This window comes from Acinetobacter sp. YH16040_T (assembly GCF_024605785.1).
In the GTDB taxonomy this organism is placed as follows: domain Bacteria; phylum Pseudomonadota; class Gammaproteobacteria; order Pseudomonadales; family Moraxellaceae; genus Acinetobacter; species Acinetobacter amyesii.
The window spans coordinates 1,787,237-1,844,907 of the sequence record NZ_CP094541.1 but is presented as its reverse complement, the minus strand read 5'-3'; the positions used below and the strand labels follow the sequence as shown (position 1 = coordinate 1,844,907).

57 protein-coding genes and 1 pseudogene (2 of these 58 running past the window's edge) are annotated in these 57,671 nt (G+C 39.9%); 32 read left to right on the top strand and 26 right to left on the bottom strand.

All coding sequences use genetic code 11. From position 1 onward, the window contains the following. The 5 genes in view from MST16_RS08950 to MST16_RS08930 are tightly spaced (at most 43 nt apart) and all read left to right on the top strand, a layout consistent with a single transcriptional unit that may run on beyond the window. Positions 1-2,252 carry the 3' portion of a phage tail protein gene (locus MST16_RS08950; protein ID WP_180091925.1) on the top strand. 538 nt of this gene lie to the left of the window's left edge, so the window shows 2,252 of its 2,790 coding nt (coding positions 539-2,790); its start codon lies beyond the left edge, outside the window; the stop codon is at positions 2,250-2,252. Then, positions 2,249-3,583, top strand: a complete 1,335-nt coding sequence (locus tag MST16_RS08945) for a hypothetical protein (RefSeq protein ID WP_180091927.1) — start codon at positions 2,249-2,251, stop codon at positions 3,581-3,583. Before MST16_RS08950 ends, MST16_RS08945 begins: the two co-directional genes overlap by 4 nt. Positions 3,584-3,626: 43 nt before the next feature. Beyond that, positions 3,627-4,184 carry a hypothetical protein gene (locus MST16_RS08940; RefSeq protein WP_180091929.1) on the top strand — a complete coding sequence of 186 codons (558 nt, stop codon included), beginning with the start codon at positions 3,627-3,629 and terminating at the stop codon, positions 4,182-4,184. Further along, positions 4,181-4,927, top strand: a complete 747-nt coding sequence (locus MST16_RS08935; protein WP_180091932.1) for an N-acetylmuramoyl-L-alanine amidase — start codon at positions 4,181-4,183, stop codon at positions 4,925-4,927. Before MST16_RS08940 ends, MST16_RS08935 begins: the two co-directional genes overlap by 4 nt. Further along, the gene (locus tag MST16_RS08930) at positions 4,924-5,220 is read left to right on the top strand and encodes a DUF6527 family protein (RefSeq protein ID WP_180091934.1); all 297 of its coding nucleotides are present in this window, start codon (positions 4,924-4,926) and stop codon (positions 5,218-5,220) included. The genes MST16_RS08935 and MST16_RS08930 overlap by 4 nt, the downstream gene beginning before the upstream one ends. A 25-nt stretch (positions 5,221-5,245) precedes the next feature. On the opposite strand, the gene MST16_RS08925 is transcribed toward MST16_RS08930, so the two are convergent. The 3 genes from MST16_RS08925 to rpsT form a co-directional block, all read right to left on the bottom strand. Continuing rightward, positions 5,246-5,893, bottom strand: coding sequence for a hypothetical protein (locus MST16_RS08925; RefSeq protein WP_180091936.1), 648 nt, complete (start codon positions 5,891-5,893; stop codon positions 5,246-5,248). Continuing rightward, positions 5,886-6,110, bottom strand: coding sequence for a hypothetical protein (locus tag MST16_RS08920; RefSeq protein WP_180091938.1), 225 nt, complete (start codon positions 6,108-6,110; stop codon positions 5,886-5,888). The genes MST16_RS08925 and MST16_RS08920 overlap by 8 nt, the downstream gene beginning before the upstream one ends. Positions 6,111-6,430: 320 nt before the next feature. Next, a complete protein-coding gene (gene rpsT, locus MST16_RS08915; RefSeq protein ID WP_078188707.1) occupies positions 6,431-6,697 on the bottom strand; it encodes a 30S ribosomal protein S20 in 267 nt (88 codons plus the stop codon). 215 nt (positions 6,698-6,912) lie between these two features. Between rpsT and MST16_RS08910 the strand changes: the two are divergent. From MST16_RS08910 to MST16_RS08885, 6 genes and pseudogenes are all read left to right on the top strand, one after another. After that, positions 6,913-7,577 (top strand): annotated as a pseudogene (locus MST16_RS08910) (NAD(P)H-binding protein). A gap of 10 nt (positions 7,578-7,587) precedes the next feature. After that, the gene (rraA, locus tag MST16_RS08905) at positions 7,588-8,100 is read left to right on the top strand and encodes a ribonuclease E activity regulator RraA (RefSeq protein WP_168377554.1); all 513 of its coding nucleotides are present in this window, start codon (positions 7,588-7,590) and stop codon (positions 8,098-8,100) included. A 143-nt stretch (positions 8,101-8,243) separates the two neighbouring features. Further along, complete coding sequence (locus MST16_RS08900) at positions 8,244-9,023, top strand: glutathione S-transferase N-terminal domain-containing protein (RefSeq protein WP_180004632.1); 780 nt, start codon at positions 8,244-8,246, stop codon at positions 9,021-9,023. A gap of 226 nt (positions 9,024-9,249) precedes the next feature. Further along, positions 9,250-9,933 carry a response regulator transcription factor gene (locus MST16_RS08895; RefSeq protein WP_078188703.1) on the top strand — a complete coding sequence of 228 codons (684 nt, stop codon included), beginning with the start codon at positions 9,250-9,252 and terminating at the stop codon, positions 9,931-9,933. 53 nt (positions 9,934-9,986) lie between these two features. Further along, a complete protein-coding gene (locus tag MST16_RS08890) occupies positions 9,987-11,825 on the top strand; it encodes an ATP-binding protein (RefSeq protein WP_306669529.1) in 1,839 nt (612 codons plus the stop codon). 143 nt (positions 11,826-11,968) lie between these two features. Then, a complete protein-coding gene (locus tag MST16_RS08885) occupies positions 11,969-12,400 on the top strand; it encodes a hypothetical protein (RefSeq protein ID WP_180004634.1) in 432 nt (143 codons plus the stop codon). Between the two features lie 195 nt (positions 12,401-12,595). On the opposite strand, the gene MST16_RS08880 is transcribed toward MST16_RS08885, so the two are convergent. The 4 genes from MST16_RS08880 to MST16_RS08865 form a co-directional block, all read right to left on the bottom strand. Next, positions 12,596-13,762 (bottom strand): cupin domain-containing protein, encoded by a 1,167-nt coding sequence (locus MST16_RS08880; protein WP_180004635.1) that lies wholly within the window; start codon positions 13,760-13,762, stop codon positions 12,596-12,598. Positions 13,763-13,858: 96 nt separating this feature from the next. Beyond that, positions 13,859-14,404 carry a hypothetical protein gene (locus tag MST16_RS08875; protein WP_180010132.1) on the bottom strand — a complete coding sequence of 182 codons (546 nt, stop codon included), beginning with the start codon at positions 14,402-14,404 and terminating at the stop codon, positions 13,859-13,861. A gap of 106 nt (positions 14,405-14,510) precedes the next feature. Beyond that, positions 14,511-15,104, bottom strand: a complete 594-nt coding sequence (locus tag MST16_RS08870) for a nucleoside triphosphate pyrophosphatase (RefSeq protein ID WP_180010131.1) — start codon at positions 15,102-15,104, stop codon at positions 14,511-14,513. After that, positions 15,104-15,487, bottom strand: a complete 384-nt coding sequence (locus MST16_RS08865; protein WP_078193708.1) for a DUF2237 family protein — start codon at positions 15,485-15,487, stop codon at positions 15,104-15,106. The genes MST16_RS08870 and MST16_RS08865 overlap by 1 nt, the downstream gene beginning before the upstream one ends. 140 nt (positions 15,488-15,627) lie before the next feature. Between MST16_RS08865 and MST16_RS08860 the strand changes: the two genes are divergently transcribed. The 4 genes from MST16_RS08860 (at position 15,628) to MST16_RS08845 (ending at position 19,368) form a co-directional block, all read left to right on the top strand. Continuing rightward, positions 15,628-16,815 (top strand): phosphoglycerate kinase, encoded by a 1,188-nt coding sequence (locus MST16_RS08860; protein ID WP_180010130.1) that lies wholly within the window; start codon positions 15,628-15,630, stop codon positions 16,813-16,815. A 151-nt stretch (positions 16,816-16,966) separates the two neighbouring features. After that, positions 16,967-17,242, top strand: coding sequence for a hypothetical protein (locus tag MST16_RS08855; protein ID WP_078188696.1), 276 nt, complete (start codon positions 16,967-16,969; stop codon positions 17,240-17,242). Positions 17,243-17,364: 122 nt separating this feature from the next. Next, positions 17,365-18,402 carry a class II fructose-bisphosphate aldolase gene (gene fba / locus MST16_RS08850; RefSeq protein WP_078193509.1) on the top strand — a complete coding sequence of 346 codons (1,038 nt, stop codon included), beginning with the start codon at positions 17,365-17,367 and terminating at the stop codon, positions 18,400-18,402. Positions 18,403-18,513: 111 nt separating this feature from the next. After that, a complete protein-coding gene (locus MST16_RS08845) occupies positions 18,514-19,368 on the top strand; it encodes an EamA family transporter (protein ID WP_078193508.1) in 855 nt (284 codons plus the stop codon). A 340-nt stretch (positions 19,369-19,708) separates the two neighbouring features. On the opposite strand, the gene MST16_RS08835 is transcribed toward MST16_RS08845, so the two are convergent. Continuing rightward, entirely contained in the window at positions 19,709-19,942 is a 234-nt protein-coding gene (locus MST16_RS08835; protein WP_078188692.1) for a hypothetical protein, read from the bottom strand. A gap of 115 nt (positions 19,943-20,057) precedes the next feature. Further along, positions 20,058-20,711 carry an oxygen-insensitive NAD(P)H nitroreductase gene (gene nfsB, locus MST16_RS08830; protein ID WP_111883737.1) on the bottom strand — a complete coding sequence of 218 codons (654 nt, stop codon included), beginning with the start codon at positions 20,709-20,711 and terminating at the stop codon, positions 20,058-20,060. 252 nt (positions 20,712-20,963) lie between these two features. On the opposite strand from nfsB, the gene hpaI reads away from it, so the two are divergent. Together hpaI and MST16_RS08820 are read left to right on the top strand one after the other, a co-directional pair. Beyond that, complete coding sequence (hpaI, locus tag MST16_RS08825; RefSeq protein WP_168379673.1) at positions 20,964-21,758, top strand: 4-hydroxy-2-oxoheptanedioate aldolase; 795 nt, start codon at positions 20,964-20,966, stop codon at positions 21,756-21,758. Between the two features lie 329 nt (positions 21,759-22,087). Next, positions 22,088-22,306, top strand: a complete 219-nt coding sequence (locus MST16_RS08820; protein WP_111883736.1) for a transposase — start codon at positions 22,088-22,090, stop codon at positions 22,304-22,306. 133 nt (positions 22,307-22,439) lie between these two features. Here the strand turns inward: MST16_RS08820 and MST16_RS08815 are convergent, their stop codons facing one another. Together MST16_RS08815 and MST16_RS08810 are read right to left on the bottom strand one after the other, a co-directional pair. After that, positions 22,440-23,159, bottom strand: a complete 720-nt coding sequence (locus MST16_RS08815; RefSeq protein WP_180004640.1) for a UDP-2,3-diacylglucosamine diphosphatase — start codon at positions 23,157-23,159, stop codon at positions 22,440-22,442. Positions 23,160-23,246: 87 nt separating this feature from the next. Next, positions 23,247-23,756, bottom strand: a complete 510-nt coding sequence (locus tag MST16_RS08810; protein ID WP_078193500.1) for a peptidylprolyl isomerase — start codon at positions 23,754-23,756, stop codon at positions 23,247-23,249. A 168-nt stretch (positions 23,757-23,924) separates the two neighbouring features. On the opposite strand from MST16_RS08810, the gene MST16_RS08805 reads away from it, so the two are divergent. After that, positions 23,925-25,652 carry a glutamine--tRNA ligase/YqeY domain fusion protein gene (locus MST16_RS08805; RefSeq protein ID WP_180004641.1) on the top strand — a complete coding sequence of 576 codons (1,728 nt, stop codon included), beginning with the start codon at positions 23,925-23,927 and terminating at the stop codon, positions 25,650-25,652. Positions 25,653-25,787: 135 nt separating this feature from the next. After that, positions 25,788-26,699 (top strand): bestrophin family protein, encoded by a 912-nt coding sequence (locus MST16_RS08800; RefSeq protein ID WP_180010129.1) that lies wholly within the window; start codon positions 25,788-25,790, stop codon positions 26,697-26,699. A gap of 9 nt (positions 26,700-26,708) precedes the next feature. On the opposite strand, the gene MST16_RS08795 is transcribed toward MST16_RS08800, so the two are convergent. Further along, the gene (locus MST16_RS08795) at positions 26,709-27,632 is read right to left on the bottom strand and encodes a LysR family transcriptional regulator (protein WP_180010128.1); all 924 of its coding nucleotides are present in this window, start codon (positions 27,630-27,632) and stop codon (positions 26,709-26,711) included. 96 nt (positions 27,633-27,728) lie between these two features. Between MST16_RS08795 and MST16_RS08790 the strand changes: the two genes are divergently transcribed. Continuing rightward, positions 27,729-28,793: an aldo/keto reductase gene (locus tag MST16_RS08790; RefSeq protein WP_180010127.1), complete on the top strand. Its 1,065-nt coding sequence runs from the start codon at positions 27,729-27,731 to the stop codon at positions 28,791-28,793. A gap of 80 nt (positions 28,794-28,873) precedes the next feature. Then, positions 28,874-29,353: an SRPBCC domain-containing protein gene (locus MST16_RS08785; RefSeq protein WP_373683920.1), complete on the top strand. Its 480-nt coding sequence runs from the start codon at positions 28,874-28,876 to the stop codon at positions 29,351-29,353. A gap of 100 nt (positions 29,354-29,453) precedes the next feature. On the opposite strand, the gene MST16_RS08780 is transcribed toward MST16_RS08785, so the two are convergent. Next, the gene (locus tag MST16_RS08780; protein ID WP_078193494.1) at positions 29,454-29,990 is read right to left on the bottom strand and encodes a lecithin retinol acyltransferase family protein; all 537 of its coding nucleotides are present in this window, start codon (positions 29,988-29,990) and stop codon (positions 29,454-29,456) included. Positions 29,991-30,125: 135 nt separating this feature from the next. Here MST16_RS08780 and MST16_RS08775 point away from each other — a divergent pair, with 135 nt between their 5' ends. Continuing rightward, positions 30,126-30,902, top strand: coding sequence for a phosphodiester glycosidase family protein (locus MST16_RS08775; RefSeq protein ID WP_257223090.1), 777 nt, complete (start codon positions 30,126-30,128; stop codon positions 30,900-30,902). Positions 30,903-30,958: 56 nt separating this feature from the next. On the opposite strand, the gene MST16_RS08770 is transcribed toward MST16_RS08775, so the two are convergent. From MST16_RS08770 to putA, 4 genes are all read right to left on the bottom strand, one after another. Beyond that, positions 30,959-31,207, bottom strand: a complete 249-nt coding sequence (locus tag MST16_RS08770) for a hypothetical protein (RefSeq protein WP_180010125.1) — start codon at positions 31,205-31,207, stop codon at positions 30,959-30,961. A gap of 262 nt (positions 31,208-31,469) precedes the next feature. Further along, a complete protein-coding gene (locus MST16_RS08765) occupies positions 31,470-31,694 on the bottom strand; it encodes a hypothetical protein (RefSeq protein WP_078188679.1) in 225 nt (74 codons plus the stop codon). Between the two features lie 252 nt (positions 31,695-31,946). Then, entirely contained in the window at positions 31,947-33,029 is a 1,083-nt protein-coding gene (trmA, locus tag MST16_RS08760) for a tRNA (uridine(54)-C5)-methyltransferase TrmA (RefSeq protein ID WP_180010124.1), read from the bottom strand. 229 nt (positions 33,030-33,258) lie between these two features. After that, positions 33,259-36,990, bottom strand: a complete 3,732-nt coding sequence (gene putA / locus MST16_RS08755; protein ID WP_180010123.1) for a trifunctional transcriptional regulator/proline dehydrogenase/L-glutamate gamma-semialdehyde dehydrogenase — start codon at positions 36,988-36,990, stop codon at positions 33,259-33,261. A gap of 133 nt (positions 36,991-37,123) precedes the next feature. On the opposite strand from putA, the gene MST16_RS08750 reads away from it, so the two are divergent. Continuing rightward, positions 37,124-37,618, top strand: a complete 495-nt coding sequence (locus MST16_RS08750) for an Lrp/AsnC ligand binding domain-containing protein (protein WP_078188676.1) — start codon at positions 37,124-37,126, stop codon at positions 37,616-37,618. 61 nt (positions 37,619-37,679) lie between these two features. Here the strand turns inward: MST16_RS08750 and putP are convergent, their stop codons facing one another. Continuing rightward, a complete protein-coding gene (gene putP / locus MST16_RS08745; protein WP_180091940.1) occupies positions 37,680-39,182 on the bottom strand; it encodes a sodium/proline symporter PutP in 1,503 nt (500 codons plus the stop codon). 424 nt (positions 39,183-39,606) lie between these two features. Here putP and aspA point away from each other — a divergent pair, with 424 nt between their 5' ends. The 5 genes from aspA (at position 39,607) to MST16_RS08720 (ending at position 47,580) form a co-directional block, all read left to right on the top strand. Next, complete coding sequence (aspA, locus tag MST16_RS08740) at positions 39,607-41,055, top strand: aspartate ammonia-lyase (protein WP_180010121.1); 1,449 nt, start codon at positions 39,607-39,609, stop codon at positions 41,053-41,055. A gap of 334 nt (positions 41,056-41,389) precedes the next feature. Continuing rightward, positions 41,390-41,746, top strand: coding sequence for a hypothetical protein (locus MST16_RS08735; protein ID WP_180010120.1), 357 nt, complete (start codon positions 41,390-41,392; stop codon positions 41,744-41,746). Positions 41,747-41,925: 179 nt separating this feature from the next. Continuing rightward, the gene (gene mfd, locus MST16_RS08730) at positions 41,926-45,393 is read left to right on the top strand and encodes a transcription-repair coupling factor (protein WP_180010157.1); all 3,468 of its coding nucleotides are present in this window, start codon (positions 41,926-41,928) and stop codon (positions 45,391-45,393) included. A 223-nt stretch (positions 45,394-45,616) separates the two neighbouring features. Continuing rightward, positions 45,617-46,051 carry an HIT domain-containing protein gene (locus MST16_RS08725; protein WP_067762788.1) on the top strand — a complete coding sequence of 145 codons (435 nt, stop codon included), beginning with the start codon at positions 45,617-45,619 and terminating at the stop codon, positions 46,049-46,051. A gap of 62 nt (positions 46,052-46,113) precedes the next feature. Beyond that, on the top strand, positions 46,114-47,580 hold the full coding sequence (locus MST16_RS08720; protein ID WP_180004649.1) for an adenylate/guanylate cyclase domain-containing protein: 1,467 nt from the start codon (positions 46,114-46,116) through the stop codon (positions 47,578-47,580). Between the two features lie 172 nt (positions 47,581-47,752). Here the strand turns inward: MST16_RS08720 and fdx are convergent, their stop codons facing one another. The 8 genes from fdx to MST16_RS08680 all read right to left on the bottom strand — a co-directional run bounded on the left by fdx (position 47,753) and on the right by MST16_RS08680 (position 53,928). Then, entirely contained in the window at positions 47,753-48,091 is a 339-nt protein-coding gene (fdx, locus tag MST16_RS08715; RefSeq protein WP_078193483.1) for an ISC system 2Fe-2S type ferredoxin, read from the bottom strand. A gap of 16 nt (positions 48,092-48,107) precedes the next feature. After that, the gene (gene hscA, locus MST16_RS08710; RefSeq protein WP_180004650.1) at positions 48,108-49,967 is read right to left on the bottom strand and encodes a Fe-S protein assembly chaperone HscA; all 1,860 of its coding nucleotides are present in this window, start codon (positions 49,965-49,967) and stop codon (positions 48,108-48,110) included. Between the two features lie 39 nt (positions 49,968-50,006). Continuing rightward, positions 50,007-50,522, bottom strand: a complete 516-nt coding sequence (gene hscB / locus MST16_RS08705; RefSeq protein WP_078188669.1) for a Fe-S protein assembly co-chaperone HscB — start codon at positions 50,520-50,522, stop codon at positions 50,007-50,009. 104 nt (positions 50,523-50,626) lie between these two features. Next, a complete protein-coding gene (gene iscA / locus MST16_RS08700; RefSeq protein ID WP_078188668.1) occupies positions 50,627-50,947 on the bottom strand; it encodes an iron-sulfur cluster assembly protein IscA in 321 nt (106 codons plus the stop codon). Between the two features lie 37 nt (positions 50,948-50,984). After that, on the bottom strand, positions 50,985-51,371 hold the full coding sequence (iscU, locus tag MST16_RS08695; protein WP_078188667.1) for a Fe-S cluster assembly scaffold IscU: 387 nt from the start codon (positions 51,369-51,371) through the stop codon (positions 50,985-50,987). 104 nt (positions 51,372-51,475) lie between these two features. Next, positions 51,476-52,693 carry an IscS subfamily cysteine desulfurase gene (locus MST16_RS08690; protein ID WP_078188666.1) on the bottom strand — a complete coding sequence of 406 codons (1,218 nt, stop codon included), beginning with the start codon at positions 52,691-52,693 and terminating at the stop codon, positions 51,476-51,478. A gap of 1 nt (position 52,694) precedes the next feature. Then, on the bottom strand, positions 52,695-53,168 hold the full coding sequence (locus MST16_RS08685) for an Rrf2 family transcriptional regulator (RefSeq protein ID WP_078188665.1): 474 nt from the start codon (positions 53,166-53,168) through the stop codon (positions 52,695-52,697). Positions 53,169-53,280: 112 nt separating this feature from the next. Beyond that, entirely contained in the window at positions 53,281-53,928 is a 648-nt protein-coding gene (locus MST16_RS08680) for a hypothetical protein (protein ID WP_180004651.1), read from the bottom strand. Positions 53,929-54,135: 207 nt separating this feature from the next. Here MST16_RS08680 and MST16_RS08675 point away from each other — a divergent pair, with 207 nt between their 5' ends. From MST16_RS08675 to MST16_RS08660, 4 genes are all read left to right on the top strand, one after another. Next, positions 54,136-54,606 (top strand): phasin family protein, encoded by a 471-nt coding sequence (locus MST16_RS08675; RefSeq protein WP_180010119.1) that lies wholly within the window; start codon positions 54,136-54,138, stop codon positions 54,604-54,606. A 166-nt stretch (positions 54,607-54,772) separates the two neighbouring features. Next, entirely contained in the window at positions 54,773-55,045 is a 273-nt protein-coding gene (locus MST16_RS08670) for an HU family DNA-binding protein (RefSeq protein ID WP_078188662.1), read from the top strand. A gap of 132 nt (positions 55,046-55,177) precedes the next feature. Then, positions 55,178-57,043 (top strand): SurA N-terminal domain-containing protein, encoded by a 1,866-nt coding sequence (locus MST16_RS08665; RefSeq protein ID WP_180004653.1) that lies wholly within the window; start codon positions 55,178-55,180, stop codon positions 57,041-57,043. A gap of 185 nt (positions 57,044-57,228) precedes the next feature. Continuing rightward, a protein-coding gene (locus MST16_RS08660) for an Ig-like domain-containing protein (RefSeq protein ID WP_180004654.1) crosses the window boundary here: on the top strand, positions 57,229-57,671 show its 5' portion. It continues 907 nt past the right edge of the window; 443 of the gene's 1,350 nt are visible here — the first part of the coding sequence; the start codon lies at positions 57,229-57,231; its stop codon lies beyond the right edge, outside the window.

The following is a 57,671-nucleotide window of genomic DNA, read 5'->3' as shown; positions in this document are numbered from 1 at the left end:
TAAATGTTCGCATTATCGCATTTGACGCAACTGTGACCTATAAAGATTTTATTGATTTTCAGGTCAGCGATGCGGGTGAATTTGGGGATTTTATTGCATATAAAGACCAGGTGAGTGGCAATTCATTTACAGAAATGATGAGCACAGGGTATTCATTTTTTTCTAACAACGCAGAAGCGACGCGCAATACATTTGTCATTATTGCAGATGGGGAGGATGTTACAGTATCGCATACAGCAACAGCGCAGAGCCACTTTAACGCAGTTAAGCATTTTTGTTTATACACTCAGTTTATTGCGAGTGCCAACAATGCTGATTTACCGCACCATATTGCTTTGTCAAGTTTAGACAATACACCGGAAGACAATTGGGTGCGTGAAGATGTCAAGCTAGGTGGCGGATTGTTGTGTCCGTGGATTTGGACAGACGACGGGTCTACATTAATTAATGAAGAAGCGTGGTTTGGTATTCGCACTGGTGAACCAGATATGAATCCAGCTGACATGTTATGGCTCTGCATCACAAATGCCCAGTGGGGATTAGGTCAACCTGAATCAATGCTTGATAAAGATTCATTCCTTGAAGCTTGGCGTGTCTTAAAAATTGAAGACATGTATATGAGCATTGTTTTTGATGATGAGGGGCAGATTCAAAACATTATTAATCTGATTTGCGAGCACATTGATGCGTCTTGTTTTGTTGATAAAAAAACAAATAAATGGACGCTAAAACTGATTCGCGATGACTATGAAGCAGAATCTTTGGTTGTGCTAGATGAGTCCAATGTGCGTTCAATTTCAGATTATGAAATTCGTACTGCAGCAGAGCAGGTCAATCAAGTCACTGTGACATACTGGAATAAAGAAACCGGTAAAAATGCGACATCAACCGCACAAGATCCCGCGCGTATTGCGCAAAACGGTTTAGTGAATAAGCCTGTTGAATACGATGGCTTTACCAATGCAGCCACCGCATATCGTGCGGCAGAGCGTGATTTGCATGCGCTTTCAAGTCCGCTGAAAGTGGTCACATTGAATGAAGTGCATCCCGATTTTGGCCGCAAGCTGTCAGTTGGTGATGCATTTACATGGAATTGGGGTGTTCATGGTGTTGTGGGCTCAATCATGCGTGTTAAGACAATCGATTACGGAGACGCACACGATCTTAGTGTGAAAATTGAAGCGATTGAGGATGTATTTAGCACACCAATGAATTCATTGGCACCATATGTGCCACCAACTGAAAACCCAATGAATCAGCCGCCGCTAGATAATCCGACTGTGCGTGTAATTGAGTTACCGTATTTTGATGCCGTACAACTCTCAAGCGAATCAGAAGTGAATGCAGATCTTGATGCAGACCCAACACTTTCAAAAGTTGCGGTGATTGCAGCGCGGCATCAGCGCAATTCAACAAATGCAGATATGCAAGCAGGACAAGGCGGCTACAGCACAAAAGCAACATTGGACTATTGTCCATCTGCACTATTAAATGCAGGCATTGATCGCATGCAGACAGTACTTTCAATTAAAGACGGCACAGATCTTGATTTGATTGAACTAAACGAATGGTTATTGCTTGATGGCGAAAAGCTTGCTGTTACGGCGATTGATCTTGTTGCAAACACAGTCACAGTGAAACGCGGTGTGCTTGGTACTCGGCCTGCAGCGCATGCTGCCGAAGCCCGGCTGTATTTCTGTGATCAATGGCTTGCGGTAGACAATACTGACTACTACGCAGGTGAAATCGTGAATGCGAAAGTACTGACAAATACCAGCTCTGCGCAGCTTTCACCAGCATTGGCCACTGCTCATTTAATTATGCTAAACGGTGAAGCATATCGACCATATCCACCTGCAAATGTCAAAATTAATGATGCTTTTATGCCAATTTATTTTGAAGATGACTTTGTTTTGACATGGTCAAATCGAAACCGGTTGCAGCAAACTGGTGGTGAAATTCTTGGCTACTTTGAAGGCTCAGTTACGCTTGAGCTAAACACACAAACATTACTCACAGTGATTGAGCTTGATGAAAATGGCTTGGAGCTTGCAACACATAGTGCCAATGTAACCGCATTAAACAGCTACACGTTGCTTGAGTCTGTAATGCAAGCTGAAACAAGATCATTGCACATTAATCTAAAAACAGTACGTGATGGATATGACTGTATTAATGCATTCAATCATACAGTACGTATATCTAATCTGATTGCACTGCAAAACGTGACTTTCGAGGTAATTGAGCTATGACAGCAAGTGTAAAAATTCGGATAAGTTGGACGGATGATAACGTCATTACTGAAGGGGTGCGGATTTACAAAAGTGATGAAGAGTTTGATGTGAGCACCAAGCCACCGCCATTGGTTGAGTTAACTGATGGTGAATTATTCTATGAAGATTTTGACGTAGAAGAAGGTCAAACAATATGCTACATGCTTTCTTGTTTTCTGGGTGATCAAGAGGTTTTTACTGAGTGTTTTAAAGTTGAAGTAAAAACCGGAATGTGGCTCAAAACGTCTGCGTTTCTACAAAAGCTTCAACAGCAAGCAAAAGATTTTCACTCATTAACCGGCTCAGCTGCACGAAGTTTTAATACAGGTGGGGCATCGTTAAAATTTTCAGGAGCAGTCTTAGCGCCAAATGGTAAGATTTATTGTGTACCATTTGGCGCAGCAGACATTTTGATTATTGATCCGATTGCAAATACTGTATCAAACATGGGGGCTAGTCTAAGTGGTAGTGAGAAGTGGCAAGGTGGTGTATTAGCGCCAAATGGTAAGATTTATTGTGTACCATTTAGCGCAGCAGACATATTAATTATTGACCCTGTAGCAAACACAGCCACACGTTCAAACATGGGGGTTAGTCTAAGTGGTAGTGTCAAGTGGCAGGGTGGTGTATTAGCACCAGATGGTAAGATTTATTGTGTACCAGCAAACGCATCCAACATATTAATTATTGACCCTGTAGCAAACACAGCCACACGTTCAAACATGGGGGTTAGTCTAAGTGGTAGTGAGAAATGGCAAGGCGGGGTGTTGGGGGTAGATGGCAAAATTTATTGTGTGCCGGTAAACGCAACAGATATTTTAATTATAGACCCTGAAACCAATACAGCAACTCGCTCAAATATGGGGGCTAGTTTAAGTGGGAATTACAAGTGGCAAGGCGGGGTGTTGGGGGTAGATGGCAAAATTTATTGTGTGCCGGTAAACGCAACAGATATTTTAATTATAGACCCTGAAACCAATACAGCAACTCGCTCAAATATGGGTGCTAGTTTAAGTGGCAGTAGTAAATGGCAAGGCGGGGTGTTGGGGGTAGATGGCAAAATTTATTGTGTGCCATTTAGCTCTGATAATATTTTAATTATTGATCCGATTGAAGGTACCGCGACGCGATCAAGTATGGGGGCTGGTTTAAGCGATGGTCTCAAGTGGGCAGGTGGAGTCCTTGCTGAAAACGGCAAAATCTATTGCTCAGCATATAATAGCGTTGATGTTTTAATTATATCGGCTGATGCATCTGTGCCGAATTTCAATCTCGGCTTTTGCTTGTCGCCACACATCAACAAATTCTAAGCACCAAAAGGTGCTTTTTTATTACCAAAATTTAGGGGGCGCAATGTCAAATGACTACTCATCTGACCCACCAGTAGCGACAGCAGGGCAGCTTCTTGCCATCTCAGACAAGATTAACGATCTTGGAAAAAGTATGGATAAGTTGGCTGAAATGCCCCAAAAGCTTGACCGCATGAATATGCAGTTAGAGCAGCTCAATAAGGAACATCAGCAGACACGAAATGACTTAACTCAGACTCGGGACAATCTGCAAGATGACTTAGATCGAGCCAAGTCAAACTTTAAAAGCGAGATCAAGCAAGTCCGAAATGAGATCGATCCGAAGTTTAAAGAAATGGATATGCAGATCAGGGTGCTACATGAAAGCAAAACCAAGATTGATAACACCACAAGCCTTGTGCGCTTTGGTGGCATTTTCTTAGCAGGTCTATTCGTCGTCGCTTGGAATACTCAGACGAGCAAGACAGACACGGTAAACACTCAAACCATAGCCAACAGCCAATCCATCCAAGTTCTTGAAAAACAATCTGACCAACTCTTAAGAACAGTTGAAGAAATCCGCAACAAAATTTATGAACGAAATATGAGAGAGGAAAAATGAAATTAATCCAAGAAAGTGCACTTCAGTACTTATCCGTAAAGCTCCCACTACTGGGGGCTTTTTTAATGCTTGCAGTTTTAGTTATTCAATGGGCGTTGGACTTTAATTTTATCCCTGAACAATATGCGCCTTTTATTATTGGTACTGTATTGCCAGCTTTGAGCTGGATAGGTCGTAAGATTGCACAGCCACAATTGCATAATCAGACTTTAGGCTTCGCCACCATTACAGCAGGGCATAGCAATGCAGATCCGGGTGCAGTAAATGGCAAAACCAAAGAAGCAGATCTGGTCGTCAACTTCCGCAACGCAGTGACTCATTATTTGCGTGAAGCTGGATTGCAGGTCAAGACCGATGGTACTGGCACTAAAAACGATCCATTGTCTGCTGCGGTAAAATTAATTCAAGGCTCAAGTGTGGCAGTCGAATTTCACATGAATGCAGCGACTTCAAAACAAGCGAATGGGGTAGAAACGATTGCATTGCCAAAAGATAAGGTCTTGGCTCAAAAGTTATCCAAAGCCGTAGCGGATGCTCTTGGTAGTCGATTACGTGGTGACAATGGCTGGATTGATCAGTCTAAATCTGCGCGTGGTCGCTTGGCATACGTGAATGCTGGCGGTTTAATTGTAGAGCTTGGCTTTATTTCAAACGCAACAGAACTTGCAGCATTTCATTCAAAATATTGGTCGGCTGCGAAAGCGGTGGCCGAAGTTCTAATTGAATATGAGGCCAGCAAATGAGTGAGTTTAAGAAAGTAAGCGAAGTATTACTTGAATCACAAGGCATTTACTTCATTGAGTGTCCGGGGTGTAAAACCTTACACCCCATCCATGTTGGTGAGCAGCATCGTATCCGGTGGGGTTTTAATGGGAATGTGGATGTACCAACATTCACACCATCATTAATGGTGAACCAAGGCCACCCAAGTCAATGTCACTCTTTCATCACTGATGGAAGAATTCAATTCTTATCAGATTGTCATCATAGCTTGGCAGGTCAGACAGTTGACTTGCTACCAGTGGAAGAATTCTAATGTTAAAAAGCCCTCAAGTGAGGGCTTACTTTAGGATATCTTTAAATAATATATACTCTTTAAGGTTGGACTGAATAGTTTGTGAAGTGCTATTTAGTCCAGATGTAAATACTTTTCCTCTCGAGACAAAGTCTTCAGATATTAATTTATTATCAGGGCATTTAATGTAGCTGTCTAAATAATCCACATGTTGACTTACCAAATTGTTATAAGCTTTGATCATGTTATTGAGTTTGGATTCTGACGACAGATCTTCAAAATATTTTAAATCAACTATTATTTCTTGATTAAACGATACCAAGGGCTCCATAGAGTTGTGAATATCATTAATAGAAAAGGCAACAGAGTTACCTAACATTCTATCTAAGGATTTATTGTAAGTGGCTAATAATAAATAGGATTCACTAATTTTTCTAAAAATTATTTTAGCTTCGTTTGATAAAATAGATTTATTGTGCTGCTCTTTCCAATCATTAAATAATAAAGACGCAATATAAGCTGCAATAAGGGCAGCGCCACCACTAAATAAAGAGGAAACAATAGACCAAGTATCTTTTAGCGAGTTTGATGAACCCTTAAATTCAAACAATATCCAAGATGAAGCAAAACAGAAAAAGCTTATGGCCATTGTAATGGCAATAATATTTATAATTTTATTTTGAATATCACTCACTAACTATCACCACACCTTCCCAAAATTCCCCCTTCTTTTTAGCCAAGAAAATATCAGCATCTCTTTTACTCATAAAATATTTAGCTTTCTCATAATCACTAGTCCAATGCCAGCCCGATTGATCTAAAAAATTCACTTCTGATAATTCCCAATAATCCAAATCATCTTCTTGTTTTACATAGGAGAGATACTTTTTATTTTTCTTCATAACAATCATGGTTAGCGTCCGTATCTTAAGATGATTTGAGTATATGTTGCTCTAAGGTAAATATCATCCGGAAAACTATTCTCACGTTCTAAAAAAGTAGGAGGAATTGGAACGAGTTCTGAGCTATATAGTCCAAGAATTACTAAATGGTCTTTTGTTGACCGGTATACGTATTGGATGTCTAAAAAATAATATTTTTAAAATTATTACAATTTATTTTTAATAGCTTAGAGAATGTTAAGTGCAACAAGAGTGCATATTTATTGTATAACTTATTGATTTATAAAAACAAAAAAAGCCCTAAGAAGGGCTTTTTTCATCGCAACAAATTAGTTAGCTAAAGCTTTAACTTGTGCATTTAAACGGCTCTTATGACGAGCAGCTTTGTTTTTATGGATGATGCCTTTATCAGCCATACGGTCGATTACAGGAACAGCTTTTTTGTAAGCTTCTGTAGCGACAGCGTAATCACCAGCAGCAATAGCAGCTACTGTGCGTTTAAGATAAGTACGAACCATAGAACGTAAGCTTGCGTTGTGTTGACGTGCTTTAACGTTTTGACGAGCACGTTTTTTTGCTTGAGCAGAGTTTGCCACTCGTGCACTCCTTGAAATAGATTGGTCTGGGCGGGCTGAAATTACATCTGAAAACCAACATCAGAAGAACTATCACCAGCCCGTAAACAAGTGCCATATTGTGATTAAACTAAGCGCTTAAGTCAAGTCTTGACATGCTTTGACAACATTTTAGATGCAGAAAAATTTTAAAGAAAACGTTAGATTAGTCTAAAGTTATTGAGATTGTATGAAAAATGACTAAAAGTATAGAGAATGCAATTGTCATTGGGGCAACAGGATTGGTCGGGCGGGAATTGGTTCGTCAGCTCAGTCAAAATACAGGATGTAAGAATATTACGGCTGTGGTACGTCAGCGTGACCATGAACTGAATGGACTGGCAAAAGTTCAACAAATGGTGATCAGTGCTTTCTTTCTCTGACTCAGGATGATGTGAGAGATTATAGTCATGCCTTTAGTTGTTTAGGCTCGACCATTAAAAAAGCAGGGTCTAAAGATCATTTTTATCAGATCGATTTTAGCATCAATGCGCATTTTGCTGAATTATTAGAATATACAGAAACCCATTTGATCATAGTTAGTGCTATGGGCGCTGACGCCAATTCCGCATTTTTTTATAATCGAGTCAAAGGGGAATTGGAATATTATTTAAAAACCTTAAAGTTAAATCAACTTTCGATATTAAAGCCTTCGCTGTTACTTGGCGAGCGTCATGAATCTCGGCGTTTAGAAGATGCGACACAGAAACTTTATATGCGCTTTTCGCATTTTGTACCAGACCGTTTCAAATTTAAGCCAGTGACAGCACAGCAAGTGGCTCATACTATGGTCGATGCAGCACAAACTCAGACTGAAAAGTTCGAGATTTATGATAATTTACGCATACTAACAATTAAATGAGGGAAATACCGTGTCTACAGTTCCATTCGTCACCTGTGATTTACTTGATGATCATCCAGATAAAGAATTACAAGTGGTGATCCCGTCGTTGGATGGTAAATTCTTTCAAAGTTATGGTGCACGAAAAAGTTTTGGCGGTCAGGTGATGACGGTCAAATGTTTTGAAGATAACTCTCGTGTTAAAGAATTATTGGCAACCGATGGTACGGGTAAAGTATTGGTTGTGGATGGTGGTGCGTCGATGCGCTGTGCCTTGATGGGTGATATGATTGCTGAATCTGCAGTTAACAATCATTGGAATGGCGTCATTATTTACGGCTGCGTGCGTGATGTTGATGCGATTGCCGAACTTGATTTAGGTGTGCATGCTTTGGCTGCGATTCCACAAAAAAGTAACCGCAAAGGCGTGGGTGAAACAGATATTCCATTAAGTTTTGGTGGTGTAAACATTCAGTCTGGTGATTTTATTTATGCTGACAATAACGGCATTGTTGTTTCAAAAGAGCAATTGGTTGTTCTTTAAGTGGGTTTGAGTTTTTAGTCATGGAATCAGTTGGCATTGCTTACTTATATACGACGATATAAATCTGGAAAAAATACAAACTTCAGCTGAGGACTCTCGGCTGTTGTATAAAAATACGAAATAAAAGAAGAAAGGAAGAATATATGTTGTTGCATCAATTAAAAGTGGCGCAAGCGTTGCTCTCAGGCGTAGCAGAGGGCGGACGAGGTACAAATGGGACGCCTTATCCCAAACAACCTGATAAAGCCCTTAAACTGTACGAATTTGAAGGTTCTCCGTATTGCCGTCGTGTGCGTGAAGTTTTGACCACACTTAATTTGGATTATGAGGTTTACCCATGTCCCAAAGGGGCTAAAAAGTACCGTTTAGAGGTACAGAAATTAGGTGGAAAACAGCAATTCCCTTTCTTGGTGGATGACAATACTGGGGATCGTTTGTACGAATCTCAGCAAATAATTCATCATCTATTTAAACATTATGGCAAAACAGGTCAGACTCCTAGGAAATATGCCAATTATCCTAAAATTCCGTATGTTGCCTATGTTGGAACCTTAATTAATGGGGCTCAAGGCGTGTGGGTGCACCGTAAAGTCATTCATCGTGATGCTCCAAGTCAACTCTTAGAACTATGGGGTTTTGAAGCGAGTCCATATACACGTATCGTACGTAGCGCATTGTCTGAAATGGAATTGGCATATATCTTTCATAATGTGGCTAAGGAACGTTGGCAAGATCAGGGATTAGCGGTAATGCGCTTAAGACCTGGTAAATATGTACCCCTGAAAGGTGGCAAGCGTGAACAAGTGTTAAAAATCATGGGGAACAATATTCAAGTGCCATATTTGAAAGATCCTAATACTGGTGTAGAACTTTTTGAATCTGAAAAAATTGTAAAATATCTGAAGAAGCAATATTTGAGCTAATCTCACTCAAGTTTAAGCTAAGTGCAGTGTATAGTCAGACTGATGGCTATACACGTATTGTAATGTTAAATGGATTTAAAATTAGAAGAAAAATGCATCATAGCTGCATCAATTGAATTAGAATAAATTGTTAAAAAATAAGAAATTTACTTAATTATAGGGATATCCTAAAAGGATTAAACTCATTAATGTAAAAGACATTTCATTTTTTCGGGGGAAGTAAATCATGTCACCACAAGAAGTCATACTACCCGTACCGGTGCTCGTCGTTGAAGATGAGGAAATTATTCAATTACGTTTACGTCAAATTTTGACAGAGCTGGGTTATAAGCGTGAAGAGCTTATCTTCACCAAAAATGTTAAAGAATCTATTCAAGCCGTAGAGACCCAACCGATATCCTTAGCCTTAGTTGACTTAGGTTTGCCTGATGGTAGTGGTATCGAAATTATTGAAAAAATACGTTCCCTCGAAAGTAATACCATGATCTTGGTTGTCTCTGCATGGAGTACACAAGAAAGCTTATTTGCCGCAATTAAAGCAGGTGCAACGGGCTATGTATTAAAAGAACGTGATGATGCTGAAGTACTTTTATCTATTCGGAGTATTTTACGTGGTGGGGCGCCGATTGACCCATTTATTGCACGAGAAATCCTTAAACAAATATCCGAAGCCGAAGCGCCAAGTCCAGAACAAACAGTCGCCGATGAAGCAGACCTGAACCTCTTGACCAGTCGTGAAAAAGAAATTTTATGTTTGGTTGCTCAAGGTTTGAGTAACCGTGAGATTGCTGAACAGCTTTTTGTTTCTCGCTATACCGTAGAAAGCCATATTAAACATATTTATCGCAAATTAGCCGTAACGAAACGAACCAAAGCCGTGAGTACAGCAAGATCTATGGGTATTCTATAATGCGTAAAGGAGGATATTTTTTCTTATTTATCCTCTGTTTAGTATGGGGGAGCTTGAGTCATGCAGAGCAAGTATTCCCTGTAAATGATCAATGTAATGTAACTGTGAATAGCATTTCACGGGTGAAAACACCATCCAATCAAGAATTACCCAGAACGGGATGGAAAACCACACAATTACCTGATCGTTGGAAAGAAGATAAAGACTGGGAAGGTTATCAAGGTGGTGCTTGGTATAAACTAGACTGGTCTTGGTACTGTAAAAATAATGCCCGTTTGGCAGAACCCATCGTACTATATATTGATTATATCATTAATACGGGTTCAGTCTTTCTGAATGGCGACTTGCTGTGGACCAATAAAAATCTTCAAGAACCGATTTCTAAAAGTTGGAATGTTGCGCGCTATTGGATTTTACCGATAAGTGGAATCAAACATGATCATAATGAAACTTTGATCTATGTGTATGGCTACTCGAGTCTAAATGCAGGATTAGGACCAGTTAAATTTAATAATGTAATGGCAACGTTGGAGCAGGCCGAAGAAGCCACATGGACACGTCGAACCATTTTACAGTTAAATATTTTTCTTTCCGGGGTCTTGGGTCTAATTTGCTTCATTATTTGGTTGATGCGTCCTCGTGATACCAGTTTTGGCTGGTTTGCGCTTTCAACAGTGTTGTGGATTTTATTTCTCAGTAATGCTCTGACTACTGAAACCTTTCCATACCCAGATTCGATTTTTTCCACCAAAGCCAATTTGATATTTTCAATGCTGTACTTTCAGTGTTTTAGCATCTATATCTTGCGCTTTGTTGGACGTAAATTTCCGCGAATTGAATTGTCCTGTACTATGCTCACTGCGGCTCTGATTGGTGTAGTATGTATTTGGCCATTTGAACAAAATGCGGAAATTTCGAGCCTTATTTTCTTTTTGTATTGTGCATTCTTTTTTATCACTTACCTCTATCTGTGTAAAATTTGTTTCAAAGAACGAAGAAAGGACTATATTTTATTAGCAATCTGTTTGACTGCGATAATTGTGATAGTCATAGCTGACATCATGGTTTTGGTACTCTTTCCAAAAGAAAATTTTACACCTTTATCACCCTTTACTTCACCGATTATAACCTTATTTATAGTGGTGATCTTGGGGGCGAGACTCAATCGAAATATACAGAAAATTGAAAAATATAATGATGATCTGGCATTTGAAGTTCAGAAAGTCAGTGATGAACTATGCAGTAGCTTGAATGATAAACATCAGCTTGAACTGAGTAATGTACGCCTGCAAGAACGAATTAAATTATCACATGATCTGCATGATGGTCTGGGCGCATCCATTGTGCGCTCGATGATCTTGGTTGATCAGTGTGAAAGTAATATTCCAAACAAACAGTTCTTGTCGATGTTGAAATTACTTCGGGATGATTTAAGGCAAATTATTGATAGTGGATCATCTTTAGACAGTAAAGTGCCAGATTCACCTTTGCTCTGGATCGCACCTGTTCGACATCGCTTTAGTCAGTTGATGGATGAAGTGGAAATGAATGCCAAATGGTGTATTCCTTCGCAGTGGGCGATCAAACCAACGGCAATTCAGTGTCTGACTTTAATACGAGTGATTGAAGAAAGCCTGACCAATATTGTGAAACATAGCCAAGCAAATCATGTCAATGTCACGCTGTCACAGTTCGAAAATGGCGCATTGTTATTAACTATTGAAGATGATGGTGTCGGTTTCGATGTTGAGAGTGTTTCAAATCATGGCATGAGTATTGGGATGCGAAGTATGAAAATGCGTGTAGAGCGGATAGGTGGGAATTTCAAAATTCATTCTCAGCAAGGCTGTACGATTATTCATACAGAAATTAATTTAAAATCAGCTGCATAAAATAATATGTTGAAATAATAAAAATGATGATCAATTAGATATTAAATAACCTAAAGCGCATTGCATTGTTCTGCTGTGTCACTTTTATCGCCGCTTGTGGTTCGCAGGATCAAGCGCCTAAACCGGGTGAGTATGGGCAGATTTTGTTCCAACAATCAGTGTTAAGCACCGAAGAAATTCAGCAATTACTCACAGAAAGTCAAAGCCATACAAATGCATTAAACACTAAAAATTTTGCAGTGGATTACACGGCGACATCGAGCCAAAACCCATATCGTGCAGTCTTGTTGGTCAGAGGTAGGGCAATGACCAGTGGCGAGGTATCCGTTAAATTTCAAATTGATAACTACAATGCTGCTATTCAACAAACCTCAAGCAATCTCATGCAAATGGACGCAGGTGTTGATCAGGTTGAACGATTAGAGACATTGGATGCAGGACAAGAATTTACTTTTGTCATGGATGGTGCACCTTTTTCAGTCAATGCTGCCAACGACCCAAATAGCATGACCAGTCAACTGAGTTTGTTAGAGTCGAGGAATGTGGAGTTTCAAAGTATTGAATTACAAATTTGACAAGGCAAAGGCAGTCAATACGGTGTAATGCGCTATCTTTGGTTTATTGGATTGGTGTTATTGATTGTATGGGTTTATCGCGTCATCGTGGAGAAAAAAGCCGATCAAGTCGAAGATTTTTTAAATCGTAGAAAGCGAAAATAATGCTATTCAGTAGCATAAAAAGGGAGCGTGACGCTCCCTTTTTTATTGATTTTATTCAGCTTCTGTTGGGACGAGCATGAGTACAGATTCATTTAATAGCATGGCAATATCTTCTAAAATATCAGCATCATATAAAGATTCGTCTAGCGCTAGACTTTGACCATCGGCAATGGTTTTTAAATGCAATGCAAATTCGTCTGAGATACAGATTCCTTCACCATTTGCCCAAAACAAAATATCACCATCTTGCTCTGTGTAAAGTAAGCGTGAAGCAGGTTCTAACATGAGTTGATAGCCTTGATCTAGAGCTTCCTCTAAATCACCAGTGCCGATTTCTTCTGCTTCAGGAATATTGTCAGGATATTTAGGTTCTGACATTAAGCTCATGATTGCATCTTCAAGTACGGTTGAATTTTGCAATTGTTCAAATAACTTTTCTTTTAAATACTCAAGTTCATTTTCAGTCACTTGGCCAATCGCACTGATTTGGTCACGTAAAATGTCAGTTAATGGATTTTTAAGTAGAGGATTGTCTGTGAATTTGTCTGTCACTCGATCCATCATTTCAGTGACATTTGGCATGCGGAAGCCAAATGAATACGTCAGACATTCATCTTCAGCTACGCCATAGTGTGATAGGCCTGGTGGTACATAAAGTAAGTCGCCGGGAGCAAGCACTTCATCAAAATGAACGTCCATTTCTGGCAGTAAGCGAAGCGGTTGACCTTCGACAAATGAAGTATCTGCATCACACATCTGACCTAATTGCCAACGGCGGTGACCATAGCCTTGTACGAGGAATACATCGTAAAAATCAAAATGTTGTCCGACAGAGCCACCTTTTTGTGCATACGACACCATGATGTCATCACGACGCCATTGCGGAATAAATGAAAACTGCTTCCAAAGCTCGGCTAGGTCAAAAGAATAATGATCGACAGCTTGAACCAATAAAGTCCACAGTTTCGGCATTTTTTGAAAATCAGCTTTAAGTAGTGGAGAAGATTTTACTGTCCATTGGTTAGGATCACGATCTTTTTGTTTGATGAGACGTGCAGTGACGTTATCTTCTAAAGCCAATTCAAGAATGTCTTTGGGTTCTAGTATATGGGCAATTTCAGGGAGTGCATTACGAACCAATAATGGTTTTTTCTGCCAATATTCGGCAAGGAATTGTTCAGCGCTGATACCGCCGAGGATGTCAAGAGAATGAGCCATAGCTAAATACATACAATTTCAATGGATATATTGTCCCTTGAGATTCCAGTTTTTAGCAAGGCTCTATTTCATTAAATTATTTCGATTAACTTGAGACTATTTTAAAGGATTGTCTTTGAGATATTGCATGACTAATTTTTCAACTTCCAAATCATAGCTATTGGCAGCAGCCGTGGTCGCTGAAAATTTCATGAATTGCTCAAAATGTGCATTGGTGTCAATTTTAGTATTTTCTTTATCAGACATTAATTTGAAATGATTCGGCATGACTTTTGCCATCATTTCAACATTTTCGGTTTGTAGTTTTAGAAGTTTTTTCACTTCAACTGTTTGTGGCTGAATGCTTTCAAATTTTTGTTTGCCTAGAGCAACCAGTTTATTGATTTGTTGTTCTGGCGTGTTACTACCACCGGTTTTGGTTTTAGTGCCCAGTTGTTGAATGATTTGCTCCTGCATCGCAGCGCCTTGTTGTTCTAATTCAGCATAGATAAATTTATATTGAACCCATTCATTGACTAAGTTTTTATTGTATTGCTGAGAGTTGGTCACAGTTTGATTCACTGTATTGGTATGACCGTTTGTCGAACAAAATAGAAGGCTAATGCTAATGAGGCTAGATGAAAGTAAATTAAACGTTTTCATGTTTTCAGTTCTTGGTTGTAATAAATAAGTAAGTGACTTTTTAATCATTAGCCCATAAAGAGCTAATGATGTGTTTATTATGCTGTAACAGATAAAGATTTTAAAATTATGGGACTAAGATCTTAAGCTCACGCAAAATATTGCAGAGTTTAATCATCGGCATACCCATGAGTGTGGTTTGGTCTTGCCCGATCATTTCTTCAAATAAGCTAATCCCTAAACTTTCACACTTAAAACTGCCAGCGCAGTGTAGCGGCTGTTCAACCTGAACATAACGTTCAATTTCAGGCAAGCTAAGTTTGCGAAACTTCACTTTATAGTGCTCGACAAGGGTTTGTTCAAAACCTATCGATTTTTGTTGGACACTGAGTGCAGTACTGAAATAAACGATTTTGTCTGAATTGGCTTGAAGCTGCTTAACGGCTTTTTCATCGCAAAGCGGTTTACCAATAAAAATATCTGGTGCGCCTTCGCGCCATGCGACTTGGTCAGAACCAATCACAATTGCGTCTGGGTGTTGGTTTGCAATCGCAGAAGCTTTTTCAAATGCCAGTCGCTTTGCTAACTCATCGGCGTGGTTTTCACCGCGAGGTGTTTCGTCTATATCTGGTACGATTGAGTGGTAATCAATCCGTAAACGGTCCATCAGGTCTTTACGGGTTTGGCTGCTAGAAGCCAAAATGATTTTGGAAGTACTCATTACACTGCATATTCCATAAGTACATCAAGCGGTACATAAGACAGCACCGCTTGGTGACACGCTTGTATTTTAATAGGTGGGGCAAATCCTTCTTGATACGCTTCCACCCAGCGAGTCACACAGATACACCAGAAGTCACCAGGTTGTAGTCCTGGAAAACCAACTTCGGGTAAGGGTGTGATTAGGTCATTGCCAACTTTTTGGGAAAAGTTTAAAAATTCAGATGTCATTTGTGCACACATCGTATGCTGACCAAGGTCTGTTGTTGCTGTATGGCAAAAGCCATTTCTAAAATATCCGGTAATCGGATCAAAACAACAGCTTGCCAAGGGTTCGCCTAAAACATTTAAACGATTAATATTTGGGTCTGGATGAATCGACATAAGCGCTGAATCTTTATAAGGCTTTTCGCTATCATAACAAAACTTTGGCTCTACATAGCTTTTCTGCAAAAGAAGCTAACGTTTTTCTGCATAATCATTTAAAATCGTCGCGTTTTGATATCAATAAAAGAGAGTAATGCATGAACTTTCAGCGTATGACTGACCTAGATTTGGCGGGTAAACGTGTTCTGATCCGTGAAGATCTTAACGTACCAGTTAAAAATGGCGTGATTACAAGCGATGCACGTTTACGTGCGGCGTTGCCAACAATTAAAGCAGCTTTAGAAAAAGGTGCTGCTGTAATGGTGTATTCACACTTAGGTCGTCCTGTTGAAGGTGAGCCTAAAGCAGAACAGTCTCTAGCACCTGTAGCCGCTTATTTAACAGAAGCTTTGGGTCAAGATGTTCAATTGATCACTGACTATTTGGATGGTGTTGACGTTGTGCCAGGTCAAGTGGTTTTACTTGAAAACTGCCGTTTCAATGTAGGTGAAAAGAAAAACAATCCTGAATTATCTGCTAAATATGCAGCACTTTGTGATGTTTACGTTATGGATGCATTTGGTACGGCTCACCGCGCAGAAGCATCGACTGAAGGCGTAGCACGTTGTGCAAAAGTCGCTGCTGCAGGTCCTTTACTTGCTGCTGAGCTTGATGCGCTAGGTCGTGCACTTAAAACTCCTGCAAAACCAATGGTTGCGATTGTTGCGGGCTCAAAAGTTTCTACTAAATTAGATGTATTAACTTCACTATCTGACATCTGTGATCAATTGATCGTGGGTGGTGGTATTGCCAATACATTCTTAGCTGCTGCAGGCTTCAATGTCGGTAAATCACTTTGTGAAAATGACCTGATCGACACAGCAAAAGCCATTGCTGCAAAAGTATCTGTACCACTTCCAACAGATGTTGTTGTTGCTGATGCTGCTAAAATTGATTTTGCTGACTTCCTTGGTTCATTAGCTGCTGCAAAAGCTGTTGTGAAAAAAGTTGAAGATGTAACAGACAACGATATGATTTTGGATGTAGGTCCTGAAACTGCAAAAGCATTTGCTGAGATTTTGAAAACTTCAAAAACTATTCTATGGAATGGTCCAGTAGGTGTGTTTGAAGTTGATCAATTCGGCGAAGGCACTAAAGCATTGTCTTTAGCGATTGCTGAATCTGAAGGCTTCTCGATCGCGGGTGGTGGTGATACGCTTGCTGCAATTGATAAATATGAAGTTGCAGACAAAATTGGTTACATCTCGACTGGTGGTGGTGCTTTCCTTGAATTCGTTGAAGGTAAAACTCTTCCTGCTGTAGCAGCGCTTCTTGACCGTGCTTAATTTAGTATTATTAATAAGATAGTACAGTATTAAAAAAGGTTGGCTTCGGTCAGCCTTTTTTTATCGCCCATTCATTTTGCCGTCATCAAAGTGCAATATTTCTGCAATAAAATTCATCGCAACACCTAATTCGCAGTAGTAGGAAACAACGATGAACTTAAAACTTGCACTTGCTGTACTTTTAATTGCTCCATTAACTTTGACAGCTTGTGCTAAAAAAGAGTCTGCACCAACGGAATCAGAAGCATCTGCTGTTGCCGTAGATAATGCTCAAACAACGCCAGAACAACAAAAAGCCATTGATGAACTTGATAAGCCAGTATTGGATGAAAAGAATCAAGATGTTCCTGCTGAAATTGCAAATGCACCTGCAGACGAAGCAACAGCTGACGCTGAAACAGCCGCTTCAGCAGCAGCAACTCACTAAGATTGTTGTCTTTATTTAAAAAGTCCCTGCAAATGCAGGGATTTTTTTTTAAATAGTGTTATTTGTTGCTGAATTGAAATGATTGAGCATGTAGAATATGCGGCATTACCTGGGAGGATATTATGGCTCTTATTTCATTGCGCCAGCTCTTGGATCACGCCGGCGAACATGCTTACGGCGTACCAGCATTCAACGTAAACAACTTAGAACAAATGCGTGCAATTATGCTTGCAGCAGATGCAACAAATTCACCTGTAATCGTACAAGCATCTGCGGGTGCACGTAAGTATGCAGGCGCTCCGTTCTTGCGTCATTTGATTTTGGCAGCAATCGAAGAATGGCCACATATTCCTGTGGTTATGCACCAAGACCATGGTACTAGCCCTGACGTATGTCAACGTTCTATTCAACTTGGCTTCTCATCAGTGATGATGGACGGTTCATTAGGTGAAGACGGTAAAACACCAACTTCATACGAATACAACGTAGACGTGACTCGTCGTACTGTTCAAATGGCACATGCGTGTGGCGTTTCAGTAGAAGGCGAAATCGGTTGTTTAGGTAGCCTTGAAACTGGTATGGCTGGTGAAGAAGATGGTGTAGGCGCTGAAGGCGTACTTGACCATTCTCAGCTTTTAACTTCAGTTGAAGAAGCGCGTTCATTTGTAGCAGATACCAATGTTGACGCACTTGCAATTGCAGTGGGTACTTCACACGGTGCGTACAAATTTACTCGTCCACCTACAGGTGACATCTTAGCGATTGACCGTATTAAAGAAATTCACGCTGCTTTACCAAATACACATCTTGTAATGCACGGTTCAAGCTCTGTGCCACAAGAATGGTTAGCTGTAATTAATGAATTCGGTGGTAACATCGGCGAAACTTATGGTGTTCCAGTAGACCAACTTGTAGACGCAATCAAACACGGTGTTCGTAAAATTAACATCGATACTGACTTACGTCTTGCATCTACAGGTGCTATGCGCCGTATGATGGCTGAAAAACCAGCTGAATTTGACCCACGTAAATTCTTCTCTGCAACTGTTGATGCAATGAAACAAATTTGTATCGATCGTTATGAAGCATTTGGTACAGCGGGTAATGCTGACAAGATTCGTCCAATTTCTTTAGAGAAAATGGTGAGTCACTATAAATAATTTGTCTTGAGATAGATTATTTTTGAAGAAAAGCCCACAATTAAGTGGGCTTTTCTTTGATTTGAACTTAGAAAAATTGCTTTAAATACAACTCAAGAATAAGAGCGTGTCATGGAATTGATCTTTGCTGCCGCGATTTGCAGTGTTCTCGTTTCAGTAATTCTAAAACTCTGTCGTGATCGGGGTTTTAACCCTGCACAAATGATCACATGGAATTATGCATCTGCGAGTATTTTATGTTTTCTATGGTTTAAGCCGGATCTAGCCCATATTTCGATTAATAAAACGCCGTGGGTTTTAATTGCGGCTTTGGGTGTATTACTGCCGACGATTTTTTATTGCTTAGCACGCTCACTGCAAACAGCAGGTATTTTAAAAACCGAATTGGCTCAGCGCTTATCTGTTGTGCTTTCTCTTAGCGCAGCCTATTTTATTTTCAGTGAATATTTTAATGCCATTAAGCTCATTGGTATTGCACTTGGTGTACTTGCGGTATTGCTGATTTTATTTTCACAGCGTAAGGGAAGCATTGATGGAAAGCAGGGGATTTTATTTTTATTAAGCGTTTGGGCAGGCTATGCACTGATTGATGTGCTATTAAAATTTGCTTCAGGTTTAGGCATGCAGTTTGCGGTGACTTTAAATCTGGTGTTTATTTGTGCATTTTTACTTTCGAGTATTTATAACATCGTACAGCACGGCAGTTTGGGGCAGACCAAAAATATCCTCGCTGGATTGGGCTTAGGTCTCTTAAACTTTGCCAATATTGCACTGTATGTGAAAGCCCACATGTTGCTTAAAGACACACCTGCAATCGTATTTGCTGGCATGAATATTTTGGTCGTGGTTTTAGGTGTGGTTGCGGGCCTCATCATCTTTAAAGAAAAATTGAGAGTCGCAACCGTATTTGGTTTGATTGCAGGGATCATGAGTGTGGTTTGCTTAGCATATGCCATGTCTGTCTAAGATAATTTTTAGCAAAAACGATCGGGTGTTGTAGTAAATCATCCCACTCAGCCACGCCCATGAGCAGTCCTTGATCTCGACAGGTTGGACACTCAGGGCAGTGATGATCAGTATATTGATAAGTATGCAGATACATTTGATGGCAATGACCGCATTCAAACTTCATCGGCATTTGTAGTAAATATGACATGTCCCACCTCTGCTTGAATTGTTGTTTTGATTCAAATTATTCAGCAAAGTTCAGACCAATTTATAAAATTTCTATTTTCTCACATTGTTACTAAATATGTCGTTATTAAAAAAGCCCTCGTATTGAGGGCTTTTAGTTTTAGATGTTTACTTAACGTGTGAGTTGTTGAAAACGTTGTAAGGTATTTTCAAAATAACATTTACCCACAGCAACAGGGTGCTTCAGAAAATCTTGAGTTTCAATGGTGCCTTGTAACTGACCCGGTTGTTTACAGTTTGGGCAGTTTGGATAGCTATGGAGCATATCGCCCGCATATTTTTGTAAATAAACCGTATTGCACGCTTCGCAATGAAATTTCATAGGTAATTTTATAGCTGTAGGCATAGGGAGAAACCTGAGTATATTTTGAGCAGAATATACTCGATAATTGTTTAAATAATAAGTCCCGAAATGACAAAAAAGAGGCAAAATTGCCCCTTTCGTCGGTTTTATGGAAAGCTTAGAGGTGTGTAAAAATTTCTTCAGCATTCAGACGTGATTTAGGTAATTTCGCATTGAAATCATTTTCGCTACGATAGCCTAAAGTCATCAGTACAGAAGGAATCAAGTTTTGTTCAACTAAGCCCAATTCTTCAGTGATGATCGCTTCGTCAAATCCACCAATCGGTGTTGCATCCACACCTTCAATGCCTGCTGCCAAAAGCATTTGACCTAAAGCAATAAATGTTTGGTTTTCAGCCCAACGTTGAATATCACCTTTTTCATTACGATAATAATCGACATAACCTGTACGGCTGTCTTTTTGACCTTGTTTGGCTTTGTCATCTTTAAAGCGACCACTACGATCATCCTGATTTAAAAGATTATCTAAATGCTCTGCAGTGATGTCTGCTTTAGTACAGAATAAAATCGTATGTGATGAATCTAAAACTTTTGGGGCATTGTAGGCATATTTTCCTACTAAGGCTTTGGCAATGCGTTGTTTGGCTGCATCATGATCTGCAATAAAAAAATGCCAAGGCTGAATATTAATGGAAGATGGTGTTAAACGGAGTATTTGTAATAAACGCTCAAATTGTTCCTGTGGAATTTTTTTAGCAGGATTATATGCTTTCGTGGTATAGCGTTGTTTTGATACGTTTAACAGATCCATCGAATATCTCCAGATATAGTTTGCTGTAGTTTAGCGGATAAATGGCCAAATGGTCTAAGGAGAAAATTTTCCAAAGATAGATCTTAGTCGTATATGCTGTACTCATTGGCTAAAAATTAACAGATTTAAGCTGTATGAAGTGCGAATTAGAGTTATATAAAATCATAAGATAGATAAATGCTATTGGTAGTTTTTGCCAAAAGGCGTTTAATCAATTGTAGTTAATCATAGTTTAAGCATGAGACAGCAGCGATGGATTACACCAATCATTTCAAGAAAAAATTAAAAACCGAACAGCAGATTGGTTTATGGGTCGGATTAGCCGATGCTTATGGGACTGAAATAGCTGCAAACGCAGGTTATGACTGGTTGCTAATTGATGGCGAGCATGCACCAAGTGACTTACGGACGACATTGTCGCAATTGCAAAGTATTGCAGCATATCCTTCGCAAGCCGTAGTTCGACCTCCAATTGGTAGTGTGCAACTGATTAAACAATTGTTGGATATCGGTGCGCAAACCTTGCTGATTCCTATGGTTGAAACTGTTGAACAAGCTCAACTTATGGTTAAGGCAGTACGTTATCCACCTGAAGGTATTCGTGGAGTAGGTGCAGCATTAGCACGTGCAACACGTTGGAACAGTATTCCTGACTACTATGCAACTGCACATGAAAATATCTGTTTACTGATTCAGATTGAGTCGGTTGAGGGGATTAAAAACTTAGATGAAATACTGAAAATTGATGGCATCGATGGGGTATTTATTGGTGCGGTGGATTTGTCGGCGACGATGGGTTATCAGGGGAATTCGAACCATCCTGAAGTACAAAAAACCGTGATTGATGCAATTCAGCGTATACGTAAGGCGGGTAAAGCCGCAGGTATTTTGTCGACACAACATGATGTGACTCAGAAATATATCGAGTTAGGCACAGAATTTGTTGCCGTGGGTGTCGATACCAGTGTGCTCATGAATTCGTTACGAGAGCTTTTATCGAAGTATAAAACCGATACCCAAGTAATGAAAACAGAAGGTGGTTACTAAGCGGTACAGCCTTGGTTATATTATTTACTGTGTGGGTAATTAATTTACTCGTTGGTTAAAAAAATTAATTCAATAATTTTAGCAAAAGTAGTGGCTTAGAGTATATATAAGTCCTACTTTTGCTAATCAAAGCGCAATATTGTATACTTCTGCTTAACTCGAAGCGGGTAATGTTCCTGCTTATCTTTTTTTATTTAGCTGATTGTGATTTATCTGTATTCAAGCTTCTGACTTGAATCTTATCTTTGTAACTACAGAATTATTATTCCAAACCCGATTGATTAATCTCTTTGTTCTGTCACAAAAAGCTCACATGTTGAGTAAATCTTTTGAATATTTTAAATACTTGGCAAACTGCCAAAGCCGTAAATGGCGACGAAATTAATGTAAAACTGGTGCCTTTGAAACGTCAACAAAATACCAATGCTGGTTTAATTTGGGTTGATGTTGGGCAAATGATTGAATTAGAAACAGGCGAAACCTTTAACCTGAATCTAGATGGCAAAAGCTTCTATACTGGCCCAAACCAGCTATATCGCTTAGCTTAAATGAAAAAAACAGCAGATGATCTGCTGTTTTTTTTTGCTTAATTAAAAATCTACGTTTGCATGGTTTGGATACGTACATTAATCAGATATGATGGTAAATTTTTCTAAAGGCTAACGATTAGAAAGCTATGGACTAGTAAGACCAAATTTTTAATTTTAAATCACTCACAGATGGGTTTTCATTAAACTCTAATATTTGAGCTTGTTCTGCACGCCAGTCCCCTAAAACGATACGCGGTTTGCCATGCACATCATGTATTTGGGGGCGGTGGGTATGTCCATGAATCAGTAGATCGGCTAGCTCTAAAGCCTTTTCTACAGCTTCGGCATTTACATCCATGATGTCATAGGATTTAACTTGCTTGGTTTCTGTACTTTTTTTGCGGAAGCCATTGGCGATTTTTTGTCGAAAGCTAAGCGGTAAGCTCTTTAAGAAACCTAATAGGAAAGGATTACGAATCACTTTACGAAACTTTTGGTAAGACACATCATCGGTGCAAAGTAAATCGCCATGTTCGAGACGAATTTTATAGTTGCCAATGTGGAGATAATCCACGTCTTGTAATAATTGACCGTGAAATTTATCTAAAAACTTTTGACCCAATGCAAAATCACGATTACCTACTTGGAAATAAATTTGATTTCCCAAAGCAGTGAAATCTTTTAGTGCTGTAATGATTTCGTCTAACCATGGGGCAGTGAAGTCATCACCAATCCAAGCATTAAACCAATCACCTAAAATATACAGCTGGGTATTTTGAGTTTTGTATTGTTCTAACAAAGCTAAAAACCCCCGAACGAGTCGAGGGTGTTCAGGTGACAAATGTAAATCAGCGATAAACAGATAGGTCACGAATCTTTTCCTTTGAATCTCCCTAAATCCCTCTTTAAAAAAGAGGGACTTTTCCTCCCTTTTATAAAGGGAGGTTAGGAGGGATTCTTATTCAGAAATGATTTTAGCTGATTCGATTACAACGTTCTCTAGAGGAACGTCTGCGTGGTAGCCACGGTTACCAGTACGAACGCTTTTGATTGCGTCAACAACGTCAAGACCTTCAACTACTTTACCAAATACTGCATAGCCCCAACCTTGCGCTGTTTTACCAGTGTGGTTAAGGAAAGAGTTGTTTTTCACGTTAATGAAGAATTGAGCTGAAGCAGAGTGAGGTGCTTGAGTACGTGCCATAGCGATCGTACCAACATCATTGCTTAAACCGTTGTCAGCTTCGTTTTCAATAGAATCACGAGTTGTTTTTTCTTTGAAGTTTTCATCCATGCCGCCGCCTTGGATCATGAAACCATCAATAACACGGTGGAAAATCACGCCGTCATAGAAACCATCGCGAACATACTGTAAGAAGTTTTCAGCAGTTTTAGGTGCTTTTTCAGTGTTAAGCTCAAGAACAATACGACCTTTATTGGTGTTTAATTCGACTTGAGGAAAACTCATTGTGTAATCTCCTGTACATGGACATGAAAGCCATGGGTTTTTTGGTTGTGAGAAGCATAAGCAAACTGTAAACTACAAGGCAAGTAAAAACGTTACTTTCTTTGTTAAAAATGAAGAAAAGCGTTTTAATTATCCTAATTTTATCTTTATAGAAGTGATTTTATTACCATGAAGCCAAACGATGTTGTTTCATCCCTGCCTAACAATCCGACAACCAAGAACAATGCCCCTGTCGAAGCTGCGCAGCAGGAACAACAGCCAGGCTTAGATTTTGTACGTCAGGTCATTACCGATGATTTATCAGCAGGTCGTACAGAACAAGTTGTAACACGTTTTCCACCTGAGCCAAATGGCTACCTACATATTGGTCATGTAAAAGCTATTTGTCTGAACTTTGGTATTGCTCAAGAATTCGCAGGTCTATGTAACCTCCGTTTTGACGATACAAACCCAGATGCCGAAGAGCAAGAGTATGTAGACGGTATTGCCAATGACGTGAAATGGCTAGGTTTTGAGTGGAATGGCGAGCCACGTTATGCATCGAGCTATTTTGATCAGCTTTACACTTGGGCAGTGCAATTGATTGAACAAGGTGATGCCTATGTGGATTTGCAAAGCCCTGAAGAAATCAAACTAAACCGCGGTAATTTTGTTGAGCCGGGTAAAAACTCGCCGCAACGTGATGCTAGCGTAGAAGAAAACTTAGCGCGTTTTGAACAAATGCGTAATGGTGAGTTAGGAGAAGGTCAGGCAGTACTACGTGCCAAAATTGACATGACTTCACCTAACATTCATATGCGTGATCCTATTTTGTATCGTATTTTGCATTCAGAACATCACCAAACTGGTGATAAATGGAAAATGTACCCAATGTACGATTATGCGCATCCATTATCAGATGCCATTGAAGGGGTTACGCATTCACTGTGTACACTAGAGTTTGTTGATCACCGTCCATTCTATGACTGGGTTGTAGAGAAAGTTAAATCACCATCTGTACCACGTCAGTACGAATCAAGCCGCCTAAATGTAGATTACACCATTACCTCTAAACGTAAATTACGTAAATTGGTTGAAGGTGGATTTGTGAATGGTTGGGATGACCCACGTATGCCGACCGTTGTGGGTATGCGCCGTCGCGGCTTTACCCCAGAAGGTCTGCGTGACTTCTGTAAACGTGTAGGTGTAACGAAAGTCGATGGCAGTATTGTTGATGTTGCAATGCTTGAATATTGCATCCGTCAGTCTTTAGAAAATACTGCTTCACGTGGTATGGCGGTGTTAAACCCACTGAAAGTGACTTTAACCAACTTGCCTGAAGCAATGGATTTGGTACATGCACGTCATCCAAACGTGGACATGGGTGACCGTATTATTCCGTTGACTCAAGACATTTACATCGACCGTAAAGACTTTGAAGAAGTTGCACCTAAAGGTTTTAAGCGTCTGATCCCGGGCGGTGAAGTGCGTTTACGTCATGCGTATGTGATTAAGTGCGATGAAGTGATTAAAGACGAGAACGGTGAAGTGGTTGAATTGAAATGTTCAATCGACCCTGAAACTTTAGGTAAAAACCCTGAAGGCCGTAAAGTGAAAGGTGTTGTACATTGGGTTTCTGCAAGCAAAGGTATTGCTGCGGAAGTTCGTATTTACGACCGTTTATTTACTGAGTCAGACCCTGAAGTGGGTGATGACTTCCTTGCAAACTTAAATCCTGAATCACTGAAAGTGGTTCAAGCGGTCATTGAGCCTGCATTGGCAGAAGCAAAACCTGAAGATCGTTTCCAATTTGAACGTGAAGGTTATTTTGTTGCAGATCAGTTTGATCATACAGCGGAAAAACCAGTGTTTAACCGTATTCTAGATTTGAAAGACAGCTTCAAACCAGGCAAATAAAATCTTAGCTTTTAAATGGATTCATCTTTGAATCCCCAATAGGTTAAGATCAAGTAGGTTAAGATTAAGCTCAACTTCGGTTGGGCTTTTTTCATTGTTGAAATTGTTCATTAAGGCAGTACAGAGGGGAAATAAGTGATCATTCGAAATAAAAATAATAGTTTTAAACTTTTATTTGCATGGCATGGCACGATACTCCCAAAAGTCATGCCTGCGTTGGCTGTCGTCGTGAGTTTGTCGGCGATTTTGGTGTATCTAAGCGCTGCACACTACCTGAATACGCCTGAAGTTCCAGCCATCGGATTTACCATCTTTGGGGTGATTCTGTCGATTTTTTTGAGCTTTCGAAATACTGCCTGTTATGACCGTTGGTGGGAAGGGCGCAAGCTTTGGGGCTCATTGATTGCCAATACACGCCACATGATTCGTGATAGCCATGTCCTTGAAGATGAGCAGAGAACCGTGTTGATGTACCGCATCATGCTGTTTTGCAATTTGTTACGTGATCGCTTACGCTATGAATCACAAGATATTGCACATTTTAAAGACGGCGTAGCTTTGACGGATCAGCAATGGCAGCAATGCCGAGACAATATCAATGCACCACAGTATTTACTTGAAATTATTCAAAAAGATTTAGTCAAAGCCTATAAGCAAGGTCAGATTACAGACATTATCTACAGCACGCTTACACGTCATACCGTAGCGATGGGTGATATCCATGCAGGCTGTGACCGTATTATGACCACGCCATTGCCATTTTCATATTCGGTGCTTTTACATCGCGCGGTGTATTCATTTTGTCTGATTTTGCCATTTAGCCTAGAGGCCAGTTTAGGGATTTGGACACCTGTCATTGTGGCTTTGATTGCGTATTTATTTTTAGGTTTGGATGCGTTAAGTGCAGAGCTGGAAGAGCCTTTTGGCTTGCAGGAAAATGATTTGCCGCTGGACTCGATTGTACGCAATATTGAGCGTGAAATGTTTAGCAGCCTAGAAGTTGAACTTCCGCCGCTGATTAAGACATTTAACAGTAACTTAAGATAAGTTCTTGGCCTAATTTTTAGATAAATTCGGCGATACGTACCAAGCATACTGATGCTGAAAAAAATCGTCCAAGTGTCGCATAAAAGCCTGTACTTTAGGCGGAACTAAATGTCGATGCGGAATTACCACATAGATTGCAGTACTTTGAACAGGGATATTGGGTAGAACTTGGATGAGCTGGCCAGATTGTAAATCTTCCTCCACATGCCAGATGGAGTGGTTTGAGATGCCTAAACCTGCAAGTGCTGCTTGGCGTACGCCTTCACCTGAGTTGATATGAACTTGTCCTGAAACAGGTATATTTATGTTGTGTTGATCTTGGACGAATGTCCAAAGCTGCGAAACACCCTTAGGGTATTTCTGTAAAATGCATTGGTGTATAGAGAGCTCTTCTAGGGAGTGAGGTTCGCCATGTTGTTCGATATAGCTAGGCGAGGCACACAAAATACGACGGTTTAAGCTGAGCGGTTTAGCAATCAGTGATGAGTCTTCTAGCTGTCCAATACGTATCGCAACATCTAAACCTGCGGAGACCAAATCTAAATTTTGATCGGTCTGTTCAATATCCAAAGTCAATGTTGGATGCAACTTGGCAAAGGCTGCAAATACTGGCCCCATAATACGATTTCCAAAAACTTCTGAACAGGTGATTTTTAATGTGCCACTGAGTTGTTGTGGTTCAGGCTGAAATTGGCTCAGGAGAGAATTAAATTGTTCGAATAAGGGAAAACCTTGCTGCAATAAAACAGCACCTTCCTGTGTTAAATGTAGCTGCCGTGTAGTGCGATGAAATAAGCGCAGCCCTAAACTATGTTCAAGTCTGTGTAGACGGCTACTAGCGACAGAAACAGAGAGATTGGCTTCTTTGGCAGCTTGACTGATTGAACCCAGTGCCGCCATTCGTGTGAATAAGTCGAAATCTTCAGTTAGCATTATCAATATAATCAAGAAAGTCTTTCTCGATATTCAGGGTTTTTCTGATAAATATCTGTGCCTATTCTGTGTATAAATAAAACACAGGAATTCACCATGAACTATCTCAACCTAGGGCAATCTGGCTTACAAGTTTCAGAGTTCGGCTTTGGTGCAGGTACATTTGGCGGGCAAGGCCCTATTTTCTCTGCATGGGGGCAAGCGAGCTTAAATGATGCTCAGCGCATGATTGATCTGTGTATTGATCAAGGCGTGAATTATTTCGATACCGCAGATGCTTATTCAAATGGTGCCTCTGAGCAGATGCTCGGTGCATTACTTCAATCAAAACGCCAAGAGGTGATTATTTCCAGCAAAGTGGGTATCCGATTGAATGATGGAATCAATCAAGGTGGATATTCTAGAAGCTATTTAATTCAAGCCGTGGAGGCGAGTTTAAAACGGTTAGGCACAGATTATATTGATGTGCTGCAGCTGCATCAGTTTGATAGCACGACGCCACTTGAGCAGCTGATGCGCAGTTTAGAAGACTTGGTACGTAGTGGAAAAGTTCGCTATATCGGTGCATCGAATTTTTCAGGCTGGCAGCTCATGAAAGCTCAGTCGATTGCCCAACAGCATGGCTATGAAAAGCTAAGTGTGCATCAAGTCTATTATTCTTTGATTGGACGTGACTATGAATGGGAGTTGATGCCTGCGCAGCATGATCAACAGATTGGTGCAGTGGTTTGGAGTCCGCTGGGCTGGGGGAGATTAACAGGAAAATTTGATCGTGAGCATGCGATTCCAAAGCAAAGTCGGCTGCATGAAACAGCACAATTCGCACCGCCAGTTCGACATGAAAAGTTATTTGCAGTGTTAGATGTAATGCAAGAAATTGCCATGGAAACAGGGCACTCTATCCCGCAGATTGCATTGAATTGGCTGAAAACCAGACCGACTGTGTCTAGTATTTTGATAGGCGCACGTAATGAACAGCAACTGTTGGATAACCTTGCGGCGAAAGATTGGTCGTTAAGCGTAGAGCAGTTAGCCCGATTAGACGCAGTCAGTGCAGTGTATCCACCTTATCCATACTATCCCTATTGGAATGGGCAATTTACAGAGAAAAATCCAACGCTAGTGACATCAGCATTTTTTTCAGAACATACAGGAGAATAAAGCAATAACAATTCAGTGGTAGGCAATGATCAGTTCTCTGTGCTATCACTGAATAAAATTAAAATACTGTAGGAATGCTGATGAGTGTCGTGATTGAAACCCAGATGTTAATTCGTAAGTCCATCAATATCGTATTTAATGCTTTTGTTGATCCATTAATTACACAGCATTTTTGGTTTAGTGCATCGAGTGGCTATCTAGAAGAAGGTAAAATCGTGCAATGGACTTGGCAAAAATATAATGCAGTCGCCGAGGTAGACGTGCTGAATATTAAGGAAAACCAATTAATTCAAATACAGTGGGGAGAACCAAAAACTCAGGTCGATTTTATTTTTGAGCAAATTAGCCCGATGGAAACCCATGTTCGTATCAAAAACGCACAGATTCCTCTGCAAGGTCAGGCATTGATTGATTTTATTATTGATAGTACAGGTGGTTTTACAACGGTTTTGGATGCAGCCAAAATTTATTTAGAACATGGCCTGCAAAGCAATTTGGTTGAAGATAAATTTCCACCTTTTAGCAATGTGAAGAGTGACCAAATTAAGCATTACATCTGATACGCGGTAAGCAAAATCTTGTGTATTGGCACAGGATCTCTAAGTAATGTCTGATGTATTGAAATTTGATAAAGCCACAGTTCAACGATGCTGTAGTGGATTAACGATTTTTATGTTCTTCACGCTTTAAATAGGTATAAACCGGCATCTGCATTTTGGCTTTTTCGCGCAGTTTCTTTTTAATATAGAACACCAGTGCAAAGCAAGTAGTGGTGACGGTTAGCATCATACTGCTCATAAAGCTCATCAGAGAACTGACATAACCAATCGTGGTGAGTCGGTTCATCATACGGAACACCTGAGGACTACTTTCAACACCGGTAATGGCCCAGGTGCATAAGTGTTCACAGTTATTAATAATCAGATGATAGTTGTTTTCATGCATACGTGAGCGCATGCGACGCACCACTTTACGACCTTTAAATTTTGGATTGCTATATGACTGAACGATAATTTTTTTGCCGTGGCTGAATTTTTCGATAGAAGTCATTTCAATCGGATGTTTTTTGAAAAGGTGTGCAAAACCAGAGTAGTGAATGACTCTACCGCGGCCGGCATATATGCCATGATGGCTATAACCGAAGTGTTTAACAATCAGATGTGTTCCAAGAGGAAAACCATCTTTCTGCACGTGCATGAATTTACCAGTCCTACTTTAAATCCGAATTATTTTTAAAGATTAGTCTACTTTTAATCTGTGAATTAATCGACTATTTTAGCGATGATTTAGCTAAAATTTGTTCGATTTTTAACGTGCACTATGGATAGGGTCATGCTTGGTCTTCAATCAACCTCAATGTTTAAAAAAATGCGCTTTATGATGCTGCTCGGTCTGATTTTCTCACCGACTATTTCCTATGCCAATATTCAAGCGAAACGTGTCAGTCAGCCCATTGCAGTGGATGTGGTTGAAATTTCGGATTTGAGTAAACTAGAGCTCTATTTATATGATGCAGAGCAGCAGCCATATCGAGACCTACAGCGTTTAAAGCAGTCATTAGCGCGTAAGTGTAATACGATGAACTTCGCAATGAATGCAGGGATGTATCATGCAGACTTAGCGCCTGTTGGTCTTTACGTTGAAAATGGGCTGCAGAAAAAAGCCTTGAATCGTGCAACACGAGGCTTCGGTAATTTTTTAATTCAGCCGAATGGTGTTCTGGCATGGAATGACAAGCAAGCGGTGATATTAACTACACAAAAATATGCTTCCACAGATTTTAAGGCACGTTATGCAACGCAGTCAGGTCCAATGCTGGTGGTAGATGGAAAAATCAATCCAAACTTTATCCCACAGTCAGATTCATTGAAAATCCGCAATGGCGTGGGGATCAAGAACGGCAAGTTGTATTTTGTGATCAGTCGTGAAGGCGTGTCGTTTTATGCATTTGCACAATATTTTAAGCAGCAATTATCGATTAACAATGCCTTGTATTTAGATGGATCTGTGTCTAGTGCAGATATTCAAGCATTGAATAGACATGATTCAAGTTTGAAACCTTTAGGGCCAATTGTAGCGTATACAACAGCATCTCAATGCAAACAATAAAAGCCCGAATAATCGGGTTTCATCTGTACAGTGTTTAGATTGATAGAAACTACTGTTTATTTGCCGACTAAACCTAAAAAGGTACTTTGGGTTTGGCACATTTGAATGGCTTGTTCTTTAGATTGTTTTTTAATACTTTCTTCAAACTGTTTTTTCTGTTCTTTGATTTGTTCTTCGTTTAAGCCCATTTGTTTCGACAAGGCTTCGAGTTTATCCCAGGATTCTTCGCATTCTTTGGGGATTTGGCTACAAGCACTTAGACTAAGTATACAGCAGGTAACAAGGCAATTTGTTAATTTATTCATGTGCATTCCTTTAGTTTTTATATCAATGCTGTTTAGAGGTCATCTGCCTCTAATTTAGTGCAATATTAGGTTTTATTGTCGTGTGTTTAAAAATTAGACATCACTGAGTTGCCTTGGAGCATAGCATAAAAGCTGTAAATAGCGATGTGGCCAATCCACAAAACCTGATCTGTAAATAAGCGGCATATTTTTGATTAGACTAAAAATGAAAAAGGCACTCTGTAAAACAGAATGCCTTGTTTGAACATTGAATGTTCAGACTCTACTGTAGAGGTAGATGTTGGATTTCATTTAATTCCTTACGGCTATAACCGCGCGAAGCGAGTACTTTTTTGATACCGAGGATAACATCTTCATCCGTTGCCTTTGTAAGAGCAGCAATAAGCTGTTCATTGGTTTTACAAGAGCAATCATTTTCAACACAGGCAATTTGATTCTTATGCCCGTTTTGCTGTTCTTTAGCGAACAACTTATGCCAAAAACTCATAGAGCCTTCATTTGCGACCTAACATAGGACGAAATATAACCAATCCAATAAATAAAGCAAGACTACTAAAGTGATATTTTAGCCAGTTGAATGATCATTTTTTCGATTGGACTTTTAGAATCTTTGCCTAATTGATATAAAAAGGCATCCATTGCACTGCATGTGGCGAGAAAATAAAGCTTTTTTAGCATATAAAAAAGGAGCTTTTAGAAAGCTCCTTTTATAACAACAACATGACTTGAAATAATTTGTTTAAATCTTCTCAAGAAACACACCAGACTCTACATGGTGTGTATAAGGGAATTGATCAAACAAGGCAAATTTACTGATTTTATGCGTTTGTGAAAGCAGTTTAAGATTGTCATGTAAAGTATCTGGGTTGCATGAAATATAGATAATGCGTTCAAAACGTTGCAACAGTTTTAGGGTTTCATCATCGATACCTGCACGCGGTGGATCGACAAATACCGTATCGAAGTTATAGCTTGAAATTTCAATCTCAGCTTCTTCAAGGCGGCGGAATGTACGTTCAGCATTGTAGGCTTGGGTAAACTCTTCAGCTGAAAGACGAGCCACTTGGATATTATCAATACCATTTTGCTCAATATTCCACTGCGCGGCATAGACTGAAGACTTGGCTAATTCTGTTGCCAAAACGCGATTAAAGCGTGTTGAAAGAGGCAGTGTGAAATTACCATTACCACAGTAAAGCTCAAGTAAGTCTTTATCAGAGTGATCGGCAGCCTGACATGCCCATTCCAGCATTTTTTGACATACGCCGGCATTTGGCTGAGTGAAACTACTTTCAATTTGTTTGTACTGATATTTACGGTCAAAAACTTGGAGTTCTTCAACCACATAGTCATCAGTTAAAATCACGCGCTGACCACGACTACGACCATAAATCTTGATATTGAGCTTTTCAGATAGGGCTTTGGCAGCTATTTCCCATTCAGCATTGAGCGGGCAGCGGTAAACCAATGAAACCAGCATTTCGCCTTTCAGCGTTGCCAAGAAATGAACCTCAAATAAACGGCTCGATAAGATCTCTTGTGCCTTGAGTTCATTTAATAATATTGGCATTAAGTCATTAATGCTTTTATCTGCAATCGGGAAATCTTTAATTTCTACAACTTGTTTTTCATTGTCTGCATTGCGTTCAAACATTGCATAGAACATATCATTTTCAGTATGCCAAATTCGGAATTCCGCTCGCATACGAAAGTTTTGTTCAGCAGAAGGAAAAACTTCTAAAGAGGGAGGGTTGTATTCTGAAAATTGAGCCGTAATGCGGGCAACTTTGGCATCAAGTTGTTGCTGATAAGTTGAAGTCATATGCAGTAAAAAATCGCAAACATATTAAAAAAAGTCATGTTAGCAAAATTCACCTTATAAGACTAAATTAATTCCACTTTTGGCTGTATTTATCTGTAGAGAAGATGAATCTGAATACGCTAAACAGAACTTTTATCGAGGGGAAGTTAAAAAAACGCTCAATCTTTATGGAACATTCATAAAGATTGAGCTAAGTGAGGAACTGATTAGTTGGAGTTCAATTCAGTGTTTAATTCATTGTCATTAAGCTAGCATTACCACCGGCTGCCGCTGTATTGACACTGATTGCACGCTCAATCACGAAACGTTCTACAGGGATGTCATATTGGCCTGAAGCTAAATGCGTAATGCCAATAATTGCACCTTCACGAGACGCGATGACTTGTTGAATTTTTAATAACTCACCTTTTTCACCATGATGTAAAACTGCATCAAAATTCCCATGATAAATATCCGTGATCACTTTAAATTGGTCCACGAGAATTTTCGGCATACTATTTAAGTGTTTCAACACAAAAGTATTGTCTGCAAGTACCACAGGCTGACTACCTACCGATAAAATCGCAGCAATTTGATGTAGTTGATCTGCATCATTGTTAGCCAATGAAAGCACACCCTTACGTGCCAAAATGGCATATTGGTTGTTTTCACCGGTTGGGCCTTGTAGCTCAAAACTTTGTCCAGCGGCTATGGCCTGCGGTGCTTGAATCGCAATGCCTGAAAAATGCTGCTTCGCCCAAGTGTTAAAAGCTTCATATGCAGGGAAGTGTGTAGCTTGCGTTTCTGCCTGAGCCGCATAAGGTGTAGCCAGTTTTTTCTCAGAAACTTGATGCATTAAACGGTAAAGATATAAAGGACCGCCCGCTTTTGGACCAGTACCTGATAAGCCCTCGCCGCCAAAAGGTTGTACACCAACCACAGCGCCTACAATATTACGGTTAATGTATAGGTTGCCAACTTCTGCATGACCGATAACTTTTTGAATCGTGTCATCAATACGTGTATGCAAGCCCATGGTTAAACCATAACCTTTGGCATTGATTTGCGTTAATAGGTTTTCAATCTCACCATATTTGTAGGTGATTAAATGCAATACTGGCCCAAAAACTTCGTGTTCTAAATCATTTAAATGTGGAAGTTCAATTAAAGTTGGTGCAACAAAAGTTCCCGTACTTAACGCATTGCTATCAGCATTAAACATGATTTGATGTACGGGATAGCCTTTGCTACGCATCTTCTCAATATGTTTTTCAATATTTTGTTGTGCTTCAAGGTCGATCACTGGGCCAATGTCAGTTGCTAAAAGTGCAGGATTTCCGACACGAAGTTGCTTCATCGCACCTTGTAACATGGTACGGACTACGTCCACATTATCTTCTTGCACACAGAGAATACGCAGGGCAGAACAGCGTTGACCTGCACTGTCATAGGCAGAGTTAACGACATCCAATACCACTTGTTCTGTCAATGCTGATGAGTCAACAATCATGGCATTTTGACCACCAGTTTCAGCAATCAAAACTACACTTTCGCCAAATTGGTTTAAGCGCTGTGCCACGGTTTTTTGCAAGATACGTGCGACTTCGGTTGAGCCTGTAAACATGATGCCTTGGACACGTGAGTCCGCGCTGAGTTTGGCCCCAATGGTTTCGCCACGGCCAGGGAGAAGTTGCAATACATCGAAGGGAACACCTGCTTCCCATAAAATATGTACAGCTTGAGCAGCAATCAGAGGCGTTTGTTCAGCAGGCTTGGCAATCACGGTATTACCTGCAACCAAGGCTGCAGCAATTTGACCTGTGAAAATAGCAAGCGGGAAGTTCCATGGGCTAATGCACAGCACAGTACCTAGGGGTTCAATTTGCGTATTCTCTGCTAGATCAATTATTTGAGCTGCATAATAACGTAGGAAATCTACAGCTTCACGGACTTCAGCAATAGCATTGGCATAAGTTTTACCACTTTCACGTGACAACAACACCATCAGAGATTGCAATTGTGCTTCCATCAAATCCGCCGCACGGTTTAAGCATGCTGCACGCTGATCTTTGTCTAAAGTTTTCCATGAAGCTTGGGCATTTACCGCATTATTGAGAGCGATTTCCGCTTGTTCTAAACTGGCTTCGCTGACACTACCGACCACATCACTATGGTTTGCAGGGTTTGTAATGTTGATACTTGCAGTATGAATTTCTTCTAAATTAGCGCCCATTGCACTAGCATGCCACTGGGTATGTGCATGCTGTACTGCCGTGGTATTGAGCTGAGATAAGTCGCGATCATTGGCTAAATCGAGTCCTTTTGAGTTGCGACGTTCTGAGCCATACAAATCTTGCGGAAATGGGATGGATGGATGCTTAGCGCCAGTCACACCTTCTTTTTCAGCAGCCGCTAATATCGTCTGTCTTGGATTTTCAATTAAATCTTCAATTTTTAAATTTTTATCTGCAATACGGTTGACGAAAGAGGTATTCGCACCATTTTCCAGTAAACGTCGAACTAAATAGGCCAATAAGGTTTCATGGTTACCCACCGGTGCATAAATACGACATGGCACACCCAGTTTGTTGTCAGATTTCGAACCCACCACTTGTTCATAGAGGGGTTCACCCATGCCGTGAAGGCACTGAAATTCATACTGGCCTGGATAGTAAAGCTCTGGCTGTGCTAATTGGTAGATCGTAGCAACAGTTTGCGCATTGTGTGTTGCAAACTGAGGATAAATTTGCTCAGGTGCAGCCAAGAGTTTTTTAGCACATGCAATATAAGATAGGTCGGTATGAACTTTGCGCGTAAATACAGGATAGTCACTCATACCCTCAATTTGCGCTTTCTTAATTTCGCTGTCCCAGTATGCACCTTTCACCAAGCGAATCATTAAACGTTTTTGGCTACGCTTAGCGAGGTCAATAATATGGTCGACCACATAGAAACAGCGTTTTTGGTAGGCTTGAATCACAAATCCAATACCTTTCCAATCCGCTAATTTAGGCTCAAAACACAGGCGCTCAAGTAGTTCCAATGAAATTTCAAGGCGGTCAGTTTCTTCAGCATCAATGTTTAGACCAATATTGTAATGCTTGGCTAATACTGCAAGTTCAAGCACTTTGCCATAAAGCTCGTTATGTACACGATCGATCTGCGAGCGTTGGTAGCGTGGGTGTAGGGCAGATAATTTGATCGAAATACCTGCACCGTTATAAACATCTTTACCTTCAGAGGCTTGACCAATCGCGTGGATCGCATCGGTATAGTCTTGATAATAACGTTCTGCATCAGGTTCAGTTAATGCTGCTTCACCTAACATGTCATATGAATAGCGGAAGCCTTTGTCTTCTAATACTTCTGCATGTTTAAGCGCTTCATTGATGGTTTCACCTGTAACAAACTGTTCACCCATCATACGCATAGCCACGTCTACAGCTTTACGGATAATGCCACGTCCACTGCGTGCTAAAATACCGGTGAGTAGGCTAGACAGACTTTTTTGTTGAGGGGTTTCCATCAGTTTGCCCGTCAGCATTAATCCCCAAGCAGCAGCATTTACGAACATGAGGCTACTTTGGCCAACATGATCTTTCCAGTTACCTTGGTTGATTTTATCTTTGATCAGTAAATCACGTGTTGCTTTGTCTGGAATACGGAGTAGCGCTTCAGCTAAACACATGAGCGCGATGCCTTCCTGAGAAGACAATGAAAACTCTTGTAGCAAGCCTTGTACAATGCCTGCTTTACCTGTACCGCTTTTACGTTCACGTAATGAATGGGCTAAGTCAAAAGCCAATTGTTGAATTTGATCGCTGATCGGGGAAGGGATTTCACTGTGTGCTAATAAGTTTTCAATGCACTCAGTTTCAGCACGACGCCATGCTGTATTAATCGATTGTTCAAAGCTATTCTTGTCTTTAAATTCAATGATGTAGTCATCGCTTCCCGTGACTTCAAATACTTTTCCATTCATGTTTCAATTTTCCGTGTCAAAGTTCTATGACGAGCAAATAAATCTTGAGCTTGATCCTTTATTTAATTTATCATCACAGAATATTTAGCGAATAACTCACTATAGTTTTAATAATATTTAGAGAAAAATTCAGATGACTAGCCCATATTTGAGCTTAGACCGTATAGATATTCGAATTTTAGAGCTGCTGCAAGAAGACGGAAAATTGTCCAATATTAAGCTTGCAGAAATGGTAAATTTATCACCGACTGCGGCGTTGGCACGTGTGCAAAAATTATCTAAAGAAGGCTTTATTTTAGGCTATGAAGCACGTTTAAATCCGGTCTTACTCAACAATGGATTTGTGGTTTTTGTAGAGATTTTACTAGATAAAACCACGCCCAATGTATTGGAAGATTTTTCGGATGCAGTACGTCAAATTCCAGAAATCGTAGAATGTCACATGATCAGCGGTGGTTTTGATTTTGTGGTGAAAATACGCTGTGCAAACATGGAAGAATTTAGAAAAATTTCAGGGCAGGTGCTTTGGCAGCTACCTGGTATCAAGGAAACGCGTAGTTATCCTGTGATGGAAGTAATCAAAGAAAGTATGCAAATTAAGCTGAAACCTGCGGCTCGGCCGAAGTAGCTAATCATCAATAATTGAGTATAAAAAAGGGGCATTTAGCCCCTTTTTAGTGTCAAAAATTTTAGATTTCAGACATTTCTTTTTGATATTGCGCTTCGGCTTTTTCAAAGCGTTCAACCACATCCGCCTCTGGTGCTTTACCCAATAAGCTCACGACAACGATACTGATTGCAGAGAAAATAAAGCCTGGAATGATTTCGTATAAACCAAGGTGGCCTAAGTAGTTTTTCCACACGATGACAGTCACAGCACCTACGATCATGCCAATGATTGCTCCGTTAAGCGTCATACGTTTCCACAGCAATGAAAGAATAATCAGCGGGCCAAATGCAGCACCGAAACCTGCCCATGCATAAGCCACTAAGCCTAAAACTTTACTTGCAGGGTTCATTGCAAAGGTGATTGCAAATACAGCAATTGCCAAGACCATCGCACGTCCAATCCAAACCAATTCTTTTTGCGATGCATTTTTACGAATAAAACCTTTGTACAAATCTTCCGTCAAGGTTGTTGAACATACCAATAACTGACAGCTAAGTGTGCTCATCACCGCAGCTAAAATTGCGGCTAAAATAATCCCTGCAATCCACGGATTGAATAGAATTTTAGTCAATTCCATAAATACCGTTTCAGGGTTGGCATTAACGACGCTTGCCAGTTCTGAGTGAACTTGGAAGTAAGCAATACCGATATAACCGGCTGCTACAGCACCGCCTAGACATAGGATCATCCATGTCATTCCAATGCGACGTGCATTTGGAATGGTTTTAACAGAATCGGCTGCCATAAAGCGAACCAAGATATGCGGTTGACCAAAATAGCCTAAGCCCCACGCCATGCTGGATAAAATCGCAACTGTACTTAAACCTTCAAATAAATTAGAAGCTTGTGGGCGAGCTGTTTCCAAAATAGCAGCAAGATTTTGACTGTTATCACCTAAAGCAAGGTAGGCGATGATCGGTGTGATCAGCAGTGCAAAGATCATCAGACCCGCTTGGAAAGTATCGGTCCAACTGATCGCTAAGAATCCACCAATACAGACATAGCTGATGGTTGCAATTGCACCAATCCACAGTGCTGTTGTGTAGTTCCAACCGAATAAACTTTCGAAAAGTCGTGCGCCAGCCACCATGCCAGAAGCACAGTAAATCGCAAAGAACACTAAAATCACTACAGCTGAAATGATACGTAAAATCTTTTTACGGTCTGCAAAACGGCTCGTGAAATAATCGGGCAGGGTCAGGGCATTATTTTGATATTCGGTATGAACACGCAAGCGACCAGCAACGATCAACCAGTTCAACCAAGCACCGATAATTAAGCCGATTGCAATCCAAGCTTCGGAAAGACCAGATAGATAAATTGCACCAGGGAGACCCATGAGTAGCCAACCACTCATGTCGGATGCACCTGCTGAAAGTGCAGTCACAACACTTCCTAAACTTCGTCCACCTAAAATGTATTCGTCAAAGTTATGCGTAGCTTTGTAGGCATACAAACCAATGGCAAGCATTGCAAGAATATAAAAAATAAAGGTGACTAATGTCGGGTTTAAATGGCTCATAGACGGTTCATCCTTAATGAAAGCAAATCATCTCTGTCCTAGATGAAAATTTGTACTTCTGTCGTAAGTCGCAGATTCAAGCATGATTTAAAAATTACACTCTGTAACCTTTAAGCATATTTTATGTATGTTTTGCGTAAATGATATTTTTTCTTATTACAAATCGAATTTTTTTATTGTGCTGCTGAAATGTTGTACAGAAGGGAATTTAAATTTTGAAATATAAATCTACTTAAGACTTTTCATCACAAAAAGAGAACTAATGAAATTAGGTAAAAATTACACAATGTTACATGGTGAACAAGAAATGTGCATTTGAAATATTTGGTTGCAAATGTGCATCACATCATCTGTAGTGAGATGATTTGAACAGGTCGAATATGAGGTATGCACAGTCTTGGTGCGTAATTAGAGGGAATGCGCAGTGACAACGGTTCAAATGGAAAAAACGAGAATAGAGCATGATTTATTGGGGGATAAAGCAGTCCCGCAGTCATGTTATTACGGTATACATACATTGCGTGCCATCGAAAACTTTCAAATATCAAAGCAGCATGTCGGACAAAATTTAAACTTTGTACGCGCTATTGCTCAGGTAAAAAAAGCGTCAGCAGAAACCAATTATCAATTTAACTTAATACAAGATGATATTCGCCAAGCGATTCAGCAGGCCTGCGATGCATTGATTGATCATCCAGAACATTGGCAGCCTGCATTTCCAATTGATATTTATCAAGGTGGAGCAGGCACTTCTATTAACATGAATGCCAATGAAGTCATTGCCAATATTGCCCTTGAGTCGCTCGGAGATGCTAAAGGCAGTTATCAACGGATTCATCCAAACGATCATGTTAATAAGTCACAATCCACCAATGATGTCTATCCAACAGCGCTGCGTCTAGCAACATTTAGCGCTTTTGATGCTTTATTTGTGGTTTTAAATCAGCTAATTGGAAGCTTACATGTTAAAGCCGATGAGTTTAAACATGTCATCAAAATGGGGCGTACACAGTTACAAGATGCTGTTCCGATGACTTTGGGGCAAGAATTCCGTGCATTTGCAACATTATTAAAAGAAGATTTGAAGTTGATTGAGCAAAATCGACAGCTTCTATTGGAAATTAATTTAGGTGCGACGGCAATTGGCACTGGCGTGAATTCTCCTGCGGGTTATGCAGCGAAGGCCGTTGAAAATCTAGCTCATTTGACCGGTCTAAAATTGCAAGGTGCAGAAGACTATGTCGAAGCAACCAGCGATTGTGGCGTATTTATTTTATTATCAAGTTGCTTAAAACGTTTAGCTGTCAAACTTTCTAAAATCTGTAATGACTTACGTCTTTTAAGTTCGGGGCCACGAACAGGTTTAGCGGAAATTCGTTTACCTGAGTTACAAGCAGGTTCGTCGATCATGCCTGCAAAGGTCAATCCCGTGATCCCAGAAGTGGTCAACCAAATTGCATTTCGAGTGATGGGTAATGATTTAACCATTACTTTGGCTGCAGAAGCAGGGCAATTACAATTAAATGTCATGGAGCCTGTGATTGCATTGTCCATGAATGAATCGATTGAGCTTTTGGTGAATGCAGTAAAAACATTAGACAGCAAATGTATTCAAGGGATTCAGGCAAATGAGCAAGCATGTTTTGATGCAGTGATGCGTAGTGTAGGAATCGTGACCTTACTTGATCCATATTTAGGTCATGCAAAATGTGATGAAATCGGTAAGCAATGTATTGCTGAAAATAAAACCATTCGCCAAGTGGTATTAGAGCAAGAGCTGTTAACTGAAAGTCAATTGGATGAAATTTTCTCGATTGAAAATTTAGTTTCTGAAGTGACACCATTTAGTATGCCACTCGCTCAAGTGAGTTAAATGCTTATTTAAGACTTTTAAATAGTAAATGATGAGTAAATGACGAAGGTTAATCCTTCGTTTTTTATTTGAAGAAATTAGTGGTAAATATAGAGAACTAAACTAATGACAGTCATGTATTAAGTATCCATTAGAAACCTAATTTCTAAAAGAAAGTATTAGGTTGAGAATAAAACGCTATATTTGCTTAGGATTGTAATTATTGTTCTATATATAGTCATGAAGGTTTGGATGAAAAATTTAGTGCATAGATAAAGTCAGAAAAGCTTTAACTTGCCCAAAAAAGGACGTAATCGAAGTACAATAGGTTTTTTATCATGTTGTAGATAGTCAGATGTTTAATAAGTTAGTCGATTTATTCAAAGGCGCTAAAGAGTCGCCTGAGCAACTTTACTTAGAACAACACCACATTCAATATGATGAAACTCAGGGCTATATCATTGAAGGCGTAGTTTTAAATACTTTGTCTGAACGTATGGAATATTTGTCGAATAGAAAAATGACAAATTTCGATGATTTAAAACAGCTCTATGCGACTGCAATGATTATCAATGAAAAAATAGACTTGGAAATTGCAAATAAACGTTTTGTTGCAAGATTAGGCAATACTGAAGAAAATCTGTTGCAGTTTAAACTCTATGTCAAACTATTGAATGATTATTATCGTCAATTCATCCGTGATCGTAAGTAAGTGAATGGACTGCAGTGTTTGAGTTTGATGGGTGCGTTAATGGTACTCTTCAATAGAAAATACAATCGCAAATCCATATTGGTTAAAACACTGTATATAGTTGCTTAAATCTCGGAATGTAAAAAGCATCGTGTTAATATGATCACTAAGTGATTAAAACATTAAAAGCTATTTACATCATGTTCCAGCAAGAAATTTCACAACTCAATCTTAAACAGCTCAAAGCTGGCGAAAAGCGGTGGGTCGGAAACTTACAAGGCTCATCTGCTGCATTATTATTTAAAGAAATTAGCAAACAATCGAAACAGTTGTTTGTGATTGTAGCACGTAATAATCAGCATCTCGGGCAGTTAGAAAGTGAGCTGGAATTTTACGGAATTAAGCCGACTATTTTCCCAGATTGGGAAATTTTACCTTATGACCGGCTGTCGCCACATCAAGACATCGTTTCTGAGCGCTTGGCGATTTTGTCCAATATGCCACAGCAAGGTGTGTTGTTGGTTTCAGCAACAACTTTAGCGCAGCGAGTTGCGCCTGCATCTTGGGTATTAGGTGAACACTTTGATATTAAAGTAGGTCAAAAATTTGATATAGAACAACAAAAATTAAGATTAGTACAAGCGGGCTATCACTTGGTGGATACCGTTTATGATCATGGTGAATTTGCAGTACGCGGCAGCATCATGGATATTTACGCTTCGGGGCAAAGTTCACCGATTCGTGTTGACTTATTTGATGATGAAATCGATACCCTCAAATTCTTTGATCCTGAAACTCAGCGAACCACCCAAAACTTAGATCATTTTACGGTTTTACCTGCAAAAGAATTTCCATTAAAAGAAGCGCGGTCACTGTTTCGTGATCGATATGCGGAAAATTTTCCGACGGCAAATCCAAAGAAAAATCCAATTTATCAGGATGTACAAGATGGTATAGCTTCACCGGGTATTGAGTTTTATTTTCCGTTGTTCTTCTCTGAACAAGCCATGAAAGAGCAAAGTACGCTATTTTCGTACTTACCAGAGAGTGGCATTGTCATTACAGATAAAGCTATTGATGACATATTGATTCAGTTTTGGTCGGATATTGTGCGTCGTTATGAAGACCGCCGTCATAATGTCGACCAACCGATTTTGCCGCCAGAGCAGATTTTCCTACAACCAAATCAGGTTTTAGAACAATTAAATCTCTGCCGTCGTATTGTGGCTTCGCCTGAGGCTTTTGATGAACGCAATGGCGTGATCAATCTTGCAGCTGAGATTCCACCCCGATTACCTATCGATCCAAAACGTGAAAAACCATTTTCTGCGGTTAAGCAGTATATCGATGCGGCAAATTATCCGGTACTTTTAGTGGCTGAAAGCGCTGGTCGACGTGAAACTTTAAAAGATGCATTGCGTCCAAGTTTGGGTGATATCCCGACGGTCGAAAGTTTTAATGATTTTATGCATTCTATGCATGCGATTGCGATCACCAATGCGCCCTTAGATCGTGGTTTATTGTTAACTGACAAGCTCAGTGTAATTTCTGAAAATCAGCTTTATGAACACCGTGTGGTTCAACGTCGTCGTAAACGCCAACAGGAAGTATCAGAAGAGTTCCTTGTTCGTAGTTTAACCGAGCTAAGTATTGGCGCACCTGTGGTTCATATTGATTATGGTGTGGGGCGATATGCAGGTTTAATTACCTTGAGTATCGATGAGCAAGACCATGAATTTTTGCAGTTAGACTATGCCGATGCAGCTAAGGTGTATGTCCCTGTAACAAACCTACATTTAATTAGCCGATACAGTGGTGGTGACCCAGATCTAGCACCATTACATAAATTGGGCACAGATGCATGGTCTAAAGCGAAACGCAAAGCACTAGAGCAAATCCATGATGTGGCGGCCGAACTTTTACATATTCAAGCCCGTCGTCACTCGAAGCCGGGTTATGGATTTGAACTGGATCAAAGTCTCTATATGCAGTTTGCCAGTGGCTTCGCCTATGAAGAAACTTTAGATCAAGCCAATGCTATTGAAGCAACACTCTATGACATGCAACAAACGAAGCCGATGGATCGCTTGGTTTGTGGTGATGTCGGTTTTGGTAAAACAGAAGTAGCTATGCGTGCTGCATTTGTGGCAGTACAAAATAACAAACAAGTGGCTGTACTTGTTCCAACCACGTTGTTGGCGCAGCAGCACTACGAGTCTTTCAAAGATCGCTTCGCGGATTGGCCTGTACGTATTGAAGTCCTTTCACGCTTTGGTTCATCAAAATCACATACCAAAACCATTGAAGACCTCGCAGAAGGCAAAGTGGATATCGTGATTGGCACACATAAAATCTTGCAGGAAAGTGTGCAATTTAAAAATCTCGGCCTCATGATCGTGGATGAAGAGCATCGTTTTGGTGTACGTGATAAAGAGAGAATTAAAGCCTTACGTGCCGATGTAGATATGCTGACGCTAACTGCAACGCCTATCCCACGTACGCTGAATATGGCTTTTAGTGGTATGCGTGATCTATCTATTATTGCAACGCCGCCTGCACGTCGTCTTGCTGTGAAAACCTTTGTGCAAGAACATACTGGAGATTCGATCAAAGAAGCCATCTTGCGTGAACTGTTACGTGGTGGGCAAGTGTATTTCTTGCATAATGAAGTGGAGACCATTGAACGTACGGCAGAAACTCTACGTGAATTGGTTCCTGAAGCCCGAGTTGCGGTAGCACATGGTCAAATGCGTGAGCGTGAACTAGAGCAAATCATGCAACAGTTCTATCACAAAGAATATAACGTACTGGTGTGTTCAACCATTATTGAAACTGGGATTGACGTGCCAAACGCCAATACCATTTTGATTGAGCGTGCAGATAAACTGGGACTTGCGCAGTTGCACCAATTACGTGGTCGTGTCGGTCGATCGCACCATCAAGCATACGCCTATTTACTTGTACCTTCGCTCAAAGGCTTAAAGGGTGATGCTGAAAAACGCCTAGATGCCATTTCTCGTGCATCGACTTTGGGTGCGGGCTTCATGTTGGCTACAGAAGACTTAGAAATTCGTGGCGCAGGTGAGTTGCTGGGTGAACAGCAAAGTGGCTCAATGCAAACCATCGGTTATAGCCTGTATATGGAAATGCTTGAAAAAGCCACCAAAGCCATTCAAAAAGGTAAAACGCCTAACTTTGACTCTCCATTGTCATTAACGGCTGAAATTAGCATGCACATGCCAGCCTTAATTCCAGATGATTATTTAGGTGATGTACATCAACGGTTATTGTTCTATAAACGCATTAGTAATACGGATACTCAAGAGAAACTCGATAACATTCGTATGGAGTTGATCGATCGTTTTGGCTTGCCGCCGCAAGCAGTCAAGCAATTATTCTCTGTCCATCAGTTGCGTTTAAAAGCGGAACAATTGGGTATCACAAAAATTGATATCAGTTCACATGGCGGCAGTATTGAGTTCTCACCAGATACACCAGTTCAAGCCATATCGATCATTCAAATGATGCAAAAGCATCCGACTTTCTTCCGAATGGAAGGTGGACAGCGTCTAAAAGTGATGGTCATGCTCGAAGAATATGACAAACGCATTCAATTTATAAATGACTTATTAGACAGTTTGCTGAAGGAATTGGCGCCAAATCAATAGATTTGGCGTATAAATTGCTTGTTTAGAATGAGTAGATTTTCATGAGTGTTTTTTATATAGAAGAAACGCTTGATTTTTTTGAAAAATTTATTAGAGTCATAAGCACGCAACGTTTTATTCAAATGCAGTTTATTTGTAATGAAACGTTCTGTACAGAATATTCACACCCATAAGGATGTGATAGTATTAGCCATCATTCTAATTTTGCATCATTTATAAAGATATGTTTAGTTTACATCCACAACTTGCTCAAGATACGTTTTATGTAGGCGACTTTCCTCTGTCAACATGTCGTTTGATGAATGATATGCAATTCCCGTGGCTTATTTTGATTCCACGTGTTCCGGGAATTACAGAGCTTTATGAATTAAGTCAGGCAGACCAAGAGCAGTTTTTACGTGAATCAAGCTGGTTATCAAGCCAATTGTCACGTGTATTCCGTGCAGACAAAATGAATGTAGCTGCATTGGGTAATATGGTTCCACAATTACATTTTCATCATGTTGTTCGTTATCAAAATGATGTGGCTTGGCCGAAACCAGTTTGGGGTACGCCAGCAGTTCCTTATAACAATGATGTCTTGGCACACATGCGCCAAACACTAATGCTTGCACTACGTGGTCAAGGTGATATGCCTTTCGATTGGCGTATGGACTAATCCCGATTTACGGACAATATCAGGATAGTAGAAGAATGAGTGTCCGTATGGGGGGCGATCGAGTGCCGTTAGACAATTTAATCAGCAAAGAGCCTAAACAGTTTGAATATTTTCATCGTTTGATGGGATATATCATGCTGTCTTTGGTGATTGTTGTCTATCACTACACCCAACCAGATACGCATTATCAAATCTATATTCCTGCATTTTTATTTTTTCTGATTTTAGTTGTTCCCAAGTTTTCCCATTGGCTAATTTATCGATATAGCAATCAAACTAAACGCAATGTGCTGTTTCTGATCGATATCATAGTTATTGCTGTACTGATGTCTGCGGTACATTTAAGTCTTGTTTTAACCTTTCTTGCGGTCTTTGCGCTGCTATACACAACAATCTATAACAAGATCAATTTCTTAATGATGTCCTTGGCAGGGATTGTTGGCGTCACTGTATTTTATTTATGCAATATTTATGTCTTTGGTTTTCAAGAGTATTTTGAGTCGACCAGCAGTGAATTAACCGTTCTTGGCTTTCTGTGCTTAATTACATATTTCAGCGTAGGGGCTTTTTATCAACACACCCAAGTTCAGTCTCTGAGTAATAAAAAGAACCACTATTATGATCAGATGAATCGTTATATGGAATTCGCCAATCAGCTGAGTCGTTATGCGCCTATGCAACTTTGGCAATCGATTATGAAAGGTGAGTCTGAAGCTAAAATCGAATATAAACGTAAAAAGTTAACGATTTTCTTTTCCGATATCCAAGGATTTACTGAGCTTTCTGAAACATTAATTCCAGACGATTTAGCATTTCTACTCAATGACTATTTGAGTCATATGACTGAGATTGCCAAACAGTATGAAGCGACTGTTGATAAATTTATGGGGGATGCAATTCTAATCTTCTTTGGTGATCCACATAGCCAAGGCGTAGAGCAAGATGCAAAAACTTGTTTAGAGATGGCAATGGTCATGCGTCAGCAAATGAAGTTGCTGCGTGAACGTTGGATTAAAATGGGTTATCCGCCGTTACATATTCGTATGGGTATTTCTACAGGGTATTGCCACGTTGGGAACTATGGTGCAGCTCACCGTATGGCGTATACCATCGTTGGTCGTGATGCGAACTTGGCTGCACGATTGCAAAGTGCGGCTGAAGTCGATGAAATTTTGATTTCAGACGATACGCATCATTTAGTGAAAAATGACTATTTATGTGCACCTAAAGCACCGATCTTCTTAAAAGGCATCAAAGGCCCAGTACGTACTTGGCAAGTGATGGAAAAATACACCTCGCAGAAAACAGATTATCAGCGGTGGTTTGACTACGAATATAAAGGCTTTAATCTATTGTTGAACTTAGATGAAGTACAAAACTTTGAATATCCTGAACTAATACATGTTTTAGAACGTATGATTCAACGCTTACAAACTCAGCAAAAAATGACCAACTCTGCTGGTATCGTAAAACTGAATTTAGAAGACGAAGTGATCGAAGAAGTCAAAAAAACTGAATCTCACTCTTAATTTCACATATACATTATAAAATTAGATCTAATCGTATCGCGTAAAATTTAAACAAGAACACAATTCATGCTTTTATCAAAACGTCTTCTTTTTTGATATGTTGAATACATTTATGTATAAAAAAGCCAGTTACGATAAACTGGCTTTTTAATTATAGAAAATTATCTATAAATTAATGATTTTCTGAAGCATGGTTGATGGTGTATTTAGGAATTTCAATTTCCAAATCTTCATCTTCAATTTTTACTTGGCATGACAGACGAGAGTCTGGTTCTAACCCCCAAGCACGATCGAGAAGATCTGCTTCGACATCATCCATTTCATCTAGACCATCAAAACCTTTACGTACAACCACATGGCAAGTGGTGCATGCTTTAGACATGTCGCATGCATGTTCAATTTTGATGCCGTTTTTTAACATGCTTTCGCAAAGGTTAGCATTTGATTCGACTTCAAACTCAGCGCCGTTTGGGCAGATTGTTGCGTGAGGCAGTACTTTAATACGTGGCATAATCTTGACCTATAAATTAATTTGAGTTTGACCAGTCATCGAGTTTTGTGCCTTTCAATGCGGCATCAATGTGCTGATTCATACGAGCTGCAGCAAATGCATCGCTATGTATTTTAAGCTGTTCTACAGCATGTTCAATAGCTTTAATATCTGTCGTTTCAAGTGCAGCATCTAAAACAGTGCGTGCTGCAGTGAGGGAACTGAGTTGCTCTTGGCTGAGAAGTTGAGCATCCACTTTAAGTGCTTGATCAAGTGCTTCAAGTTCACGTTTTGCTTCCACTTTGGTTTCTTGAAGATGACGTAAGTTTTTATCTTCTTCAGCAAACTTATAACCATCAATCAGTAAGCGTTCAGTGTCGGCATCAGATAAACCATAAGAAGGTTTGATGTCAATTTGGGCATGCACACCAGAAGTGGTTTCTTTGGCAGACACCGTGAGTAAACCATCTGCGTCAACTTGGAAAGTCACTTCAATGCGCGCTTGACCCGCAGTCATCGGTGGAATACCACGAAGCACGAAACGACCTAGACTACGGCAATGTTCAACTAGATCTCGTTCACCTTGTACAACATGAATCAACATCGCTGTTTGACCATCTTGATAGGTTGTGAATTCTTGGCGACGAGCCACTGGAATAGCTGTATTACGCGAAATAAGGCGCTCAACCAAACCGCCCATGGTTTCTAAACCTAAAGAAAGCGGTGTGACGTCTAAAAGCAATGAACCATCTTTAGAGTTACCAATAAGCTGGTTCGCTGTAATCGAGGCGCCAATGGCCACAACTTCATCAGGGTTAATTGTGCAGAGTGGTTCTTGATTGAAGACATCTTGAACAGCTTTTTGTACAGCATACGAGCGGGTAGAACCACCGACCAATACCACATTTTGAATATCGCTGAGTTCAAGCTTGGCATCACGCATGACACGTTTACAAACGCTGATAGTTTTATCCAAAGCAACTTTGATGATGGATTCAAAAGTAGGGCGGTCTAAAGTCAATGATTGATCAAGAACTTTAAGCACTACAGATTCAGCCTCGGTTAGAGCTTCTTTTGCTTTACGAGCAGAAACGATGAAATGTGCATATTCAGCATCATCTAAAGTTCCAATATTCAGTTGTTTTTTTGCCCATTTTACAATCAGACGGTCTAGGTCATCACCACCAAGCGCCGTGTGGCCACCCGTTGCTAGAACTTCAAAAACGCCTTGAGAGAAACGTAAAATTGAAACGTCAAAAGTACCACCACCCAGATCATAGATCACATAGTTTTGATCATGTGCAAGATTGGTGTCTTGGTCTAAGCCATAAGCCACTGCAGCAGCAGTCGGTTCATTTAATAGACGTAGTACATTTAAACCTGCAAGCTGAGCCGCATCACGCGTTGCTTGACGCTGTGCTTCATCAAAATAGGCAGGCACAGTAATGACGGCACCATTTACTGGATTATTTAAGCTGCTTTCTGCACGGTCTTTGAGTTGTTTTAAAATTTCAGCAGAAATTTCAACGGGTGTTTTGCGACCTTGTGCAGTTTCAAAAGCAGGCATTTCATTCCCTTCACCGACTAAGTTGTACGGGTGTTGGAATTTAATATCTGCTTTAGAGCGACCCATAAAGCGTTTTACAGAAACGATGGTGTTTTTAGGATCAGTCGTTAAGAATGCCTTTGCGTCGTCACCATATTGCGTAGTGGATTCGCCATAGTGTGCAATAGAAGGGAGTAACACACGACCATGTTCATCGTTAAGCACTTTCGCTTTACCAGAAAGTACCGTGGCTACTAAAGAGTGTGTAGTCCCAAGATCGATACCAATTGCGATGCGGTGTTCATGCGGCGCACTTGATTGACCAGGTTCTGCAATTTGCAAGAGAGCCATGTGTGTTACATCCTTTGAACGTCAAATATAAAAAATAAATTAAAAATCATCGTCTAAATCAAAGCTATCGTCGTCTAAGAAGCGATCTTCAGCTTTATCGATGTCAGCCATTACTTTTTGGAAGAAGCGTAATTTACGTACGGTATCCCGTGCTTCAGCCCAGTCTTCGTCGTCATAATCAATCTTGAATTCACGAACCAAACCGTCAATCCATTGCTGAACTTCAGTTTTAAGTGAAGTGAGGTCATCAGCAGAGCCTGCCTCATCTAACTGTTCACGAATTTCTAAGGCATCTTGTAGGAACTCAAAATCACTAATCGATTGATCAAGGTGATAATCTTGTTTTTTGAGACTTAAAAGATATGCAGCGCGGCTATCAACATTGGATAAAGCTTTAAATGCTTGATTAATCTCACTAGATTTTATCAGGGCTAGATCTTTGTCTTCGGCTTTATCTGGATGATATTGTTGCTGCAACTTTAAAAATTCAGATTTTAAAACTGCTAAATCAATATCGAGTGCTACAGGTAAGTTAAACAACTCAAAATGATTCATGGGAGATGGTGTCCGCAATAGAGGTGCAAAAAGTGTTGCTTTAAATGCAATTAAAACAGTGAATTTTACACTGTTTTAATGCGAAAAAGGAGCGTGGAAAAGGCTTAAACCGTAAACGATTCGCCGCAGCCACATTCACCTTTTTTATTTGGGTTATTAAATTCGAAACCTTCGTTTAAACCATTTTTCACATAGTCCATCTCCATACCTTCAAGATAAACTAAGCTTTTTGGGTCAACAAATACTTTTACGCCAAACTGATCGAATACTTGGTCATGCGTGTCAATATCATCGACAAACTCAAGTACATAAGCTAGACCAGAACAGCCAGAAGTTTTCACGCCAACGCGAATGCCTTCACCCTTACCGCGATTCTTGATGTAATTGCTGATATGAGTTGCAGCATTTTCAGTTAAATGAATCATGAAAACTCCGTTAATCTTTTTTAAAACACGTAAACAATTAAGCTTTTACTTTCTTGCTACGGTAGTCTTCTACAGCAGCTTTGATTGCATCTTCAGCAAGTACAGAGCAGTGTACTTTTACTGGTGGAAGTGCAAGTTCAGTTGCAATATCAATGTTCTTAATTGCTTGAGCTTCATCAAGAGTTTTGCCTTTTAGCCACTCTGTTACTAATGAGCTAGATGCAATTGCTGAACCACAACCGTAAGTTTTGAAGCGAGCTTCTTCAATTACGCCATTGTCATCAACTTGAATCTGTAGACGCATAACATCGCCACAAGCTGGTGCACCGACCATACCTGTACCAACGTTTTCTGCATTTTTGTCTAAAACACCAACATTACGAGGGTTTTCGTAATGATCAATTACTTTTTCGCTATAAGCCATGACGCTTCTCCAAACCTCGGGGTCAGCCTTAAGATTAATATGGGGGTGAAATTACGTTAATCAATGAGATAGCCTTAAAATAAAAGCTATCTCACCGGGATGAATTAGTGTTCAGCCCATTCTACAGAATTAAGGTCGATACCTTCTTTGTACATATCCCAAAGCGGTGAAAGATCACGTAGTTTTTCAACTGCTGCTTTGGTAATTTCAAGTACATGGTCAATATCGGCTTCAGTGGTGTATTTACCAAAGCTGAAACGAATCGAGCTATGAGCCAATTCATCTGAAAGACCCAATGCACGAAGTACATAAGATGGCTCTAAAGTTGCTGATGTACATGCAGAACCAGAAGATACTGCGCAATCTTTAAGTGCCATCATTAACGATTCACCTTCAACAAAGTTAAAGCTGACGTTTAGATAGTTTGCAACGTTGTATTCTGGGTGACCGTTCAGGAAGACTTGTTCAAGACCTTGCAAGCCATTCCAAAGTTTGTCACGAAGTACACGAATACGAGTTTGTTCGGCATGAAGGTTTTTACCTGCAAGTTCGAACGCTTCGCCCATACCCACGATTTGGTGAGTCGCTAGCGTACCTGAACGCATACCACGTTCATGACCGCCACCGTGCATTTGCGCTTTAATACGTACACGTGGTTGACGACGTACATAAAGAGCACCAATACCTTTAGGACCATAGATTTTGTGGCCAGAGAAGCTCATCAAATCAACTTTCATTGTTGAAAGATCAATTTCTACTTTACCTGCAGCTTGCGCAGCATCTACGTGGAAATAAGTTTTGTTTGCACGAGTCAATTCACCGATTGCAGCTACATCTGTAGTTGTACCGATTTCATTGTTCACCATCATCAAAGATACAAGAATCGTATCTGGACGAAGGGCAGCCTGAACCATTTCAGGTGTAATTAAACCTGTTTTTGCTTCTGGCTCAAGATAAGTAATTTCGAAGCCTTCTTCTTCAAGCTCGCGGCAAGTATCAAGAATTGCTTTATGTTCAATTTTACTTGTAATAATGTGCTTGCCTTTAGATGCATAGAACTGAGCAATACCTTTAAGCGCAAGGTTGTCAGATTCAGTTGCACCAGAAGTCCAAACGATTTCGCGTGGATCAGCTTTTACTAGATTAGCAACTTGTTCACGTGCATATTCTACTTTTTCTTCTGCCTGCCAGCCGTAAGCATGAGAACGAGAAGCTGCATTACCAAAAGTACCGTCAAACGTTAGACATTCCATCATACGTTCTGCGACTTGAGGGTCTACAGGTGTAGTTGCTGCATAGTCAAGATAAATAGGACGCTTCATGTCAAATACCTGTAACCGATAAAAGGGCTGAATCAAAGTTTGCTGAATTTTGACGAATAGATACGGTTTGAACGTTATCGCGTGCTACAAGGTCAGCAAGGGTGATTTTTGCAAGATAATCGGCAATGTGGTGGGAGAGTTCCTGCCATAAATCGTGAGTCAAGCACATTGCACCATTTTGGCAGTTGCCTTTGTGGTCACAACGGGTTGCATCAACTGTTTCATTTACAGCTTCAATAATTTCCAAAACAGTGATGTCTTCAGCACTACGAGCTAGGTGATAACCACCGTTTGCTCCACGGATGCTGGAAACTAAGCCGTGACGCTTTAATTTTGCAAATAACTGCTCAAGATAGGCCACTGAAATGGTTTGACGAGCTGCAATTTCTGCAAGAGTGATCGTTTGTTCAGTTGGCTGCAAAGCTAAATCAAGTAGAGCAGTCACTGCGTAGCGACCGCGAGTTGTTAAGCGCATGATTCGATACACATGTTAAGTCTAGATGTGCAGATTTTATGAATCCTGACTAAAATAGTCAAGTTTTTTTGAGATTGTTTATTTGTTTTATTTTGTCTGAAAAATTATGTATTTATTTGAACCACACATTATACACTAATAACGTTATTAAAAGAACAGATATTAGACTAAAAGCGATATTAATCCGCTTTTGACGACGTTCGATACGCTTAATACGGTTTTTATATTGTTTAACTTCAACTTGCAGTGTGTTGATTTTAGAGCGTTGCTGTTCGATTTTTTCTAAAAGTGGGGCAATACGTTTTTTTGACGCAACGATATCGTTTTCTTCGACAGGTTCAGACAGCCAGTGTTTCCAGTCAGATAAAATTTTGGGCACACTAAATAATGAAACCAGATCACGAAATTCATCTTTTAGAACCACATCACCATCGATACGCATGGTTTTGATGCTTTTACGATTACCAAATACAAAAATTTTTACCAAATCTATTAGTGTCGTGCGGACATCAAGGTCGATGGCTTTATCTGGAGATTTCGTGTCGAACAGAATACCGTGCTCAGTAAACTGAACATAAAAATCAAAATAAGGGATGTAGCTATTTATTTTCAGTGCGACTTTTTGATCAACAAATTTTTTAGCTTGTAATGCTACAACACGGTCATGTTTTAAAATGAAAGTAAAAATCGTTTCTAAAACAATCAGGGTCATAGTAAGCAACAAATGTGGTTGAGCTTGTGTTTGTTGCGTATCACTCATAAAAAAAATGTCCTTGTTAAAATCTGAAAGCACTGGAAACTGAGCATCCTGCTCTAGAGGAACTTAGAATATACCAAAAAGTTGGTAATTCACCAGCTTTGTAGAACAGTTTAATCAATCTATCAAGTCATATGTTTGCTATTATGTTGTTAAAATGAAGAATCACATGTTGCTGTGCACATAAAATAATCAGGAGAAGTGCGGATTATGGAAAATACAGAAAGCATAATTGATGATGCACAAGAAAAAGCAGAAAAGCCGGCTAAAACTCGCGTACGTAGTCATTCTGATCGTCGCTCTAAAATGGATTTTCGCAAATATACCAAACAGATTTGGTTGGCTGGATTAGGTGCTTTTTCACGTGCTGAGGGTGAAGGAAATAAGCTTTTTGACTCTTTAGTCAAAGTTGGAGAGGAGCTTGAGTCCAAAACGATTGATATTGCAGATCAAACTGTCGAAAAAGTTTCAGAAAAAGCCAAAGAATCTGTAACTGATACGAAAGATAAAGTAGAAAAAATTTTAGATAATGGTGTTAATCATTCTTTAAACCGTTTAGGATTGGTGACTGTAAAGGATTTACAGCACTTAGAAAGGCTTATACTTCAATTACATACTAAAGTTGACCTATTGGCCGAAGAAAATGCCCAACTGAGGGCCGAAATACTAAAAAAACACTAACTTTTTTACTATTATCGAATTTTCAAGGTTTTTTTCGTCAAAAAATTCTATAAAAAGAGGTTGAGGAGTATTGCGTTTAACCCTAAAGCATTGCTATAAAGGCGTTATGGCGTTTTATACAAATTCTTGAACCTTAAATAAACGATATTAAGAGGACGTAATTTTCATGAATAAATCAGAATTAATTGATGCAATTGCCGAAAATGGGGGATTATCTAAGGCCGATGCCGGTAAAGCTTTAGATGCTACAATTGCTGCAGTTACCAATGCATTGAAAGCTGGTGATACAGTTACTTTAGTTGGTTTCGGTACTTTCAGCGTTAAAGAGCGCGCTGCACGTACTGGTCGTAACCCACAAACTGGTGCGACTTTAGAAATCAAAGCAAGCAAAGTTCCTAGCTTCAAAGCTGGTAAAGGCTTGAAAGATTCTGTAGCTTAATCTTATTAAGCACATGAGACGCGCCATTATTTGGCGCGTTTTTTATTGGTAAATGTGATTAATTGATATATCGCATTCATTCATCTCGGGTTTTCGGTTAAAATTCACCGCAAATAAAATATTGGAATACTTATGGAATCGTTTCGTAAAGTCATTAAGGGTTGGCTGGGCAAGGTCTTGCTCGTTTTGTTTTTGACCCCTTTAGCACTTGTAGGTATTGAAGGATATTTTAGTGGTGGATCTAAAGATGCAGCAAAGACTGTAAACGGTACTGAAATTTCTCAAAAAGAACTCGAAGCACTGACGAACTCATTAAAAGAACAATATCTGGCATATGCTCAGGGTGATGAAACATTATTGAATCAAAATTTCATTAGCAATAAAGCGATGGATACTTTGGTTTCACGCCAATTGTTATTGCAACAAGCTGATAAATTAGGCATTAGCTTGAGTGATGCACAAATTGTGCAAATGATTCATCAGCAGCCAAGCTTCCAAGTCAATGGTCAATTTTCAGATGAAGCGTTTGGGAGATACCTCGAATCGATTGGTATGACAAACCGCACATTCATTGATAATTTACGTAAAGACCATGCTTTAAAAATGTTGTCTACAACATTTATGGAATATGCATTGGTGAGTAAGCTTGATATCTTGCAAATTGCGAACTTACAAACGGAACAACGTAGTATTCAGTTGGCGAGCATTAATCTTGAAAATTACAAGAAAAATGTAAAAGTATCTGATGCTGAAATTGCGGCTTATTATGAGCAGCATAAAAACAAATTTAAGCAAGCAACCAGTGTTGATGCAGATTTTGTCGTATTAACACCTGCCAATATTACTGCACCAGTAGAAGCTGCAACTGATGCTGAATTGAAAGAAGCGTATAACAGCTTTGTTGAGAATGCACAGAAGTCAGTTAAACCACTCGTTAAGCACATCATGATCACTGCGGACAATCGTTCAGATGCCGAAGCTAAAAAACTGGCTGAAAGTGTTCAAGCTAAAATTAAAGCGGGTTTAAGCTTTGACCAAGCTGCAGCGCAATTCTCTGAAGATCCGGAATCTAAAGCAAAAGGTGGTGAACTGGTTGCTTATGAAAAAGGTGTGTTTGGTGATGCGTTTGATGCTGCAGTTGAAGGTGCTCAAGCTGGTCAAGTGACTGCTCCAGTAAAAACAGACAGTGGTTATCACTTGATCGAAAAAGTGGCACCAGCTGTAAAAGTGGCTTCATTTGAACAAGAAAAAGCACGTCTACAAGCAGAAGTCGCTGCTTCGAAAAAAGCCAATGTTTTTTCTGACACTGTAAACAGCCTCAATGACATGGTCGTGAGCAGTGATGCCCTTGATGTCGTGGGTCAAGAAGTGAAAGGCGTAAAAGTACAATCATTGAATGGCTTAACATTAGCATCGCAACATCCAGTTTTAAGTGATGCAAACGTCAAAGTTAAATTGTTTAACGATGATGTTAAAAATGGTGAACGTAATGTTTCATCGAGCATTCAGTTGAAAAACGGTGATGTGGTTTGGGTGAAAGTGCGTAACTATCATGCTGCGGGTGTTCAAACTTTAGCTGAAGCGAAAGCGCATGTGAAAACTCAGCTGATTGAAAAGAAAGCGTCTGATGCTGCAAAAGCCCAAATTCAAGCGACATTAAAAGAGTTTGCTGCAAAACCTGCTGCTTCAGTTGCGAAAGGCAGTTTAAACTTTGAAAATGCGGGTACATTCACTCGTGCGGATGGTTTGTTAAAACGCGAAATTCAACGTGCTGCATTTAGTGTAAAAGCGCCGAAAGCAGGTCATTGGTCTGTTACTACGACTAATCTACCAAATGAATTGGTTGTGGTTGCTGTGACTGCAGTGAACAAACAATCTGATGCGGCATTAACGGGTGAGCAGTTAGATGAGTTAACAAAACTTTATCAACAGCTTCGTGGTCAACAAGAATTTGATGACTACACACGTTATCTAAAAGATCATGCCAAAATTAAATAATTTAGGCAGCTTTAAAAAAACCAGCTTTCGAGCTGGTTTTTTTATGTTTAAGTTTAATGCATCACACTTTAAGAAAAACTTTTAAAAACAAAGATTAAATAAAATTGACTATTTAAATAATTCTCTTAAATTGAGTTTGGGAAGGCAGTTTCCTAAAAAATATAATGATGTGATTTGAGGGTGCTATGCAAAAGATGAGAGATTTAAACAGTATTTTAAAAAATATTTTGGGACAAGTTGAAATAAAGCAGTTGCTGATTCAGGGGAAATCACAGCATCAGCATATTCCCTCAACACCAGAAGTGACAGGACTAAATGACCTTTTAACTGGCACGGCAGAGCCAAAAACATGGGTGATCATTTCGGTCGGTGAAACTTTTACACGGGTCAAAGTGGATAAACAAGGACATTGGCAGATTGAAAATCCACTTAAAGAGGGCGGAGTTGTCACAATTTATGCGGCAAATCATCATGGCTTACGCTCAGAGGCAATAATGATTGCTCCAATTGCAGAGCCAATTGTACTACCGAAGATGCCAGAAATTCTTGAAAAAGGTGAATACTTGATAGGTAAAGCTGAAGCAGGAAATACGGTAGTTGTGACCTATGGTGAGCAAGAGTTTATAAC

Coding starts and splice junctions, on each gene's coding strand:
- MST16_RS08945 (WP_180091927.1), top strand. CDS start 2,249: ATGACAGCAAGTGTAAAAATTCGGATAAGTTGGACGGATGATAACGTC.
- MST16_RS08940 (WP_180091929.1), top strand. CDS start 3,627: ATGTCAAATGACTACTCATCTGACCCACCAGTAGCGACAGCAGGGCAG.
- MST16_RS08935 (WP_180091932.1), top strand. CDS start 4,181: ATGAAATTAATCCAAGAAAGTGCACTTCAGTACTTATCCGTAAAGCTC.
- MST16_RS08930 (WP_180091934.1), top strand. CDS start 4,924: ATGAGTGAGTTTAAGAAAGTAAGCGAAGTATTACTTGAATCACAAGGC.
- MST16_RS08920 (WP_180091938.1), bottom strand. CDS start 6,110: ATGATTGTTATGAAGAAAAATAAAAAGTATCTCTCCTATGTAAAACAA.
- MST16_RS08900 (WP_180004632.1), top strand. CDS start 8,244: ATGTTGTTGCATCAATTAAAAGTGGCGCAAGCGTTGCTCTCAGGCGTA.
- MST16_RS08895 (WP_078188703.1), top strand. CDS start 9,250: ATGTCACCACAAGAAGTCATACTACCCGTACCGGTGCTCGTCGTTGAA.
- MST16_RS08880 (WP_180004635.1), bottom strand. CDS start 13,762: ATGGCTCATTCTCTTGACATCCTCGGCGGTATCAGCGCTGAACAATTC.
- MST16_RS08875 (WP_180010132.1), bottom strand. CDS start 14,404: ATGAAAACGTTTAATTTACTTTCATCTAGCCTCATTAGCATTAGCCTT.
- MST16_RS08870 (WP_180010131.1), bottom strand. CDS start 15,104: ATGAGTACTTCCAAAATCATTTTGGCTTCTAGCAGCCAAACCCGTAAA.
- MST16_RS08865 (WP_078193708.1), bottom strand. CDS start 15,487: ATGTCGATTCATCCAGACCCAAATATTAATCGTTTAAATGTTTTAGGC.
- MST16_RS08860 (WP_180010130.1), top strand. CDS start 15,628: ATGAACTTTCAGCGTATGACTGACCTAGATTTGGCGGGTAAACGTGTT.
- MST16_RS08855 (WP_078188696.1), top strand. CDS start 16,967: ATGAACTTAAAACTTGCACTTGCTGTACTTTTAATTGCTCCATTAACT.
- fba (WP_078193509.1), top strand. CDS start 17,365: ATGGCTCTTATTTCATTGCGCCAGCTCTTGGATCACGCCGGCGAACAT.
- MST16_RS08845 (WP_078193508.1), top strand. CDS start 18,514: ATGGAATTGATCTTTGCTGCCGCGATTTGCAGTGTTCTCGTTTCAGTA.
- MST16_RS08835 (WP_078188692.1), bottom strand. CDS start 19,942: ATGCCTACAGCTATAAAATTACCTATGAAATTTCATTGCGAAGCGTGC.
- nfsB (WP_111883737.1), bottom strand. CDS start 20,711: ATGGATCTGTTAAACGTATCAAAACAACGCTATACCACGAAAGCATAT.
- hpaI (WP_168379673.1), top strand. CDS start 20,964: ATGGATTACACCAATCATTTCAAGAAAAAATTAAAAACCGAACAGCAG.
- MST16_RS08810 (WP_078193500.1), bottom strand. CDS start 23,756: ATGAGTTTTCCTCAAGTCGAATTAAACACCAATAAAGGTCGTATTGTT.
- MST16_RS08805 (WP_180004641.1), top strand. CDS start 23,925: ATGAAGCCAAACGATGTTGTTTCATCCCTGCCTAACAATCCGACAACC.
- MST16_RS08795 (WP_180010128.1), bottom strand. CDS start 27,632: ATGCTAACTGAAGATTTCGACTTATTCACACGAATGGCGGCACTGGGT.
- MST16_RS08790 (WP_180010127.1), top strand. CDS start 27,729: ATGAACTATCTCAACCTAGGGCAATCTGGCTTACAAGTTTCAGAGTTC.
- MST16_RS08785 (WP_373683920.1), top strand. CDS start 28,874: ATGAGTGTCGTGATTGAAACCCAGATGTTAATTCGTAAGTCCATCAAT.
- MST16_RS08780 (WP_078193494.1), bottom strand. CDS start 29,990: ATGCACGTGCAGAAAGATGGTTTTCCTCTTGGAACACATCTGATTGTT.
- MST16_RS08775 (WP_257223090.1), top strand. CDS start 30,126: ATGCTTGGTCTTCAATCAACCTCAATGTTTAAAAAAATGCGCTTTATG.
- MST16_RS08770 (WP_180010125.1), bottom strand. CDS start 31,207: ATGAATAAATTAACAAATTGCCTTGTTACCTGCTGTATACTTAGTCTA.
- MST16_RS08765 (WP_078188679.1), bottom strand. CDS start 31,694: ATGAGTTTTTGGCATAAGTTGTTCGCTAAAGAACAGCAAAACGGGCAT.
- trmA (WP_180010124.1), bottom strand. CDS start 33,029: ATGACTTCAACTTATCAGCAACAACTTGATGCCAAAGTTGCCCGCATT.
- putA (WP_180010123.1), bottom strand. CDS start 36,990: ATGAATGGAAAAGTATTTGAAGTCACGGGAAGCGATGACTACATCATT.
- MST16_RS08750 (WP_078188676.1), top strand. CDS start 37,124: ATGACTAGCCCATATTTGAGCTTAGACCGTATAGATATTCGAATTTTA.
- putP (WP_180091940.1), bottom strand. CDS start 39,182: ATGAGCCATTTAAACCCGACATTAGTCACCTTTATTTTTTATATTCTT.
- MST16_RS08735 (WP_180010120.1), top strand. CDS start 41,390: ATGTTTAATAAGTTAGTCGATTTATTCAAAGGCGCTAAAGAGTCGCCT.
- mfd (WP_180010157.1), top strand. CDS start 41,926: ATGTTCCAGCAAGAAATTTCACAACTCAATCTTAAACAGCTCAAAGCT.
- MST16_RS08725 (WP_067762788.1), top strand. CDS start 45,617: ATGTTTAGTTTACATCCACAACTTGCTCAAGATACGTTTTATGTAGGC.
- fdx (WP_078193483.1), bottom strand. CDS start 48,091: ATGCCACGTATTAAAGTACTGCCTCACGCAACAATCTGCCCAAACGGC.
- hscA (WP_180004650.1), bottom strand. CDS start 49,967: ATGGCTCTCTTGCAAATTGCAGAACCTGGTCAATCAAGTGCGCCGCAT.
- hscB (WP_078188669.1), bottom strand. CDS start 50,522: ATGAATCATTTTGAGTTGTTTAACTTACCTGTAGCACTCGATATTGAT.
- iscA (WP_078188668.1), bottom strand. CDS start 50,947: ATGATTCATTTAACTGAAAATGCTGCAACTCATATCAGCAATTACATC.
- iscU (WP_078188667.1), bottom strand. CDS start 51,371: ATGGCTTATAGCGAAAAAGTAATTGATCATTACGAAAACCCTCGTAAT.
- MST16_RS08690 (WP_078188666.1), bottom strand. CDS start 52,693: ATGAAGCGTCCTATTTATCTTGACTATGCAGCAACTACACCTGTAGAC.
- MST16_RS08685 (WP_078188665.1), bottom strand. CDS start 53,168: ATGCGCTTAACAACTCGCGGTCGCTACGCAGTGACTGCTCTACTTGAT.
- MST16_RS08680 (WP_180004651.1), bottom strand. CDS start 53,928: ATGAGTGATACGCAACAAACACAAGCTCAACCACATTTGTTGCTTACT.
- MST16_RS08675 (WP_180010119.1), top strand. CDS start 54,136: ATGGAAAATACAGAAAGCATAATTGATGATGCACAAGAAAAAGCAGAA.
- MST16_RS08670 (WP_078188662.1), top strand. CDS start 54,773: ATGAATAAATCAGAATTAATTGATGCAATTGCCGAAAATGGGGGATTA.
- MST16_RS08665 (WP_180004653.1), top strand. CDS start 55,178: ATGGAATCGTTTCGTAAAGTCATTAAGGGTTGGCTGGGCAAGGTCTTG.